The sequence below is a fragment of the Pseudomonas sp. B10 genome (assembly GCF_900156235.1).
Taxonomy (GTDB): Bacteria; Pseudomonadota; Gammaproteobacteria; order Pseudomonadales; family Pseudomonadaceae; genus Aquipseudomonas; species Aquipseudomonas siliginis.
Genome location: NZ_LT707063.1, coordinates 1 through 54,503, shown reverse-complemented (window position 1 = coordinate 54,503; position 54,503 = coordinate 1). Strand labels below are relative to the sequence as shown.

Annotated in this window: 60 protein-coding genes; 30 read left to right on the top strand and 30 right to left on the bottom strand. The window is 59.6% G+C overall.

The genetic code is table 11. The features are described 5' to 3' along the window. Window positions 1–35: 35 nt before the first annotated feature. Complete coding sequence (locus BXA01_RS00285) at window positions 36–398, top strand: NUDIX hydrolase (protein ID WP_076562426.1); 363 nt, start codon at window positions 36–38, stop codon at window positions 396–398. A gap of 3 nt (window positions 399–401) precedes the next feature. On the opposite strand, the gene BXA01_RS00280 is transcribed toward BXA01_RS00285, so the two are convergent. Beyond that, complete coding sequence (locus BXA01_RS00280; RefSeq protein WP_016775073.1) at window positions 402–644, bottom strand: DUF1652 domain-containing protein; 243 nt, start codon at window positions 642–644, stop codon at window positions 402–404. A gap of 105 nt (window positions 645–749) precedes the next feature. Continuing rightward, window positions 750–1,649, bottom strand: a complete 900-nt coding sequence (locus tag BXA01_RS00275; RefSeq protein WP_076562424.1) for a polysaccharide deacetylase family protein — start codon at window positions 1,647–1,649, stop codon at window positions 750–752. 202 nt (window positions 1,650–1,851) lie between these two features. On the opposite strand from BXA01_RS00275, the gene BXA01_RS00270 reads away from it, so the two are divergent. After that, window positions 1,852–2,532 carry an SOS response-associated peptidase gene (locus BXA01_RS00270; RefSeq protein WP_076562423.1) on the top strand — a complete coding sequence of 227 codons (681 nt, stop codon included), beginning with the start codon at window positions 1,852–1,854 and terminating at the stop codon, window positions 2,530–2,532. A 263-nt stretch (window positions 2,533–2,795) separates the two neighbouring features. Continuing rightward, window positions 2,796–3,068, top strand: a complete 273-nt coding sequence (locus tag BXA01_RS00265; protein ID WP_016775076.1) for a hypothetical protein — start codon at window positions 2,796–2,798, stop codon at window positions 3,066–3,068. A gap of 44 nt (window positions 3,069–3,112) precedes the next feature. Here the strand turns inward: BXA01_RS00265 and BXA01_RS27050 are convergent, their stop codons facing one another. Beyond that, a complete protein-coding gene (locus BXA01_RS27050) occupies window positions 3,113–3,256 on the bottom strand; it encodes a hypothetical protein (protein WP_164488351.1) in 144 nt (47 codons plus the stop codon). A 129-nt stretch (window positions 3,257–3,385) separates the two neighbouring features. On the opposite strand from BXA01_RS27050, the gene BXA01_RS00260 reads away from it, so the two are divergent. Beyond that, window positions 3,386–3,772 carry a DUF2784 domain-containing protein gene (locus tag BXA01_RS00260; protein WP_041480792.1) on the top strand — a complete coding sequence of 129 codons (387 nt, stop codon included), beginning with the start codon at window positions 3,386–3,388 and terminating at the stop codon, window positions 3,770–3,772. Here BXA01_RS00260 and BXA01_RS00255 read toward each other — a convergent pair. Then, complete coding sequence (locus tag BXA01_RS00255) at window positions 3,769–4,296, bottom strand: DUF3087 domain-containing protein (RefSeq protein ID WP_076562421.1); 528 nt, start codon at window positions 4,294–4,296, stop codon at window positions 3,769–3,771. The genes BXA01_RS00260 and BXA01_RS00255 overlap by 4 nt on opposite strands. A 223-nt stretch (window positions 4,297–4,519) precedes the next feature. On the opposite strand from BXA01_RS00255, the gene ppnN reads away from it, so the two are divergent. After that, window positions 4,520–5,893, top strand: coding sequence for a nucleotide 5'-monophosphate nucleosidase PpnN (gene ppnN, locus BXA01_RS00250; protein ID WP_073471165.1), 1,374 nt, complete (start codon window positions 4,520–4,522; stop codon window positions 5,891–5,893). Window positions 5,894–5,959: 66 nt separating this feature from the next. Here the strand turns inward: ppnN and BXA01_RS00245 are convergent, their stop codons facing one another. Continuing rightward, window positions 5,960–7,363 (bottom strand): FAD/NAD(P)-binding protein, encoded by a 1,404-nt coding sequence (locus tag BXA01_RS00245; protein WP_076562420.1) that lies wholly within the window; start codon window positions 7,361–7,363, stop codon window positions 5,960–5,962. Next, entirely contained in the window at window positions 7,364–7,927 is a 564-nt protein-coding gene (locus BXA01_RS00240) for a helix-turn-helix domain-containing protein (protein WP_076562418.1), read from the bottom strand. It lies immediately after the preceding gene. An 88-nt stretch (window positions 7,928–8,015) separates the two neighbouring features. Here BXA01_RS00240 and BXA01_RS00235 point away from each other — a divergent pair, with 88 nt between their 5' ends. The 7 genes from BXA01_RS00235 to BXA01_RS00205 all read left to right on the top strand — a co-directional run bounded on the left by BXA01_RS00235 (window position 8,016) and on the right by BXA01_RS00205 (window position 15,249). Next, entirely contained in the window at window positions 8,016–8,948 is a 933-nt protein-coding gene (locus BXA01_RS00235) for a DMT family transporter (RefSeq protein WP_076562416.1), read from the top strand. Window positions 8,949–9,185: 237 nt separating this feature from the next. Next, window positions 9,186–12,110 carry a monovalent cation/H+ antiporter subunit A gene (locus BXA01_RS00230; RefSeq protein WP_076562414.1) on the top strand — a complete coding sequence of 975 codons (2,925 nt, stop codon included), beginning with the start codon at window positions 9,186–9,188 and terminating at the stop codon, window positions 12,108–12,110. Further along, complete coding sequence (locus BXA01_RS00225; RefSeq protein WP_076562412.1) at window positions 12,110–12,454, top strand: Na+/H+ antiporter subunit C; 345 nt, start codon at window positions 12,110–12,112, stop codon at window positions 12,452–12,454. The genes BXA01_RS00230 and BXA01_RS00225 overlap by 1 nt, the downstream gene beginning before the upstream one ends. Continuing rightward, window positions 12,451–14,130 carry a monovalent cation/H+ antiporter subunit D gene (locus BXA01_RS00220; protein WP_041480805.1) on the top strand — a complete coding sequence of 560 codons (1,680 nt, stop codon included), beginning with the start codon at window positions 12,451–12,453 and terminating at the stop codon, window positions 14,128–14,130. Before BXA01_RS00225 ends, BXA01_RS00220 begins: the two co-directional genes overlap by 4 nt. Further along, complete coding sequence (locus BXA01_RS00215) at window positions 14,127–14,615, top strand: Na+/H+ antiporter subunit E (RefSeq protein ID WP_076562410.1); 489 nt, start codon at window positions 14,127–14,129, stop codon at window positions 14,613–14,615. Before BXA01_RS00220 ends, BXA01_RS00215 begins: the two co-directional genes overlap by 4 nt. Further along, window positions 14,612–14,890 carry a K+/H+ antiporter subunit F gene (locus BXA01_RS00210; protein ID WP_016775085.1) on the top strand — a complete coding sequence of 93 codons (279 nt, stop codon included), beginning with the start codon at window positions 14,612–14,614 and terminating at the stop codon, window positions 14,888–14,890. Before BXA01_RS00215 ends, BXA01_RS00210 begins: the two co-directional genes overlap by 4 nt. Then, entirely contained in the window at window positions 14,887–15,249 is a 363-nt protein-coding gene (locus BXA01_RS00205; RefSeq protein WP_076562408.1) for a Na+/H+ antiporter subunit G, read from the top strand. The genes BXA01_RS00210 and BXA01_RS00205 overlap by 4 nt, the downstream gene beginning before the upstream one ends. 113 nt (window positions 15,250–15,362) lie before the next feature. Here BXA01_RS00205 and BXA01_RS00200 read toward each other — a convergent pair whose 3' ends face one another. From BXA01_RS00200 to BXA01_RS00185, 4 genes are all read right to left on the bottom strand, one after another. Continuing rightward, a complete protein-coding gene (locus BXA01_RS00200; RefSeq protein ID WP_076562407.1) occupies window positions 15,363–15,803 on the bottom strand; it encodes a DUF3995 domain-containing protein in 441 nt (146 codons plus the stop codon). A gap of 92 nt (window positions 15,804–15,895) precedes the next feature. After that, the gene (locus tag BXA01_RS00195; RefSeq protein ID WP_076562406.1) at window positions 15,896–16,912 is read right to left on the bottom strand and encodes an ABC transporter substrate-binding protein; all 1,017 of its coding nucleotides are present in this window, start codon (window positions 16,910–16,912) and stop codon (window positions 15,896–15,898) included. 125 nt (window positions 16,913–17,037) lie between these two features. After that, window positions 17,038–17,235 (bottom strand): hypothetical protein, encoded by a 198-nt coding sequence (locus BXA01_RS00190; RefSeq protein ID WP_076562405.1) that lies wholly within the window; start codon window positions 17,233–17,235, stop codon window positions 17,038–17,040. Beyond that, window positions 17,232–17,702 carry a hypothetical protein gene (locus BXA01_RS00185; RefSeq protein ID WP_039763128.1) on the bottom strand — a complete coding sequence of 157 codons (471 nt, stop codon included), beginning with the start codon at window positions 17,700–17,702 and terminating at the stop codon, window positions 17,232–17,234. The genes BXA01_RS00190 and BXA01_RS00185 overlap by 4 nt, the downstream gene beginning before the upstream one ends. On the opposite strand from BXA01_RS00185, the gene BXA01_RS27045 reads away from it, so the two are divergent. From BXA01_RS27045 to BXA01_RS00175, 3 genes are all read left to right on the top strand, one after another. After that, on the top strand, window positions 17,676–17,885 hold the full coding sequence (locus BXA01_RS27045) for a hypothetical protein (RefSeq protein ID WP_172833992.1): 210 nt from the start codon (window positions 17,676–17,678) through the stop codon (window positions 17,883–17,885). The genes BXA01_RS00185 and BXA01_RS27045 overlap by 27 nt on opposite strands. Before the next feature lie 275 nt (window positions 17,886–18,160). Beyond that, window positions 18,161–18,373 carry a hypothetical protein gene (locus BXA01_RS00180; protein ID WP_397427861.1) on the top strand — a complete coding sequence of 71 codons (213 nt, stop codon included), beginning with the start codon at window positions 18,161–18,163 and terminating at the stop codon, window positions 18,371–18,373. A 50-nt stretch (window positions 18,374–18,423) separates the two neighbouring features. Further along, entirely contained in the window at window positions 18,424–18,663 is a 240-nt protein-coding gene (locus BXA01_RS00175; RefSeq protein ID WP_024013254.1) for a DUF2789 family protein, read from the top strand. A gap of 6 nt (window positions 18,664–18,669) precedes the next feature. Here the strand turns inward: BXA01_RS00175 and BXA01_RS00170 are convergent, their stop codons facing one another. The 3 genes from BXA01_RS00170 to BXA01_RS00160 form a co-directional block, all read right to left on the bottom strand. Further along, on the bottom strand, window positions 18,670–18,873 hold the full coding sequence (locus BXA01_RS00170; RefSeq protein WP_016775093.1) for a hypothetical protein: 204 nt from the start codon (window positions 18,871–18,873) through the stop codon (window positions 18,670–18,672). A 109-nt stretch (window positions 18,874–18,982) separates the two neighbouring features. Then, complete coding sequence (locus BXA01_RS00165; RefSeq protein WP_442961923.1) at window positions 18,983–20,206, bottom strand: methyl-accepting chemotaxis protein; 1,224 nt, start codon at window positions 20,204–20,206, stop codon at window positions 18,983–18,985. 608 nt (window positions 20,207–20,814) lie between these two features. Next, window positions 20,815–21,219 (bottom strand): TraR/DksA family transcriptional regulator, encoded by a 405-nt coding sequence (locus BXA01_RS00160; RefSeq protein WP_016775095.1) that lies wholly within the window; start codon window positions 21,217–21,219, stop codon window positions 20,815–20,817. Between the two features lie 403 nt (window positions 21,220–21,622). On the opposite strand from BXA01_RS00160, the gene BXA01_RS00155 reads away from it, so the two are divergent. From BXA01_RS00155 to BXA01_RS00145, 3 genes are all read left to right on the top strand, one after another. Then, entirely contained in the window at window positions 21,623–22,531 is a 909-nt protein-coding gene (locus BXA01_RS00155) for a MurR/RpiR family transcriptional regulator (RefSeq protein WP_076562403.1), read from the top strand. A gap of 61 nt (window positions 22,532–22,592) precedes the next feature. Then, window positions 22,593–23,198, top strand: coding sequence for a glutathione S-transferase (locus tag BXA01_RS00150; RefSeq protein WP_076562402.1), 606 nt, complete (start codon window positions 22,593–22,595; stop codon window positions 23,196–23,198). A 2-nt stretch (window positions 23,199–23,200) separates the two neighbouring features. Continuing rightward, window positions 23,201–24,304, top strand: a complete 1,104-nt coding sequence (locus BXA01_RS00145) for a DNA alkylation repair protein (RefSeq protein ID WP_076562401.1) — start codon at window positions 23,201–23,203, stop codon at window positions 24,302–24,304. Window positions 24,305–24,412: 108 nt separating this feature from the next. Here the strand turns inward: BXA01_RS00145 and BXA01_RS00140 are convergent, their stop codons facing one another. From BXA01_RS00140 to BXA01_RS00115, 6 genes are all read right to left on the bottom strand, one after another. Then, window positions 24,413–25,069, bottom strand: a complete 657-nt coding sequence (locus BXA01_RS00140; protein ID WP_076562400.1) for a DUF2931 family protein — start codon at window positions 25,067–25,069, stop codon at window positions 24,413–24,415. Continuing rightward, window positions 25,069–26,610 (bottom strand): phospholipase effector Tle1 domain-containing protein, encoded by a 1,542-nt coding sequence (locus tag BXA01_RS00135; protein ID WP_076562399.1) that lies wholly within the window; start codon window positions 26,608–26,610, stop codon window positions 25,069–25,071. Before BXA01_RS00135 ends, BXA01_RS00140 begins: the two co-directional genes overlap by 1 nt. A gap of 148 nt (window positions 26,611–26,758) precedes the next feature. Beyond that, entirely contained in the window at window positions 26,759–27,457 is a 699-nt protein-coding gene (arsH, locus tag BXA01_RS00130; RefSeq protein WP_076562398.1) for an arsenical resistance protein ArsH, read from the bottom strand. Between the two features lie 9 nt (window positions 27,458–27,466). After that, on the bottom strand, window positions 27,467–27,937 hold the full coding sequence (locus BXA01_RS00125; RefSeq protein WP_076562397.1) for an arsenate reductase ArsC: 471 nt from the start codon (window positions 27,935–27,937) through the stop codon (window positions 27,467–27,469). A 27-nt stretch (window positions 27,938–27,964) separates the two neighbouring features. Next, entirely contained in the window at window positions 27,965–28,312 is a 348-nt protein-coding gene (locus BXA01_RS00120; RefSeq protein WP_016775103.1) for a metalloregulator ArsR/SmtB family transcription factor, read from the bottom strand. 195 nt (window positions 28,313–28,507) lie between these two features. Beyond that, on the bottom strand, window positions 28,508–29,392 hold the full coding sequence (locus tag BXA01_RS00115) for a LysR family transcriptional regulator (RefSeq protein WP_016775104.1): 885 nt from the start codon (window positions 29,390–29,392) through the stop codon (window positions 28,508–28,510). Between the two features lie 133 nt (window positions 29,393–29,525). Between BXA01_RS00115 and BXA01_RS00110 the strand changes: the two genes are divergently transcribed. Beyond that, a complete protein-coding gene (locus BXA01_RS00110) occupies window positions 29,526–31,187 on the top strand; it encodes a GMC family oxidoreductase (protein WP_076562396.1) in 1,662 nt (553 codons plus the stop codon). A gap of 132 nt (window positions 31,188–31,319) precedes the next feature. After that, window positions 31,320–32,942 carry an MFS transporter gene (locus BXA01_RS00105; RefSeq protein ID WP_024013261.1) on the top strand — a complete coding sequence of 541 codons (1,623 nt, stop codon included), beginning with the start codon at window positions 31,320–31,322 and terminating at the stop codon, window positions 32,940–32,942. 54 nt (window positions 32,943–32,996) lie between these two features. Here BXA01_RS00105 and BXA01_RS00100 read toward each other — a convergent pair whose 3' ends face one another. Next, the gene (locus BXA01_RS00100) at window positions 32,997–33,359 is read right to left on the bottom strand and encodes a DUF427 domain-containing protein (protein WP_076562394.1); all 363 of its coding nucleotides are present in this window, start codon (window positions 33,357–33,359) and stop codon (window positions 32,997–32,999) included. A gap of 192 nt (window positions 33,360–33,551) precedes the next feature. Here BXA01_RS00100 and BXA01_RS00095 point away from each other — a divergent pair, with 192 nt between their 5' ends. Next, the gene (locus BXA01_RS00095; RefSeq protein WP_076562392.1) at window positions 33,552–35,495 is read left to right on the top strand and encodes a DNA topoisomerase III; all 1,944 of its coding nucleotides are present in this window, start codon (window positions 33,552–33,554) and stop codon (window positions 35,493–35,495) included. A 542-nt stretch (window positions 35,496–36,037) separates the two neighbouring features. Further along, the gene (locus BXA01_RS00090) at window positions 36,038–36,367 is read left to right on the top strand and encodes a hypothetical protein (RefSeq protein ID WP_041480831.1); all 330 of its coding nucleotides are present in this window, start codon (window positions 36,038–36,040) and stop codon (window positions 36,365–36,367) included. Between the two features lie 171 nt (window positions 36,368–36,538). Here the strand turns inward: BXA01_RS00090 and cynR are convergent, their stop codons facing one another. After that, entirely contained in the window at window positions 36,539–37,420 is an 882-nt protein-coding gene (gene cynR, locus BXA01_RS00085) for a transcriptional regulator CynR (RefSeq protein WP_076562388.1), read from the bottom strand. A gap of 120 nt (window positions 37,421–37,540) precedes the next feature. On the opposite strand from cynR, the gene cynS reads away from it, so the two are divergent. Further along, entirely contained in the window at window positions 37,541–38,008 is a 468-nt protein-coding gene (cynS, locus tag BXA01_RS00080; RefSeq protein WP_076562387.1) for a cyanase, read from the top strand. 57 nt (window positions 38,009–38,065) lie between these two features. Then, the gene (locus BXA01_RS00075; RefSeq protein WP_076562385.1) at window positions 38,066–38,725 is read left to right on the top strand and encodes a carbonic anhydrase; all 660 of its coding nucleotides are present in this window, start codon (window positions 38,066–38,068) and stop codon (window positions 38,723–38,725) included. A 119-nt stretch (window positions 38,726–38,844) separates the two neighbouring features. On the opposite strand, the gene BXA01_RS00070 is transcribed toward BXA01_RS00075, so the two are convergent. Both BXA01_RS00070 and glsB read right to left on the bottom strand, forming a co-directional pair. Further along, window positions 38,845–40,347, bottom strand: a complete 1,503-nt coding sequence (locus BXA01_RS00070) for an aldehyde dehydrogenase family protein (RefSeq protein WP_076562383.1) — start codon at window positions 40,345–40,347, stop codon at window positions 38,845–38,847. Window positions 40,348–40,543: 196 nt separating this feature from the next. Then, window positions 40,544–41,452 carry a glutaminase B gene (glsB, locus tag BXA01_RS00065; RefSeq protein WP_024013269.1) on the bottom strand — a complete coding sequence of 303 codons (909 nt, stop codon included), beginning with the start codon at window positions 41,450–41,452 and terminating at the stop codon, window positions 40,544–40,546. 139 nt (window positions 41,453–41,591) lie between these two features. On the opposite strand from glsB, the gene BXA01_RS00060 reads away from it, so the two are divergent. Continuing rightward, window positions 41,592–42,080, top strand: coding sequence for a GFA family protein (locus tag BXA01_RS00060; RefSeq protein ID WP_076562381.1), 489 nt, complete (start codon window positions 41,592–41,594; stop codon window positions 42,078–42,080). Window positions 42,081–42,204: 124 nt separating this feature from the next. Here BXA01_RS00060 and BXA01_RS00055 read toward each other — a convergent pair whose 3' ends face one another. The 3 genes from BXA01_RS00055 to BXA01_RS00045 all read right to left on the bottom strand — a co-directional run bounded on the left by BXA01_RS00055 (window position 42,205) and on the right by BXA01_RS00045 (window position 44,943). Then, window positions 42,205–43,491, bottom strand: coding sequence for an ATP-binding protein (locus BXA01_RS00055; RefSeq protein WP_076562379.1), 1,287 nt, complete (start codon window positions 43,489–43,491; stop codon window positions 42,205–42,207). Then, on the bottom strand, window positions 43,492–44,199 hold the full coding sequence (locus BXA01_RS00050) for a winged helix-turn-helix domain-containing protein (RefSeq protein WP_076562376.1): 708 nt from the start codon (window positions 44,197–44,199) through the stop codon (window positions 43,492–43,494). A 141-nt stretch (window positions 44,200–44,340) separates the two neighbouring features. Further along, window positions 44,341–44,943 carry a tRNA-(ms[2]io[6]A)-hydroxylase gene (locus BXA01_RS00045; protein WP_016775115.1) on the bottom strand — a complete coding sequence of 201 codons (603 nt, stop codon included), beginning with the start codon at window positions 44,941–44,943 and terminating at the stop codon, window positions 44,341–44,343. A 159-nt stretch (window positions 44,944–45,102) separates the two neighbouring features. Here BXA01_RS00045 and BXA01_RS00040 point away from each other — a divergent pair, with 159 nt between their 5' ends. Next, window positions 45,103–45,966 (top strand): universal stress protein, encoded by an 864-nt coding sequence (locus BXA01_RS00040; RefSeq protein WP_076562374.1) that lies wholly within the window; start codon window positions 45,103–45,105, stop codon window positions 45,964–45,966. A gap of 79 nt (window positions 45,967–46,045) precedes the next feature. Here the strand turns inward: BXA01_RS00040 and BXA01_RS00035 are convergent, their stop codons facing one another. After that, window positions 46,046–46,516 (bottom strand): DUF1289 domain-containing protein, encoded by a 471-nt coding sequence (locus BXA01_RS00035; protein WP_024013275.1) that lies wholly within the window; start codon window positions 46,514–46,516, stop codon window positions 46,046–46,048. A gap of 467 nt (window positions 46,517–46,983) precedes the next feature. Here BXA01_RS00035 and acnB point away from each other — a divergent pair, with 467 nt between their 5' ends. After that, a complete protein-coding gene (gene acnB / locus BXA01_RS00030) occupies window positions 46,984–49,593 on the top strand; it encodes a bifunctional aconitate hydratase 2/2-methylisocitrate dehydratase (RefSeq protein WP_024013276.1) in 2,610 nt (869 codons plus the stop codon). A gap of 189 nt (window positions 49,594–49,782) precedes the next feature. Here the strand turns inward: acnB and BXA01_RS00025 are convergent, their stop codons facing one another. From BXA01_RS00025 to BXA01_RS00020, 3 genes are all read right to left on the bottom strand, one after another. Continuing rightward, the gene (locus BXA01_RS00025) at window positions 49,783–51,063 is read right to left on the bottom strand and encodes an HAAAP family serine/threonine permease (protein ID WP_041480843.1); all 1,281 of its coding nucleotides are present in this window, start codon (window positions 51,061–51,063) and stop codon (window positions 49,783–49,785) included. Between the two features lie 254 nt (window positions 51,064–51,317). Beyond that, entirely contained in the window at window positions 51,318–51,488 is a 171-nt protein-coding gene (locus BXA01_RS27040) for a hypothetical protein (protein ID WP_163032915.1), read from the bottom strand. Window positions 51,489–51,537: 49 nt separating this feature from the next. Next, a complete protein-coding gene (locus BXA01_RS00020; RefSeq protein WP_056789207.1) occupies window positions 51,538–51,732 on the bottom strand; it encodes a hypothetical protein in 195 nt (64 codons plus the stop codon). Between the two features lie 248 nt (window positions 51,733–51,980). Here BXA01_RS00020 and BXA01_RS00015 point away from each other — a divergent pair, with 248 nt between their 5' ends. From BXA01_RS00015 to BXA01_RS00005, 3 genes are all read left to right on the top strand, one after another. Then, the gene (locus BXA01_RS00015) at window positions 51,981–52,364 is read left to right on the top strand and encodes a tautomerase family protein (RefSeq protein WP_076562372.1); all 384 of its coding nucleotides are present in this window, start codon (window positions 51,981–51,983) and stop codon (window positions 52,362–52,364) included. A gap of 155 nt (window positions 52,365–52,519) precedes the next feature. Continuing rightward, window positions 52,520–53,488 carry a 2-hydroxyacid dehydrogenase gene (locus tag BXA01_RS00010; RefSeq protein WP_076562370.1) on the top strand — a complete coding sequence of 323 codons (969 nt, stop codon included), beginning with the start codon at window positions 52,520–52,522 and terminating at the stop codon, window positions 53,486–53,488. Window positions 53,489–53,651: 163 nt separating this feature from the next. Then, window positions 53,652–54,503 (top strand): phosphotransferase family protein (locus BXA01_RS00005; RefSeq protein WP_231991000.1); only part of this gene is annotated, 852 nt, incomplete at its 3' end.

Genomic DNA, 54,503 nt, shown 5'->3' with positions numbered 1-54,503 from the left:
ATTACCGTTTTATGACAAGCATCAACAGGGCAATCATGAAAGTACGCGCCACCGTCATTTGCGAACAGGATCGCCATATCCTCCTGGTACGCAAACCCCGCCATCACTGGTCATTACCCGGGGGCAAAGTCGAACCCGGGGAAACCCGTGCGGCGGCAGCGGTGCGCGAGTTGCAGGAGGAAACCGGGCTCAATGCTGAGAACGTCCTGTACCTGATGGACTTTCAGGCGGGCACTACGCGCCATCATGTGTACGAGGCTTCGGTGGTCAACCTCGACGACGTGCGCCCGCAGAACGAGATCGTCGATTGCATCTGGTACCCGCTTGATGCCGTGCACAATCTTGAAACCAACGACGCGACACGGCGCATCGTGCAGGCCTTTCAACGGCGTTTATAACGATCAGCCGGCGAACGCCCGGCGACCCGCGCTGATTTCCGTGCGCAACTCACCGATGAAATTTGAAATATCGCGAATCGTCACCAGATGTTCGGGAGAAACGCCGTCAAGCAACAACTCGACACGCCCACTGCCTGGCTCATACACCTTGATCCGCAACAGACCTTGTCCGGTCGGTGTGCAATCACACTTGAACGTGGGGAAGCCTGACTCGACGATCCGGCAAATATCGGCAATGGCAAGCATGGACGGGCGCCTCGCAGGCGGAGAATCGATCCATCGAGCATAGACCCATGGTCTGTTAATTGCCCGCTCGGGAATGCCAAGCCGATCACAACTCACTCACGCCATTCAATGCGCGTCGTGATCCCAGATCCAGTTCCATATACCGGGCAGATTCACCGGCTCAGCGCTTTGCTGAACCGTACGGGCCAACGCGGCTTTTTGCAGTGCGGCCTGATCGTCGTAGAACGGCTCGTCCGCCAGTCTGACCCCGGTCGCCGCCGCGCTATCGAGCAGAATCTGTAGATATTCGCGAGTGTGGCGCGCGGTGTAGCGATTTAGATCATGGAACGTCACCACGACCGGAATCACCCCATCCACGGTCGGCAATTGACCCACGGCGATGCGCTCGCGCACTTCCGATAACTGCCGCAGCATGTTCGCCCGACGCCGAGGACTGGCGTTGAAGCCCCAGATCTTGCCGTCGTTGGCACTCAAGTCCGTGAGCAAGACGTGCAAGCCGTGTTTTTGATAGGCCGAAAATGTGCGCTTGTCGTAGTTCCAGAACGGCGGGCGCAACAGCTTGGGCGGCGCTCCGGTGATGGCGGCAATGTCAGCGCTGCCATCGGTCAGCGACTGCTCCAGCTCTTGCGGATCGAGCGAGCGATGGTTGGTGTGCCAGTGAGTCGCTGTGTGAAACGCGAGGATATGTCCCTCGGCGTGCTCACGACGCATCAGGCTGCGACCGATCTCGCTGTCACCCGCCCTCGGCGCACGGGTCTGCACGAAAAACACGGCTTTGATGTCTGCCTGCAGCGGATTGCTTTTTAGACTGTCGAGCACCGTCGCCGTGGGATTCCACCATCCTGAAGCGCTGGGGCCATCATCGAACGTCAGGAGAAAACGTACGGGCGCCTGTGCCTTCAGGCGCGTTTCGGTTTGCGTGGTCATGTCGATCGGCGCGGCGATGCAACCGGCCAGACCGAACGCGATGAGCGCAGCACAAAGAAGTTTGCATCCGGATGTCATGTCTTGCCCTGAGTCCGGCCGAGGCCGTCGTATTGTCGAATGGCAAAACTCCATCGCCTTTGTCCATCCCTGCGCGGCTATCCGCGAGCGCAGGTTGGATAAGGTACACAGGGTTTGGTTCCGGTGCTGCTTTCAGTGCGGCATCGGCCAGGCACATCGGCATGTCCGACTAGACTCAAATTTCCTCAAGGAGATTTCATCCATGTGCGGAAGACTCACGCAGTACCGTGGGATTCACGATTTCGTCGCGGTCTTGAGCATCCCGGATGCGTTGATCAATCACGTCGGCGATGCGCCACTGGATCGCTACAACGCAGCGCCCACCACTGCGCTGGCGGTTCTGCATCAGCACGAACAGGCCATTCATGCCGACAATCTGCGTTGGGGCTGGCGGCCGCATTGGGCCAAGGATCGTGCCCCACCTATCAACGCTCGGGTGGAGAAAGTCGCCCACGGCGCGTTCTTCCGGGCGATCTGGCGGCAGCGGCTGATTGTGCCGGTCGACAACTGGTTTGAATGGGTTGATACCGGGGAAAAATCCCGCCAGCCCTGGTTGATTCGTCGGGCGGATCAGGCTCCGGTTTTCTGTGCTGGTATCGGCCAGTTTCCGGCACCGGGGGTTGCGCCGAGGGAGGACGACGGGTTCGTCATCATCACCGCTGACAGCCTGGGCGGCCTGCTCGATATTCACGATCGCCGCCCGGTGGTCTTCGATTCGGCGCGAGCTCGGGAATGGCTTGATCCGGCTACGCCACTGGAACGCGCCGAGCAGATGCTGCTGTTTGAAGGCGAGCCCAGTGAGGCCTTCGAATGGTACAAAGTCGGCAAAGCGGTCGGTAATACGCGTAATCAAGGTGCGCAATTGATAGAACGAGTCGACTAAATAATTACATCACTGCTGCGTTAATCAAGCGAGCCCGTCATTGAATCCCGCGCGTTACAAAAAGTGTTTCAACCGCGATACACCCCCCGTAAAACAGCCGTTTGAGCGAATCAACCGCCTGTCAGACATTTCGACAGTCATACATACATTTCCCCGCGCTGCGGATAGCATGCGCGCCGCCTTTCCGATTGGTATACCAGTTGACCAAAGAGTCAAAGAAATCAGGAATCCATCAACAACTTTCAAGCCTTGCAGAGAAATAAGTGAGCGACGATTTTGCAATCAAACAGGTCAGCGGCCTGAAGTGTGTCCATCTGTCCAAGACAGAACGCCTGGAACTCGACTGTTTTATCGGCCATTACATCAAGACCCGAAACCTGCACAGCGTGCCCGATATCGAACGCACCCTGCGCAGCACCCTCGAGGGTTATCCCGGCCATCCGCCGGTGATGGTCAATGAGCTCAATGCGTGGATCGATCGAACGTTGGGGTATCGCGCGACCTACCCGGATTTCACGCAGCTGGCAGACCTCTGAAACGCGAAGAGCCCCGCTGATGCGGGGCTCTTCGTATGCATTGTTCAAGGTTTCAGCGGACGCTCCTGATCGCGGTCCGACAGCTCGCGGCTGTCATCATGCTTCCAGGTTTTTTCCTGCCTCTTCTGCTGCTCGATTTCTTCTTCCGTTGGCTCATCATCTTCCGCACGCGTTTGCTCAGTTGCCATGTGCACCTCACCTTAGAACAGTTGATGATCGTTAAAGGGTAGAACACTTTTGCGCGCCCAGATTCACCAACGCATTTTGTCCCGCGCGGCGTACCATAGCGCCATCTCCCCTTACGTCAGGAAGACGCCATGCTGTACCGAATCGCCGCCGACGGGCTGGTGCTGTTTCACTTGTGTTTCATCTTGTTCGTACTGTTCGGCGGGCTGCTGGTGCTGCGCTGGCCACGATTGATGTGGCTGCACCTGCCGGCGGCTGCCTGGGGCGTGGCGGTCGAGGTGCTGCACCTGACCTGTCCGTTGACCTACTGGGAAAACCTGATGCGCCACGCGGCCGGGCAGACCGAATACGCCGGCGGTTTCATTGAGCATTACATCTGGCCGATCATCTACCCGGCCGGTCTGACGCCACAGATTCAACTGGCACTTGGCAGCGTGGTGCTGGCGGTCAACCTGTTGGTGTACGCACGACTGCTGCGCTCGTGGAAACTGCGCCGCGCCCGGCGCATTCCGTTTTAACGCGAGGCCGGTTTCAACGTTTCCAGCCACTGCGGATCGAAGCGTGGCTGGTCAGGATCAAGTCCTAGCGCCTGCATCTGCGCCTTGTGCTGTGCGACTTCGTCACGCAGTTGTCCATGATCGCTGGAGTTGCCGTCCAGCTCATGCATCTGCAGCAGTCCCAAGTGGTAGAAACGCAACACCTTCATCGCCGTCGGATCGTTGGCCTGCACTGCCGCTGTCACCTGATGCATGACATTGGTGATGCTCATCAGATTGCGCTTGAGGCGCCAGCTGTACACCGCCGGGGCCATCCAGGTCTGATGCCAGAAACGTCCGCGCAACAGCGCCGCCGTCAGCAGAAAGGCCACGAATACGCCGCCCACGTTGAATCGCAGATTATCCCCGTCGGGTTCACCGAACACTGCCACCGCAACCGACGAAAACAGCATGGCCAGCAGCAGGAACAGCACGGCGATGATGACCGTGCTGCGGCGGGTCTGCTGACGGAAGGTAGCGGGCTCTATCGGCTGAATCTCGAACATCGAAAATGACTTCCCTGGGTGACGAAAGGCGCAACGGAAAAAACTCGCCGGCGCATTATCGCATCGCACCGGGTTTTAGCTATGCTGGGGCTCCTTTTCATCTTTTCAGCGTCCAACGGGGACATGGCGGTATAGCGCAGATCGTGCCATCTTCATTCATGGATACACACTATTCGGATGCCATCCGCTGCGTTGTGGATGACATCGTTTTAAGGATCACTGCATGACCCAACGACACGTAATCAATGCCTCGGTCAGCCCGAAAGGCAGTCTGGAAACCCTTTCTCAACGTGAAGTCCAGCAACTGAGCGAAGCCGGATCCGGCAGCACTTATACCCTCTTCCGCCAGTGCGCCCTGGCCATCCTCAACACCGGCGCGCATGTCGACAATGCCAAGACCATCCTCGAAGCCTACAAGGACTTCGAAATCCGTATTCACCAACAGGATCGCGGCGTACGCCTGGAGCTGCTGAACGCTCCGGCCGACGCGTTCGTCGACGGCGAGATGATCGCCAGCACCCGCGAAATGCTCTTCAGCGCCCTGCGCGACATCGTCTACACCGAGAACGAACTCGACAGCCAGCGCATCGACCTGAGCAATTCCCAAGGCATCAGCGATTACGTATTCCACCTGCTGCGCAACGCGCGCACCCTGCGCCCGGGCGTCGAGCCGAAGATCGTGGTGTGTTGGGGCGGTCACTCGATCAACACCGAAGAATACAAATACACCAAGAAAGTCGGCCACGAACTGGGACTGCGCAGCCTCGACATCTGCACCGGTTGCGGCCCTGGCGTGATGAAAGGCCCGATGAAGGGCGCGACCATTGCCCATGCCAAACAACGCATTCACGGCGGTCGCTACCTCGGCCTGACCGAGCCAGGCATCATCGCCGCCGAAGCGCCGAACCCGATCGTCAATGAACTGGTGATCCTGCCGGACATCGAAAAACGTCTGGAAGCCTTCGTCCGTGTTGGCCACGGCATCATCATTTTCCCGGGCGGCGCCGGTACGGCCGAAGAGTTCCTGTACCTGCTCGGCATCCTGATGCACCCGGACAACGCAGGCCTGCCCTTCCCGGTCATCCTCACCGGGCCGAAGCATGCCGCGCCGTATCTGGAACAGCTGGATGCGTTCGTCATCGCGACCCTCGGCGAAGCGGCGAAGCAGCATTACGAGATCATCATCGACGACCCGGCCGAAGTGGCGCGGCAGATGACTCAAGGCCTGAAAGCGGTGAAGCAGTTCCGCCGCGAGCGTAACGATGCGTTCCATTTCAACTGGCTGCTGAAGATCGATGAGGGCTTTCAGCGTCCGTTCGATCCGACCCACGAAAACATGGCCAACCTGAAACTGCACCGCGACCAGCCACCGCACGAACTGGCGGCCAATCTGCGTCGGGCGTTTTCCGGGATCGTCGCCGGTAACGTCAAGGACAAGGGCATTCGCCTGATCGAAGAGCACGGGCCGTATCAGATCCGTGGCGATGCGGCGATCATGCAGCCGCTTGATGCGCTGCTAAAGGCCTTCGTCGCCCAGCACCGGATGAAGTTGCCGGGTGGCGCGGCGTATGTGCCGTGCTATCGCGTCGTCGCGTAATTTCAAGTCGTAACACACACCCAATGTGGGAGCGAGCCTGCTCGCGAAGAAGCCCGAAAGAACACATCAATCTTTCGGGCTGTCCACCAACCGCCGAGCCAACGCTTTAGCCTGCGCAGCGACGTCCGTTACTGCCGTACTCTCCCACCACATCCCGCGCAACGGCGGGCCCATGGCGAACAACCGAGCACTTACCTGCCCTTCGGCATCTACCACTGCGCCGTCATTTGCTGTGATCCCCAGCGCCAGCGGCCCCGGCTGCACCAGCCCCCGCGCCAGCAATTGCTGCGGCAACGGTCGTGCGACTCGCCGCCAGTCGTATTCAATACCGCTGGAGTTGATCAGCGCCGCACCACTCACAGTAGATGTTTCATTCTCACCCCGAGGACGGATGCGAATGGTCACAGCATCGCCAACGCCGGGCTCAATGCCCTTGAATGACGCGGCGTGAATGCGCAAGCGTCCTTCCTTGTGCAGCCGTTCGATCAACTCGGCACTCAGTGGCGGCGAACGATGGTGATGACTCTCCCACCATGGCCGCACATGCCGTACGAATTGTCGACGCTGCACGTCAGTTGCCTGACTCCACAACCGCGCGATATGCGCGCGAACCGTATCCAGCGGCGCCTGCCAGTCGATGCCTAGGTCGATTGCATCGCGACAATGTCGGCGCAATTCGCGCACCAACTGGCGTGGCGTGCGGATGCTGTGATCTGCTGCCAGAAAATCCACCCAGGTCGGCGGTTGACGGCGCACGTGCGGGAGCAGGCCATGCCGGGAGAATACCTCGATCGGCCCGCGATGCCCGGCCTGCTCCAGCGATACCACGGCATCGACCATGGTCAGACCGGAGCCGATGATCAGCACGGTGGACTGCGGGTCGAGTTCGCGCATGGCCGCCACATCCCAGGGATCGAGCGCGGCGGCATTAAGGCCACTGGATTGCGTCTGCGGCGTGCGGGCGGCGGGAAACATGCCGGTGGCCAGCACTGCCAGCGATCCACGCAGAGTCTGGCCATCGCTCAAGGTGAGCTGCACTGAACCAGCATTAACTTGAAGGTCGACGGCTTCAGCACAAATATGTTCAACGGTCGAACCTTGCAGCGCGCCCACCGCCCGGGCCTCAGTCAGACGCTGTTGCACATAGACCCCGAACAGGCCGCGCGGCGGAAACAGCTCACTGACCGGCACGTCCTGCTCGGCAGATTCCGGCCAGCCGCCGCCGGCAATATGCACTGTCAGCCACTGCGTCAGATCATCAGGATTATCCGGGTCGACGCTCATCCGCGCCGCGTTGCCGTTCAGCGTATGTCCCAACTCGACTGCGCTGTAAGCCTCACCACGTCCCAGTTCAGCGCGAGGCTCGATGATGAGAATCTTTCGTTGCCCCGGCAACCGGAGCAATTGCACTGCCAGGATCGTGCCGCTGAGGCCGCCGCCGATGATCAGAATGTCCGCAGGCTGCTCCATTCAGATCACCACATTACGCACGAACCGCGCAGCCACATCGCCATCGTTGCGGTAGGCATGCGGTTGATTGCTGGCGAACATGAAAAACTCTCCTTTGTTGATGTACTGCGGCTGATCGCCGAGCATCAGCGTCAGGCAACCCTCAAATACGTAGATCTGCTCGCTCCAGCCATCGGCATCCGGTTGCGACGGGTAGACCTCGCCCGGTTGCAGGCACCACTCCCATTGCTCGACTTCGCGGCTCGCGGTGGCTTTGGACAGCAGCACGGCCCTGCTGCCCGCAATCGTGCCAGCCCAGGCAACCTCGTTGATACGGCTCGGGTCGCGCGCATCGTGCGCCTGGATCAGATCACTGAACGCAACGTCGAGCGCTTCGGCGACGCGATCAAGCGTGGTCAGGCTGACATTCTTTTCCCCCGCCTCGATCGCCACCAGCATCCGTCGGCTGACCCCGGACTTTTCCGCCAGTGCGGTCTGGCTCATATCCGCCGCATGGCGCAGGCGTCGAACGTTCTGGCTGACGTGTTGCAGGACGGAGGCTCGCTGAGTCGAATCTTTGTGCACTATATTGCTCACTCGGTGGGGTTGGGCAGTATACTGCGCAACGTTGGCGGCATTGTGCGGCCTCCCTTTTAATGTGCGCAAGGTCACGATGTCGCCAAACAATTCTGCGTCCCGAATCCGCTTTTCCCGCTTCAGCAAAGCCGAGTGCGTGCTGGTGCTGATCACCATGATCTGGGGCGGCACGTTTCTGATTGTGCAACATGCCATGACGGTCAGCGGCCCGATGTTTTTTGTCGGCCTGCGCTTTGCCGCCGCGGCGGCGATCGTGGCGATGTTCTCCTGGCGTCATCTGCGCGAACTGACCTTGTTCGAAGTGAAGGCCGGGTCGTTCATCGGCGTGGCGATCATGCTCGGTTACGGCCTGCAGACGGTCGGATTGCAAAGTATTCCGAGCAGTCAGTCGGCGTTCATTACCGCGCTATATGTACCGTTTGTGCCGCTGCTGCAATGGCTGGTTCTGGGACGGCGTCCGGGGTTGATGCCAAGTATCGGGATCATGCTGGCGTTTGCCGGACTGATGCTATTGTCCGGCCCCTCGGGGGCGGCGTTGAATTTCAGTCCCGGAGAAATCGCGACATTGATCAGCGCCGTTGCGATTGCGGCCGAGATCATTTTGATCAGCACATTCGCCGGACAGGTTGATGTGCGGCGGGTGACGGTGGTGCAACTGGCGGTGACGGCGGTGTTGTCGTTCTTGCTGGTGGTCCCGACCGGTGAAGTGATTCCGGAATTTTCCTGGTTGTTGCTGGTGACCGCTCTGGGTCTGGGCGCAGCAAGTGCGGCGATTCAGGTGGCTATGAACTGGGCGCAGAAGAGCGTTTCGCCGACTCGGGCGACGTTGATCTATGCCGGTGAACCGGTGTGGGCCGGGATTGTCGGGCGGATTGCCGGGGAGCGCTTGCCAGCAATTGCGCTGGTTGGGGCCGGGCTGATTGTGGCGGCGGTGATAGTCAGTGAGTTGAAGACCAAGGGAAGGTCCACCGAGGCAGAAGCTGAACTGGAGCGGGAAACGCAGGCGTGACCCGCATTCTTTTCTGGCTGCACCCATGCTTTCGCGAGCAAGCTCGCTTCCACCTTTTGAAATGCATTCCAGTATGGGAGCGAGTCTGCTCGCGAAGGCGCCGCACCTTCGTTGCCCTGAAACAACGCCAAACACAAAATTCCAGACTACTTTGTAGGATTCTGAGACATCCTCGCGTTTGGTGATCAGGGAGCTGGCACGTATGATGCTTCACAAACTTCCGCAGATTAGAAGCCTATGTCCCTGATAGTTCTACTGCTTCTGCCGTTCATCGGCAGCTGTCTGGCAGCGGTGCTGCCGCACAATGCGCGCAATGCCGAATCGCTGCTGGCGGGTCTGGTCGCTTTGATCGGCACCGTTCAGGTCGCGATGCTGTACCCGCAAATCGCCCACGGCGGCGTGATCCGCGAAGAATTCATGTGGTTGCCCAGCCTCGGGCTGAACTTCATTTTGCGCATGGACGGCTTCGCCTGGCTGTTCTCGATGCTGGTGCTCGGCATCGGCATCGGCACACTTGTCTCCTTATATGCCCGTTATTACATGTCGCCGGACGATCCGGTGCCGCGTTTTTTCGCATTTTTCCTGGCGTTCATGGGCGCCATGCTCGGGCTGGTGATCTCCGGCAACCTGATTCAGATCGTGTTCTTCTGGGAATTGACCAGCCTCTTTTCGTTTCTGCTGATCGGCTACTGGCACCACCGCGCCGATGCGCGGCGCGGGGCTTATATGGCGCTGATGGTCACCGGTGCCGGCGGGTTATGTCTGCTGGCGGGGGTCATGGTCCTCGGCCATGTCGTCGGCAGCTATGACCTCGACAAGGTCCTGGCCGCCGGCGATCTGATTCGCGCACATGCCCTCTACCCTGTTCTCTTGCCACTCATCCTGATCGGCGCCCTGAGCAAAAGCGCGCAATTCCCGTTTCACTTCTGGCTGCCCCACGCGATGGCGGCACCGACGCCCGTCTCGGCCTATCTGCACTCGGCGACCATGGTCAAGGCCGGGGTTTTCCTTTTGGCACGGCTGTGGCCGTCGCTGTCCGGCAGTGAGGAATGGTTCTACATCGTCAGCGGAGCGGGCGCCTGTACACTGTTGCTTGGCGCGTACTGCGCGATGTTCCAGAACGATCTCAAAGGCTTGCTGGCCTACTCGACCATCAGCCATCTCGGTCTGATCACTTTGCTCCTGGGCCTCAATAGTTCACTGGCCGCGGTGGCGGCGGTGTTTCACATTCTCAATCACGCGACGTTCAAAGCCTCGCTGTTCATGGCCGCCGGCATCATCGACCACGAAAGCGGCACCCGTGATATCCGCAAGCTCAGCGGTCTGATCAAACTGATTCCCTATACGGCAACACTGGCCATGGTCGCCAGTGCCTCAATGGCCGGCGTGCCGCTGCTCAACGGTTTCCTGTCGAAAGAAATGTTCTTCGCCGAAACCGTGTTCATCAACGCCACTGCGTGGGTCGAAACCAGTCTGCCAATCGTCGCGACCATCGCCGGCATGTTCAGCGTTGCCTATTCCCTGCGTTTCACCGTCGACGTGTTCTTCGGCCCCACCGCCAATGACCTGCCACACACGCCGCACGAGCCGCCGCGCTGGATGCGCGCCCCGGTCGAGTTGCTGGTCTTCACCTGTCTGCTGGTGGGGATTTTCCCGGCGCAGATCGTCGGGCCACTGCTCGCCGCTGCGGCACTGCCGGTGGTCGGTGGTGAGTTGCCGGAATACAGCCTGGCCATTTGGCACGGTTTGAACGCACCGATGATCATGAGCCTGATCGCCATGTCCGGCGGCATCATCCTCTATCTGCTACTGCGCAAGCAGTTCAAGCTCGGCCATTTCAAGTATCCGCCGCTGGTGGGGCGCTTCAACGGCAAGCGTTTGTTCGAGCGCAGTCTGGTCGTGATGATGCGCATCGCCCGGCGCGTCGAGCGGCGCCTGGGCACCAAGCGTTTGCAGATGCAGCTGTTCCTGATGGTTTCGGCCGCCGTGCTCGCCGGTCTGATCCCGATGCTGCACAGCACGCTGACCTGGGGCGACCGGCCGAAAATTCCCGGGTCCATCGTCTTCGTGACCCTGTGGCTGCTGGCGATCGCCTGTGCGCTCGGCGCTGCCTGGCAGGCCAAATATCACCGTCTCGCCGCCCTGACCATGGTCAGCGTCTGTGGCCTGATGACCTGCGTGACCTTTGTCTGGTTCTCGGCGCCGGATCTGGCGCTGACACAACTGGCGGTCGAAGTGGTGACCACGGTGTTGATCCTGCTTGGCCTGCGCTGGTTGCCGCGCCGCATCGAAGAAGTCTCACCACTGCCAGGCAGCCTGCGCAAGGCGCGTATCCGTCGTCTGCGCGACTTGCTGCTGTCGATTGCGGTCGGTGCGGGGATGGCGCTGTTGTCCTACGCCATGCTCACCCGGCAGACGCCCAACCATATTTCCTCTTTCTACCTCAGCCGTGCGCTGCCCGAGGGCGGCGGCAGCAACGTGGTCAACGTGATGCTGGTGGACTTCCGTGGCTTCGACACCCTCGGCGAAATCACCGTGCTGGTCGCCGTGGCGCTCACCGTGTTCGCCCTGCTGCGCCGCTTCCGCCCGCCGAAAGAAAGCCTGCAATTGCCGGCGCAGCAACGTCTGCTGGCACCGGACGTGGTCACCGATCTGGTCAACCCGCGCTCGGCCAGCGACACCGCGCTCGGCTTCATGATGGTGCCGGCAGTGCTGGTGCGCCTGCTGCTGCCTGTCGCACTGGTGGTGTCGTTCTATCTGTTCATGCGTGGGCACAATCAGCCGGGCGGCGGTTTTGTCGCCGGGCTGGTGATGTCGGTGGCCTTTATCCTGCAATACATGGTTGCCGGCACGCAGTGGGTCGAGGCGCAAATGAGCCTGCGCCCATTGCGCTGGATGGGCACCGGTCTGCTGTTCGCCACCGCCACCGGTCTTGGTGCGATGCTGGTCGGCTATCCGTTCCTCACCACTCATACCTGGCACATCAGCGTGCCGTTGCTGGGCGATATCCATGTCGCCAGTGCGCTGTTCTTCGACATCGGCGTGTACGCCGTGGTGGTCGGGTCGACGCTGCTGATTCTCACCGCCCTCGCCCACCAATCGGTGCGCGGCCACAAGACGGCCTCGCTGCCCAAGTCAGTCGCCAGCAAAGGAGCCGTCTGATGGAAGAAGTCATCGCAATCGCCATCGGCATTCTCGCCGCCTCCGGGGTCTGGCTGATCCTGCGGCCGCGAACCTTTCAGGTGGTCACGGGCCTGTGCCTGCTGTCATATGCAGTCAACCTGTTCATTTTCAGCATGGGCAGCCTGTTCATCGGCAAGGAACCGGTGATCAAGGACGGCGTGACCCAGGATCTGCTGCATTACACCGACCCGCTGCCCCAGGCGCTGGTACTGACGGCGATCGTCATCAGCTTCGCCATGACCGCGCTGTTCCTCGTCGTATTGCTCGCCTCGCGCGGCCTGACCGGCACCGACCACGTCGACGGCCGGGAGCCTAAAGAATGATGGCGATGACTCACCTGATCGCCGCACCGATCCTGCTGCCGCTGCTGACCGCCGCGATCATGCTGATGCTGGGCGAGAAGCATCGGCCGCTGAAGGCGAAAATCAATCTGTTCTCCAGCCTCCTCGGCCTGTTTATTTCAGTGATGCTGCTGCAATGGACGCAGACCACCGGGGTGCCCGGCTCCATCGGCGTGTACCTGCCGGGCAACTGGCAGGCACCGTTTGGCATCGTTCTGGTGGTTGATCGCCTGTCGGCACTGATGCTGGTGCTGACCGGCGTTATCGGCGTCAGCGCCCTGCTGTTTGCCATGGCCCGCTGGGACGGCGCCGGCTCAAGCTTTCACGCTCTGTTCCAGATCCAGCTGATGGGCCTGTATGGCGCGTTCCTGACCGCGGATCTGTTCAACCTGTTCGTGTTCTTCGAAGTGTTGCTCGCCGCGTCTTACGGTTTATTGCTGCACGGCTCGGGCCGGGCACGGGTGTCGTCGGGGTTGCATTACATTTCGATCAACCTGCTGGCATCGTCACTGTTTTTGATCGGCGCTGCGTTGATCTACGGGGTGACCGGCACGCTGAACATGGCCGATCTGGCGATGAAGATCCCGCTGGTGCCGGAAGCCGATCGTGGCCTGCTGCATGCTGGCGCGGGAATTCTTGCGGTAGCGTTTCTGGCCAAGGCTGGCATGTGGCCGCTGAATTTCTGGCTGGTGCCGGCCTATTCCTCGGCCAGCGCGCCGGTGGCGGCGATGTTTGCGATCATGACCAAGGTCGGCGTCTACACCCTGCTGCGCTTGTGGACCCTGTTGTTTTCCGGTCAGGCCGGCGCCTCGGCATTCTTCGGCGGCGACTGGCTCATCTACGGCGGCATGGCGACCATGGCTTGCGCAGGGCTGGCGATTATCGCCGCGCAACGCCTGGAGCGCATGGCCAGCCTGAGCATTCTGGTGTCGGCGGGCATCCTGCTCTCGGCGATCGGCTTCGCCCAGCCGAACCTGATCGGCGCTGCGCTGTTTTATCTGGTCAGCTCGACCCTGGCGCTGAGCGCATTGTTCATGCTCGCCGAACTGATCGAGCGCTCGCGCTCGGCCAACGAGATTCCCCTCGAGGACGAAAGCGAACTGCTTCCGCGCCCGCAGGAATCGCTGCAACCGCCCAAAGGCATCAACCTCGACGACGAACAGAAAGCCGTGGTCGGTCAGGTCATCCCGTGGACCATGGCCTTTCTCGGTTTGAGCTTCATTGCCTGCGCGCTGTTGATTATCGGCATGCCACCGCTCTCCGGATTTATCGGCAAGCTCAGCCTGATCGGGGCATTGCTCAACCCGTTGGGACTTGGCACTGCGGCGCCGCTGCCTCCCGGCGCATGGGGATTGCTGGCCCTGTTGATCCTGACCGGACTGGCGTCCCTTATGGCCTTCTCTCGCCTGGGTATCCAGCGCTTCTGGACGCCGGAGGAGCGCCCGTCACCACTGCTGCGCAAACTCGAATGCGCGCCGATATTTCTGCTGCTCGGGCTGAGCATTGTCCTGACGTTCAAGGCTGAACCGCTGTTGCGCTACACCCAGGCTACGGCCGATGCGCTGAACAATCCGCAGCAATATGTGCTCGCAGTTCTCGGTACACGTGCGGTGCCGAGTCCGCAAGCCAGAGCCGACATGCTCGAGGTGCAGCCATGAATCGACTGTTTCCGGCTCCGTGGTTATCGCTGGCACTGTGGGTCTTGTGGCTGACCCTGAACCTGTCCGTCAGCCCGGGCAATCTGCTGCTCGGTGCCGCGCTGGGTTTCGCCGCGCCGCTGATGATGCGCAAACTGCGGCCAAAACGTGCGCGTATTCGTAATCCGATGGCCGTGCTGCGCCTGTTTCTCTCGGTCGGTCGTGACGTGATCATGTCCAACCTGATCGTCGCCTGGGGCGTACTCAACGCCGGACGGCGCCCGCCCAACTCATGCTTTATCAAGGTACCGCTCGATCTGCGTGATGCTCATGGTCTGGCGGCACTGGCGATGATCTGCACCGTAGTCCCCGGGACCGTATGGTCGGAGCTGGCGCTGGACCGCAGCGTCCTGTTGCTGCATGTCTGGGATCTGCACGACGAAGCGCAGTTCATCGAGCACTTCAAAAGCACCTACGAGCGACCGTTGATGGAGATTTTCGAATGAGCCCATTGCTGTCGAATGCGATTCTGCTGACGCTGTTTCTGTACTGCGTAGCAATGGCGCTAACCCTGGTGCGCCTGTTCAAAGGCCCGTCAGCGCAGGATCGGGTACTGGCGCTGGATTACCTGTACATCGTCGCCATGCTGATGATGCTGACCCTGGGCATTCGTTACGCCAGTGATACCTACTTTGAAGCGGCGCTGTTGATTGCGCTGTTCGGCTTCGTCGGCTCGTTTGCCCTGGCGAAATTCCTGCTGCGTGGCGAGGTGATCGAATGAATGCCGAATTGTCTTTGTGGGTCGAGATTCCGGTAGCGGTGCTGCTGGTGCTCAGCGGCGTGTTTACCCTGCTGGGCGCGACCGGATTGCTGCGCATGAAGGATTACTTCCAGCGCATGCATCCGCCAGCTCTGGCGTCGACAATCGGTGCCTGGTGTGTGGCACTGGCGTCGATCATTTGCTTCTCAGCGCTGAAGTCCGGGCCAGTGGTGCATGCCTGGCTGATTCCGATTCTGTTGGCGATCACCGTGCCAGTGACCACCCTGCTGCTGGCGCGGGCGGCGTTGTTCCGCAAGCGGATGGCCGGGGATGATGTGCCGGCTGAGGTGAGCAGTCGTCAGACTGAAAGTGGTAGCTGATGATTTTGTGGCGCCTATGATGGCGCCATCGCTACACCAGGAATGCGCTCTCCCATGTGGGAGCGAGCCTGCTCGCGTAGAGCCAGTCGGGTCGTCGCAAATTCCGCATCAGCTCAAACCCAAGCCACCGCCAACAACCCCGCCCCCAGCAGCGCACACAACGGCGAATACACCCAGGTATCCAGCCGCGCAAATCGCGAATCCTTCACTTCCTTGAAGAACCCGACCAGATTCGAATCACCGATCGCCCGAGCGAACATCAGCAACGCGATCGCGCTGATCACCCATTGCAGTGCCTTGTGCTGCACCGCCGGCATGCCCCAGCCGACCCGCATACAAACCAGCGCCGCAATGACCAGCAGCGCAGCGGCGACTGCCAGCGTCAGCCAGCCTGAGGGCTTGAAGGCCGGGCGTACCGAGGCCACGAAGCCCGACACCGGCACTTGCGGCACCACCACCGCAGCCGCCCATTGCCCACCCAACGCCCAATACACGTGCATCAGGCCGATTGCCGCAAACACAGTCACCAGCCATTGAGCCAACACAAAGGTCATGGTTGAAATCCTTCAAAGGGATTTGAACAAACCATCGTAGTCGGATTTTTTGCCCCTGCACGACCGGTCGGCGGTACGCTGCGTTGACCGCGTTATTTCAGATCAGCCGTCACCTTGTCAGCCACATCCTTGGGTAACCAGGCCTGCCACACGTCTGGATGCGCTTTCATGAACGCGACCGCCGCCTCACGAGGCGCGGTGTGCTTGTCACTCATATCCGCCAGTGCTTTATTCAGCGGCTCGATGGGAAAATCGACCTTGCTGAAGAACTCGGCAATTTGCGGGTTCTGCTTTTGAAACGGCGTAGACACGCCAATCGACAGCTTCGATGCCAGCGAGCGGGTTGGTTTCGGATTGGGATTATCGGCGTCGGTCAGCGTCTTCCACGCCTCGGCATCGAACGGCGGCTCTTCCAGTTGCACCAGTTTGAATTTGCCAAGCAGTGGCGTCGGCGACCAGTAATAGAACAACACCGGTTTGCCGCGACGAATCGAAGAGCTGATCTCGGCATCCAGCGCAGCGCCGGAACCGCTGCGGAAGTTGGTGTAGTCGTCCTGCAAGCCATACGCCGTGAGCTTCTGCTTGTTGACCACTTCCGAAGTCCAGCCGATCGGGCTGTTGAGGAAACGCCCTTTGCCTGGGCTTTCCGGGTCTTTGAACACGTCCTTGTATTTCTTCAGATCAGTGACACTGCGCAGATCCGGCGCCAGCGGCTTGATGCCTTTGGCCGGGTCGCCCTTGATCACGTATTCCGGCACCCACCAGCCTTCAGTGGCGCCCTTTACCGTATCGCCCAGACCGACGACCTTGCCCTCGGCTTCGGCCTTGACCCAGACCGGACTGCGCCCGGCCCACTCCTCGCCAATCACCTGGATGTCATTGTTGGCCAGCGCGGTCTCAAGGGTAATGGTGGTACCCGGCAAGGTATCGGTCGGCAAGCCGTAGCCTTTCTCGACGATCACCCGCAGCACCTCGGTGATCAGGCTGCCGCTTTCCCAGTTCAGGTCAGCAAAGTGGATAGGCGCCTGAGCCGCCTGCAGCGATTGCGCTGACGTCAGCAAACCAAAGGTGGCCACGCTGGCGGCCAGTAACCGTCGAAATCCGTTCATGCATCACACCTCATGCTGTTCACAGCAATGGCAGTTGGCCTGACAGAAACGCAAGCCTCTGAATGACTCAGTCAACTGACTTTAGCCGAGGTTCCTGCTTTTTCCGGGGTCTGCTGCGCGCGGTGTTACGTTTCAGACTTTTCCTGCAGGCTTTGCAGCTCACGTCTGACCATGCTGGCGTAAGCTGCCGGTTGCAATGCATAGAGCTGCGACGCTACCCAACTCAGCCAGGCACCTTGCAGTTCGGCCTTGCGGGCGAACAAGCGCTGAGCTTCTTCGCGTGCGCTGTCGAGATTTTGCGCATGGAAATCCGCGCGCTTCACTCGCTGGCCTTGAAGGTCACCAGTTCACCCTTGCGCCATTTGGCGGCTTTGGCAGTGACGGCTTTGAGGGTTTTGGTCAGACCTTCCTGCAGCTGCTCATTGGCGGCGAACACGGTGACGACGCTATGGCCTTCCTTGAACAGGATCGCGTGCCCGTCGGCCGTGCTGACAAAGGCGTAATCGCCCAGGCCGTAGACCGTCAGTTTGATGTCGCGAAAACGAATGTCCATCTTGCCGCCTTCACGGCTGGGCAAAACTGACGCGATGAAATGGTCGCCAACCTTGAGTTTGAGCCCCGGTTTGTCATCGACTACCAATGCACTTTCGGTGTCGATTTCGGCGATGTAAATGCCTTCGGCGTTTTGCTCGGTGATGTAAACAAAACGTGATTGGAATTGCTTGACCAGCTTTGCACGCAAATCACCCAGCACGAACAAAGCATGCATATCGAGGTTACTGACTGCCAAAGAAACATCCCCACATTTGAAAAACCGCGCAGCGAAAAACGCCCACGGCAAAGAAACGGCCAGGCCGATGAAAACTGCAAAATCACTCAAAAACCCGAAGCGAGCGAAGCATTCTTGATCGCGAGGTTCGTAGACTACTGGATTGTCATTAGTGAAACCCGCTCTGAAGTCGGCAAACCTTGAAGGAAAAAGCATCAAGCGCGACAGAGCAAAATCTGACTACGAACTTCAGGGAAATTTCTCACGAAAAAAAGCACTTTTCCGACATATCGCTGGCGAAAAATTGCTTTAGATAAGCCCGGTCGTCAACAGGTACTGGCGATTCTAGAGCAGCGATGCTCATTACGACTACCCGCAACGGCCGTTAAATCCCGGCCGACTGATGAAAAGGACTTCATATGTGCACTTTGACTCATTTTGCCACGTCGGCCGACGCGCGAATCAACACACCTCTGACGATGAAGGTTGCCGACCTCGACAACCTTCCGACATCTTCTAACAATCATCGAACCCCGCACTTTCAAGTGGTGCCGGCAGGTATTGCGTTCTTTCACATCAAGGAGATATCCACGGGACGCGTCAGAGGTTTCCGCGGCAATCACAACGAAGCCTGCGCCCTTGCCCGCTCGCTTGAATCAAAAATCGAACTCCACGCCAGCGCCTGCCTCTGATAAGGGGAGTGAACGAACAAGCCGCACCGGCACCGACCCAGGAGTAGATGATGGAACTGCCAACCGAGCTTAACCTGACCACCCTTTTCGAACAGCTGGGCCTTCCTTCCGATGAAGCGTCGATCAATGACTTTGTCGAAGCCCATCCGCTGGACTCTGATACCAAACTCATCGAGGCCGATTTCTGGTCGCCTCAACAGGCGCAATTACTCAAAGAGTGGCTGCGTGCTGACGGTGAGGAAGCGGTAATTGTCGATGAGCTGAACGTCCGCCTGCATCGCGGTAAATAAGGGCGATCAGTGCAGGCTGTCGCCGGGCTCGATGTTCAATTGTTCGAGCCAGGCAGCCTTGCACTCCTCCGCTTCATCGCGACTGGCGAAGGCTGTGCCGCGTCGCTCACCGTTGAGCAAAACCACCCAGCACACACTGCGCCCCATCGCGCGTAAACCGGCCGGAACGCCGCTGCCGATCATCACTGCCACATCCACCCTGCACTGCATGTGCCCTCCGAAATAATTAGCTACCTAACTAAGTCGTCAGATTAAAGCTTTCCTTCGAGAGGAAACAGCAACCGCCGTGCACAGATTCATTGCGTCAACGGTAACAATCTCAGTGTGGATTCTCGGGTTTGTAACCCAGACGCAACCCGCCCCAGTGTCGGCCGTTGATCATGATCGGCACCGATAAATCATGCATCAGCTCACCCGTATCGCGCGTGTAAGTCTGCAACAGCACCGGTTGCTGATGGCTGCCGCAACGGAGGCCCGTGCGGTCAGCGAATTTGCGTTTGGTGCGGTTATTTACCGTGTCGACCTGCACATCACCGGTCAACGGCTGGCTGAATGCCTGGTTATGCGTCGGTACATATCCCTGCTGCGTGCAGGCGATCGCGAAAACCAAACCTTCATGACGCGCTAACAGAGGCTCTTGAATCGCGGGCAAGACCTGATCTGTGTATCGATCAAAGCGGGTTTGGAATTTGGCTGGTTCGGTGCCCGGAATCGGCTGGTAGCTGCGATCGAACAGGTCATCCAGGCTGATCCGCCCCTGCTCCACATCCGCCTCGAAGCGCGCCGCGATCAGGCTCGCACCTTCACGGGCCAAGTCGTAGATACGTTGGTGATAGTCATCCAGGCCGACCTCGGCCAGGCGCTCGCTGATGGTTTCCGCCTGCCCTTCCATCTGCACCGCTGCCTCGGCGAGGCGGCGGGTCTGCTGATCGCTGATCGCCAGATCGCTACGCATTTGCTCAATCGCGCTGAACAGCGCATCAAGCTGCTCGCGATTGGTTTGCGCGCCACGGGCGATTTCGCTGACCTGGGTTTCCACTCCGGCGGCAAGTCGCGCGATGTTCTCCAGATGCTGACCGGTGTGCTCGACCTGTTCGACGCCGGTGTGCAGATCGCTCGACAACTCGCGAATCTGCGCCACCACTTGCGCGGTGCGTTGCTGAATGTCCGCAACCATCTCACCGACTTCGCCCGTGGCCGCCGCCGTCCGCGCCGCCAATCCGCGCACCTCGTCGGCGACCACAGCGAAACCGCGACCATGCTCACCGGCCCGGGCAGCTTCGATCGCAGCATTCAAGGCCAACAGATTGGTCTGGCTGGCAATCGACTGAATCACCAGCGTCACCCGCTGAATGTCGTCGCTGCGGACGCTCAAGGCCTCGATCAATTCGCGGCTGGCGTTGGCGCGCTGACTGAGTTGCTGCATGCGCGAAATCGAGTCGAGCAGTTCGCTGCGCCCCGCCGCGCTGCTGTGATGCGCTTGGCTGGCGGCGTCCAGTGCGTCGCGACTGAGCTGTGAAGTCGCCTGTTCCGTGGCGATCATCACTTCGGCGTTGCTGACGATCTGCGCCGCCGCGTCGAGTTGCGATTCGAGTTTGTTCGCCAGCGCCTTGACCGAGAACGCCACGCCGGCGGCAGACAGTGCGTTGTGACTGGTGGTGTAGGAAAGATCGCGGGTCAGTGCGGACAATGCGCTCACACTATCGACCGGGACAGCAACAGGAGCGCTGCGCGAACGCAGGCGCGGCAGCCAGACAATCAGTATCGCCAGCGGCATGCCGAGGTAGAGCGACCACTCGGCCATGGCCATGCCGGCCAGCAACAGCATCAGGGCGATGCTTTGCAGGGTCGGCGCGATCCAGCGGTTTTTCGGCAAAAGCACTGGTGCAGGCAGCGCCGCAACCAGAGATCCATCTCTCGTCATCTTGATCACCCCACGTTTGTTCTCATTGTTGTGACTGCATTAAACGCCACTACAACGCCATTATCCATGGTCCGTTAGTCGTGGGTCTGTGGCAGGTCAATGGAACGACGGGGAAATATCGCAGACGAGCAAAAACAAAGATCGCAGCCTCGCGCAACTCCATGTAGAAGCTGCCGAAGGCTGCGATCTTTTCAAGGCGCCCCTGTTGAAAGGGTCACCCCACAGAATCAGGCCTGACGCTGGTGCTTGTCGATCTGCTCGTGACGCTCTTGAGCTTCGATGCAGTACTTGGTGGTCGGGCTGATCAGCAGACGCTTCAGGCCAATCGCCTCGCCGCTGTCGTCGCACCAGCCAAAGCTGTCGTCCTTGATGCGCTCAAGAGCTTGTTCCAACTGCGGCAGCATGCGCTGGTCGCGATCAATCGCGTTGACCAGCCAGGTGCGCTCTTCTTCAACCGAAGCCGCGTCCGCCGGGTCAGCCGGGGTGTCCAGGCTTTCGATGGCGATACGGTTTTGCTCAATGCGCTCGTGGGTTTCGACTTTCATGTTCTGCAACAGCTCAGTGAAGAAAGCGTGTTGCTCTGCATTCATGTAGTCATCTGCCGGCATAGCCAGCAACTTGTCCTTTGTCATTGATATCTCTATAAAAAAACGTGCATTAAGGCGAATAAGGGAGCGTTTCGGCGAACCGTGTCGGCCGTCGAAAAGGCATCGTTTTATTGCAAACGCCACCCGGCACTCAATTTACGAGGGGCGGCAGTCTAAGGCCCGATCAAGGCCTCAGCAACTGTAAATACAGGGAATTTGTCCGACAGGACCAGGAAACTGCTCTGACACAGGCTTCACACGGCCATCGGAGTGCGTTTATAGCAAGAAATTCACTCCAGCGGCTGTATATAGAAGACAAACGGCTAACCATCCCGCCGTCGACAGCGGAAATTATTCTCGCAAGGTGCATCGTTTCAGCCCGGCAGAGCCCGCGCAGCCCTTCTATGATCAGGCTTACCGCGTGATCAACCCGCCCGAAGGATGTCCTATGCCCCGCCCCGATCTGCCGGCCGCCGACGAACTTTCGCTCGCCAGCCCCCCGATCACTGCCGAGCGTCTGCTGCAAACGATTAGCGACGAATATGACGCCCTTCCGCGTCAGCTCAAACGTATCGCCAGTTACATCAGCCAGCAGAGCGAGCGAATCATGGTCGACCGCATCAGCGACATCGCTCGTGAATGCGAGGTGCATCCGTCCGCCATCGTGCGTTTTTCGCAGCGCTTCGGGTTCAGCGGCTTCAGCGAAATGCAAGCGCTGTTCCGCCAGGCCTGGACGCACAAAACCACGCCAGCGCAAAACTATCAGCAACGCATCCGCAGCCTGATCGCCAACAACTCGCAGACCGCCAACAGCGGCGACCTGGCCCGCGAATGCATCGACGCAACGCTCTCGGGCATCGAACGCTTGGGCCGCGAACTGGAGGAGGTGGCGTTCGATACAGCCGTCGATCTCATCGTCAATGCCGACGACATCTATGTGGTCGGAGTCCGCCGCTCGTTCGCCGTCGCCGACTATCTGGTTTACAACCTGCAGCACACGCAGAAGCGCATTCATCTCGTCTCCGGCATCGGCGGCAGCTATCGCGAGCAAATGCGCAGCGTGCGCGCCAATGACCTGGTCATCGCCATCAGTTTTGTGCCCTACGCCAAGGAAACCCAGCACTGCCTGCGATTCGCACAACAGCAGAACGCCAATGCCCTGATCATTACCGACAGCCCCCTGTCGCCACTGGCGAAACTTGCCAACAGCGTGTTGCTGGTCAATGAAGGCAGTGCGCTGGCGTTTCGTTCGCTGAGTGCGACGCTATGTTTGTGCCAGGCGCTGTTTGTGGCGGTGGCCTATCGGCTGGAACTGAATGTCGATGAGATTCACGAACAACCCGGATTCGACGACTGACAATTGTCTCAGGCTCGGCTAGGTTATGCGTTCCCACCGGTTCGACTTGAAGGAACGCGTCATGAAACTGATCGGCATGCTCGACTCCCCCTACGTGCGCCGCGTAGCGGTATCCGCCAAATGCCTGGGGATCGACCTCGAACACGAGTCGGTCTCGGTGTTCCGCCACTTCGAGCAATTCCAGCAGATCAACCCGGTGGTCAAAGCGCCCACGCTGATCCTCGACGACGGCGTGGTCCTGATGGACTCGACCCTCATCCTCGACTACCTCGAAGCCAGCTCCGGCAAGAGCCTGGTGCCCAGCGATCTCAAACAACGCGCCCACGCCCTGCGTCTGATCGGCCTCAGCCTCGCCGCCTGCGAAAAAGCTGTGCAGCTGTATTACGAACGCAACTTGCGCCCGGCCGACATTCAATATCAGCCGTGGGTCGAACGCGTCGAAGGCCAGCTCGCCGCCGCATTTACCGCGCTGGAAAAAGAACTTGAACACAGTGACTTGCCTGTCGACGGCTCCCTCGCCCAGACCGGCATCAGCCTGGCGGTTGCCTGGAGCTTCACCGAACTCGTCGTACCCGATCAGATCGACGCAACACGCTTTCCGCGTATCGCCGAGTACACCGCCTACGCAGAAGGCACCGACGCGTTCATCAGCACACCGATCAACTGATCATGAGCACCACCGACACCGCCGCCCCGGCGCTAAAGGAAATCTTCAACGCCGAACGCCTGCAGCACATTGCTGTTGAAATGAGCGTCGTTTACCCGGCGTTCAAGGCCAAGGCGTTTCTCAAACACGCCCAGGACGGACTCGCTGAATTATCAGTGATGCAACGCATGGCCCGCGTCGCCGAAAGCCTGCACGCCGTGTTGCCGCTGGACTACGAAGATTCCCTCCAAGTGCTGTTCGAACTCGCGCCACGGCTGAACAGCGGGTTCGTCAGCATGTGCCTGCCGCATTACGTCGCGAGCTACGGCGCCCATGCGTTCGACACCTCAATGGACGCGCTGAAGTACTTCACCACCTTCGGCTCCTCCGAATTCGCCATCCGCTACTTTTTGCGCAGCGACCTCGAGCGCTCGCTGGAACGAATGCATGACTGGACCCGAGACGAAAACCACCACGTTCGACGCCTAGCCAGCGAAGGCAGCCGCCCTCGCCTGCCGTGGTCCTTTCGGTTGGAAGCGGTGCAAACTGATCCGCTGCTGGCCGCCGGGATACTGGATCGGTTGAAGGCGGACGAGAGCTTGTACGTGCGCAAGTCCGTGGCGAATCATTTGAATGATGTGACGAAAGCGCATCCGGAGTGGGTGTTGGACACGATTGAAGGTTGGTCGCTGGACAACAAGCATACGGCCTGGATTGCCAAGCATGCGCTGCGCAGTTTGATCAAACAGGGCGATGTGCGCGCGCTGACGGTGATTGGCGCGGGGGCGAAGGCTGAGGTTGAGTTGTTGGATGTGCGGGTCGAGCCGGCGGTGGTGAGATTGGGGGAAGCGATTACTTTGTCGTTTATGGTGAAGTCCATGGTGGCGCACGAGCAAAGGCTGGTGATTGATTATGCGATTGAGTATGTGAAGGCGAATGGCGGGGTTTCGAGGAAGGTTTTCAAGTTGAAGACTCTGGGATTAGCGGGGTTCGGGACTGAGGTAGTGCGACGGAATCAAGTCATCAAGGATTTTACGACGCGCAAGCATTTTGCCGGGAGACATGGGGTGCAGGTGATGGTTAATGGGGAGGTGTTGGGTAGTGCGGCGTTTGAGGTTTTGATTTGAGGCGTGAGTTATTTATTCACCAAAACAGCCGGTAGCGGATCAGTGCACTGGCAGCCGTGCATCGACATTGCGCGCGGCGGCACAGTGGACGACTCACGGCTTCAGCGCTTACCAACTTCCGTATGGAATGCCGAATTTCTCGATATAGCGCTTGGACTTTTCGCTGACGGGATATGCGTAGCGACCACCGTTTTTCCCAAGCTCCGGCCCTAGCGGCTCAATCTCGCCTTGCGCTCGAGCAACCTTTATCGGTCGATGACATGAGTCTCTCACCCACACCTGAACAACACCGCCCGGAGCAAGTCCCAAGTAAACAGAGGCCATGAAGCGTGCTGTCCTGTCAGGTCTCTCGGGGCACCGTTGACTGGTAGAAGTCACCATTATCTGTCTGGCATTCTCTGGAATATCCACCCACGCTTGCCACGTTTTATGTTCAACGATTGATTGCCAGCGAACATAGATACGAATGGGTAGATCGGCCCCCACCACTCTTTTACCGCTGCCCCCCACCCCTGTCCAGCCGCGAGCAGAGTCAGTACCGTCTTCAGGCTCTCCGCCCGCAGCAGTCCCTCCACCGGTTCTAAAGAAAACTCTGCCGGTTATGTCCTGCACCGAACTGTCCTCCACCCATACCTTCATGTAATCGGGCTCAGTGAAAGCCAGCTCCCACCATTTCGATTTTGGATCGCTCTTGGCTGAGAGCAGATCAGAAGACTGGCAACCCGTTATGCATACGCCAAGTAGCAGGGCGACAAATAATTTCATTACCAAAGAGTCCAGTCAGGTACGTGAGGATGCTGCACGCGAATCGCGTCTGCGGTGGGCGCATTGATATAGACGGCGCGGACTCCGCTGCCGTCTCTTCTTCCAAGAGGGTGATTCCAATTTGCGGACATGTGAATGTATTTCAACCTCAGCAGGTTCTCCTCTTGCTGAGTTGTGGTGTAGTCACCTGCGACAAATCGGTCGCACAACGCCTGAAGCTCTGACGGGACCGCCAAAGCAGCCGTGGCTGGAATATCATCGAAGCGAACCCCCTTCTCTTTTGCCAAGCTATGCATCACCCGAAGATATACCCTCGACAACAACCCGCTTACGGGACGTTTGAGTTGCAGAGCTGCATAGACGCGCTTTCTACGGGGACTGAGCCGGTCCTGTTGATCCACAGGCAGGAGAAGCGCGTCCGGCGTAACAATTTCCAGCAGATCTTCGGGCCACCCCCTTGAGATCCACTCATTTTTAATGACCATGGCATCGCGGTAGATCGACGTAGTAGATACATCGGTAAACTTCGAGACCTCAAGCGTTTGCATTGGACTGACGAGTACACACTCTTCAATGTCATCGCGGTAACCGCCGCCGATGTCGGAATGCCCCCCTGGAAGAATGACTTCCAAGTGGTCGGCTTTAACGCGACTCAATGCAAAATTAGCGCGATATTCGTCCCGCGCCGACAGCTGAACGACGTCAGTAAAAAACCGCCGGTCGAGGTAGAGCTTGATACCCGTGGCCACAGGACTTTTAACGTTGCCAAAATTCGACCAGCCAGCAACCGACGGCACAGTGTCGAACAGCCCGATGAATCCCATGTTGATGCTGCCTTGGTACTGATCGATGAAGGTGCGACTAAAGTCGCTCGCATTGTTGCGCAATACATCTCCGAGTGGCCCTTGTTTTCCGCGGACGACTGCATTGGCAAAATGCCTCGCGGCAGCTGCGCCGCGACTAAATCCGAACGTATCGAAAGTCAGCGAGGTAATTTCACTGTTTGGATTTTCGTTAATTACATCTTCAATACGCGATTTGATCTCGCTAAATGATTGTTGGACACGACCCGCTATACCCGTGTCTCCGCGGCCCGTGCCCGCTCCGAATGTACTGTCCTCTTCTCCCGATTGAGTGCCAATCCCCTCTATGTACACCCTGCGAAACGCCCGCTTGTGCGAGCCGTCTCCTTCGGCTTTCTGAGGTGCGAAGTACAGTTCGCTCAGTTTGTAAACGTTGGTTGTTTCATTGGCATAGCTGCTATCTGGATTGCGCATATAGGGCTTGCAACTGGCATCGATATCCTCAGGCGCAATCGGATACTGAGCACCACACAACAACCCCGCAGCTGAGTTGTTCGCGTTGTTGCCCGTGCCATCAAAGAACACCCCGATCCTCAACGCAATCCCGATTTTCTCAGGCTCGCGCGCGGGCTCTTTCCCATGCTTCTCATACTCGGCCCAATGCTGGGCGTGTATGTCGACGGGTTTGGCTTCTTCGTAGCGATAGTTTTTCGGCGGGTTTGGAACGTAGCCACTCAATCCTTGATTCCTTCTGATCCTTGAAGAACGGCCAGAAGGGTGACAGTCGGGAGGGGGCGGTGCAAGCCGTGGCGGTGTGCCAGCCATGGAGCGTTAGTGCGAGCAGGCTCTCTCCAACAGGGGAATGAGCCTGACTGGGGATGGCGGGTCAAATCGAACGCTGATTCACCCGCGCCATCAACTGTTCAGCACTTTCCTTGCGCTCGGAATAGCGGTCCACCAGATGCGCCTGCTGCCCACGCAGCAGCACGGTGAACTTGACCAGTTCTTCCATCACATCCACCACACGGTCGTAGAACGGCGAGGGTTTCATCCGCCCTTCTTCGTCGAATTCCATATAGGCCTTCGGCACCGAGGATTGGTTGGGGATGGTGAACATGCGCATCCAGCGGCCGAGGACGCGAAGTTGGTTGACCACGTTGAACGACTGCGAGCCGCCGCAGACTTGCATCACCGCCAGGGTTTTGCCTTGGGTCGGGCGCACAGCGCCGAGTTCGAGGGGGATCCAGTCGATCTGTGCTTTGAACACGGCGGACATCGCGCCGTGGCGTTCCGGCGAGCACCAGACCTGGCCTTCCGACCACAACACCAGATCGCGCAATTCCTGGACCTTGGGATGGTCGCCCGGAGCGTCGTCGGGCAATGGCAGACCGGATGGGTTGAAGATCCGCGTTTCGGCGCCTAAGTGTTCGAGCAGGCGCGCGGCCTCCTCGACCAGCAAGCGGCTGAACGAGCGCTCGCGGGTCGAGCCGTAGAGAAGAAGGATGCGCGGTTTGTGTTCGCCGACATTCGATGGCTTGGTCGCGTCGAACAGGCTTGCGTCGAGGTTGGGCAGATGGTCTGACATGAAGCCTCCTTACAGCGTGCCGATGCGGTCGAGTTCGGCTTTCAGTTGCTCGCGACTGAGCGCGTGAAACGGCAGATCGAGGAAGGCTTGGCAGCGTTCACCGATGCGCATCAGAGTGGCTTGGAATGCCGCGTCGATTGCCGCTTCGTCGCCCTGCACTTCGGACGGATCTTCCAGTCCCCAATGCGTTTTCAGTGCCGGACCGAAATACACCGGACAGGTTTCGCCGGCGGCTTTGTCGCAGACAGTGATGACGATATCCGGCGGGTTGTTTGCGAAGGCATCGTTGCCTTTGCTGTGCAACCCGTCGATGGCGATGCCGTGCTTTTGCAACGTCGACAGGCTGCGCGGCAGAACCTGGCCTTTGGGAAAACTGCCGGCACTCACCGCTTGGAAACCAGCGGGAGCCAGGTGATTGAACATGGCTTCGGAAAGAATGCTGCGGCAGCTATTGGCCGTGCACATGAACAGGACTCGCATCGATGCGCTCCGTAGAGAGTGGAAGATTCAGCAGCAGGCGCGTTCGCGCACGGGACGGCCATCCATGTTTTGCAGGCGCGCGGCGTTGTCCTTGAGCCAATCGGCATTGGCCTTGGATGTCAGCTGAAGGATTTCGCCGATCCATGCCGGCAGTTCCGGATTGAGGCGGTAATACACCCACTGGCCCTGACGGCGGTCGAGCAGCAAACCGTTACTGCGCAGTTGCGCGAGATGGCGGCTGATTTTCGGCTGGCTGTCGTCGAGCGCACACATCAACTCGCAAACGCAGAGTTCACCTTGCTCGGCGATGAGCAGGATGGCGCGGACGCGGGTTTCGTCGGCGAGGCTTTTGAAGACTTCGGTGGGGGTGATCATGGTGATCGGCTCGCCATATGCGGGAAATCGAATATACGGATATCCATATATTTATCAACCCGTGAAAGCAGCCACGGTGAATAACCGTGTGGGAGCGAGCCTGCTCGCGAAAGCGGTGGGTCCGTCAGCATCGATGTTGCTGAAAGATTGCCTTCGCGAGCAGGCTTGCTCCCACAGGGGGATGGTTGCATCAGGCTAACCGCGCAACAGGCCCTGCTCGGCCTCACACAACCCCACCACATAATCCCAGACCACCCGCAGCCGCACGGATTTGTGCAGCTCCCGGCGGGTGCTGATCCAGTAGCTGCGTTCGATGCTTTCATCCGGCAGCAGCGCCACCAGATCCGGGTCGGACGCGGCCATGTAACACGGCAGCACGGCGATGCCCAACCCCGAGCGCGCCGCTTCCTGCTGGGCGATGACGCTGGTGCTGTGAAACACCACGCGCGGGCTGCGGCAGAAGCTGTTGAGGAACATCAGTTCCTGACTGAACAGCAGGTCGTCAACGTAACCGATCCACGCATGTCGGCCCAGGTCTTCGCGGCTGTGCAGTGGCGGTGCGTTGTCGAGGTAGGTTTGGCTGGCGTAAAGCGCGAGCCGATAGTCAGTGAGCTTGCGCGTGACCAGCATGTCGGCGGATGGCCGTTCGAGGTGGATGCTGATCTCCGCTTCACGGTTGAGGATGCTGACAAAGCGCGGCACTGCAACCAGTTCCACCTCCAATCCCGGATAACGCTCGAACAAGCCAATCATGCGACTGGCGAGAAACTTGATGCCGAGGCCTTCGGTGACGCCGACGCGGATCTTGCCCAGCGGCGCGGTGGACTGGGTGATTTCTTCCTGCGCCAGCAGCGCGACGTTTTCCATCGCTTCGGCGTGCTTGAGCAGCGCCTCCCCCGCCGGGGTCATTTCATAGCCCTGGGCGTGCTGGACGAACAGCGCCGTGCCGAGGCTTTTCTCGATCGATTCAATATGCCGCGCCACTGTCGCGTGGGTGGTGTTGAGCCGGCGCGCGGCAGTGAGCAGGCGGCCGCTGCGTTGCAACTCGAGAAAAAAGCGCAGGTCGTTCCAGTCGAACATGGCGGGTCCTTGTCGGCTATCGTCGTCGCACGCTGTTTGAAAACGCACAGCGGCTGCGCAAAAACTAACATTCTTTTAACGAAAGCTAACAACTAGAGTGTCCGACAATAAAAACAAAAAGCGAGGTCAGGGCATGCACACGTCCCTGGATGAATTCGACTACATCGTGGTCGGCGCCGGCCCCGCCGGTTGCTTGCTGGCCAACCGGCTTTCGGCGGATCCACAACAACGGGTGTTGCTGCTCGAAGCCGGCGGACGCGACAACTACGCCTGGATTCACATTCCTGTGGGTTACCTGTTCTGCATCGGTAACCCACGCACCGACTGGTGCTTCAAAACCGAACAACAACCGGGCCTCAATGGCCGCGCGCTGAGTTATCCGCGCGGCAAGGTGCTGGGCGGCTGTTCGTCGATCAACGGCATGATCTACATGCGCGGCCAGGCCGGCGACTATGACGGTTGGGCGGCGGCGGGCAATCCGGGCTGGGCCTGGAAAGACGTGCTGCCGCTGTTCAAACAGAGCGAAAACCACTTTGCCGGCGGCGCTGAATTTCATGGCGATCAGGGTGAATGGCGGGTCGAACAGCAGCGCCTGTCGTGGCCGATTCTGGATGCCTTTCGCAGCGCTGCCGAGCAAAGCGGCATCGCCAGCATCAATGACTTCAACCAGGGCGACAACGAGGGCTGCGGTTACTTTCAGGTCAACCAGAAAGCCGGGGTACGCTGGAACGCGGCCAAGGCCTTTTTGAAACCGCTGCGCAGCCGGGCGAACCTGACTGTGCTGACCGGCGTCGAGGTTGATCGTGTCTTGGTGGAGAATGGCCGCGCGGCGAAAGTCAGCGCGCAGCATGAAGGCCAGACCAGACAGTTCAAGGCGCGCAAGGAGATTGTTTTGTGCGCCGGCTCAGTCGGCTCGCCGAGCATTCTGCAGCGCTCCGGCATCGGTCCGCGGCCGCTGCTCGAACGCTTAGGGATAGGCGTGATTCATGAGCTGCCGGGCGTCGGCGGCAACCTGCAGGATCACCTGCAACTGCGGCTGATCTACAAGCTGGAAAACGCCCGCACACTGAACCAGATCGCCGGCAGCGTGTGGGGCAAGATGGGCATGGGCCTGCGTTATCTGTACGACCGCAGCGGGCCGCTGTCGATGGCGCCGAGTCAGTTGGGCGCATTCGCCCGCTCCGGCCCCGAGCAAACCTCGGCGAACCTGCAATATCACGTGCAGCCGCTGTCGCTGGAGCGCTTTGGCGAGCCGCTGCACAGCTTCCCGGCGTTCACGGCCTCGGTGTGCGACTTGCGTCCGCAGAGCCGTGGGCGCATCGAGATCCGCTCCGCCGATCCGCAAGCGGCGCCGCTGATCCAGCCCAATTACCTCAGCCATCCAGAAGATCTGCGCGTCGCCGCCGATGCGATTCGCCTGACCCGGCGCATCGTCAGCGCCCCTGCCCTGCAAGCGTTCAAACCGGTCGAATACCTGCCCGGCGACAACCTGCAAAGCGAAGAACAATTGCACGAAGCAGCGGCGAAAATCGGCACGACGATTTTCCATCCGGTCGGCACTTGCCGCATGGGCAATGACGGTGACGCGGTGGTCGATGCGCAATTGCGCGTGCATGGCGTGCCGGGTCTGCGCGTTGCCGATGCGTCGATCATGCCGAGAATTACCTCGGGCAATACCTGTTCGCCTACGCTGATGATTGCCGAGAAGGCGGCACAACTGATTTTGTCCAGATCTGCAGATATCTCCCCTGTGGGAGCGAGCCTGCTCGCGAATGCGTTAGCTCACTCAGCCTAGGAGTTGACTGACAGAAAGCTTTCGCGAGCAGGCTCGCTCCCACAGCAATCATCACCAGACTCAGGCATCGCGCATTACCGGACACGCAACACCAGTGGAACAACAAAAACAATCACTGTGAGGGATACCGATATGTCAGAACACGTTCAGCCGCTGGACGCTGCGGGCAGCGCCGAGACCAGCAACGCAACGCAGAAAGTCATCTTCGCTTCATCACTCGGGACGGTGTTCGAGTGGTATGACTTCTTCCTCTACGGCGCCCTCGCGGCGGTGATCAGCAAGCAGTTCTTTGCCGGCGTCAACGACACCACGGCGTTCATCTTCGCGCTGATGGCGTTCGCCGCCGGCTTCATCGTACGGCCGTTCGGCGCGTTGGTGTTCGGCCGCCTGGGCGACATGATCGGACGCAAATACACCTTTCTGGCGACGATCATTCTGATGGGTGTGGCGACGTTCTGCGTCGGCCTGCTGCCGACCTACGCCAGCATCGGCATCGCCGCGCCGATCATTCTGGTGGTGCTGCGCATGCTTCAGGGCCTGGCGCTCGGTGGCGAATACGGCGGTGCGGCGACCTACGTGGCCGAACACGCGCCCATCGGCAAACGCGGCTTCCACACCAGCTGGATTCAATCCACCGCGACCCTCGGCCTGTTGCTGTCACTACTGGTAGTGCTCGGTTGCCGCTACTTCACCGGCGACCAGTTTGAAGTCTGGGGCTGGCGCATTCCGTTCCTGCTGTCGATCGTCCTGTTGGGTATTTCCACCTGGATTCGCCTGAGCCTGCACGAGTCGCCGGCCTATCTGAAAATGAAGGAAGAAGGCAAAACCTCAAAGGCGCCGATCCGCGAATCCTTCGGCAAATGGGAAAACCTCAAAGTCGTGCTGATCGCGCTGTTCAGCATCAACGCCGGGCAAGCGGTGACCTTTTACGCTGCGCAGTTCTATGTGCTGTTCTTCCTCACCCAGTTCCTGAAAATGGACCCGGCGGTGGCCAACAGTCTGCTGATCATCAGCGTGGTGATCGGCGCGCCGTTCTTCATCTTTTTCGGCTGGCTGTCGGACAAGGTCGGGCGTAAACCGGTGCTGATGCTCGGCCTGCTGCTGGCCACCGCGCTGTACTTCCCGATCTTCAAATCCCTGGCCCACTACGCCAACCCGGCGATCGATCAGGCCAGCCGTCAGGCGCCGATCACCGTCCTCGCCGACCCCGCCACTTGCACCTTCCAGTTCGATCCGGTGGGCAAGGCCAAATTCGACAGCCCCTGCGACAAGGTCAAGACCTTCCTGGTCAAGCAAGGCCTGCCCTACTCCAGCGTCGCAGCGCCTGCGGGCAGCGCCGTGCAAGTGAGTGTCGGCGACGTGAAGCTGGATGGTTTCGATGAGGCGGCACTGCGCGGCGCGATCACCCTCGCCGGCTACCCGCAACAAGCCGATATGCAGCAGATCAACAAACCGATGATCGTCGCCCTGATCGTCGCCCTGATCATCATCTCGGCCATGTGCTACGGCCCGCTGGCCGCGTTGATGGTCGAACTGTTCCCGACGCGCATTCGCTACACCTCGATGTCGCTGCCCTATCACATCGGCAACGGCTGGTTCGGCGGATTCCTGCCCACCGTGTCGTTTGCGCTGGTGGTGTACACCGGGGATATTTTCTACGGGCTGTGGTATCCGGTGCTGATCACCGGGGTGAGCCTGGTGGTGGGGATGATCTGTCTGCGTGAGACGAAGAATATCGATCTCGATAAAAACTGAAAAACCCGCTGACAGCAATGGCGAGGGAAGCGATTCTCTCGCCATTTTTTTGCTTCAGACGTCCGGTTTGATCACTTCGAATTTCACCTGGTCCGGATAAAACGCCACGTAGTCGCGGATCGGTGCGACGGAGACCTTCGGGTTTTCGTACGTCCACACCGCGTTAGCGCCTTCATGTCCGGGCACTTGCAGGCTGAAGTAATTGGCGTCGCCCTTGTACGGGCAATAGCTGGTGTGGTCGGTGCGGGCGAAGTATTTTTCGTCGATGTCTTCGCGCGGGATGTAGTACACCGGCGGATAGTTGGCTTCGTTGAGGATCATCGCGTGAGAGGACGCGGCGACCTGGATGCCGTGGAACTTCACCAGCAGGCAGCCGCTGAGTTGTTCAACGCTGATCACGGGGCTGGGGCTTTTCATGGGGTTCTCCTGAAGACGGCGAAGAGACCGGTTCAGGTATAGCTGATGGTTGCGCAGCTCGACTGGATTACGGCCGAACGGCTAAACCTCCTGCAACGCTTTTATCTGTATATCCATACAGATAAAAGTTGCTCCCGCCGCGAACTCCCGCCATCCTGTGCCCTCTCCACACACCAACCAGCGATGGTAGCTATGCGGCTGTACCTCTGTGAAAAACCCTCTCAGGCCAAAGATATTGCGGCCGTGCTCGGCGCCAGGCGTCGCGGCGACGGCTGCTGGTTGGGGACGGACGTCACAGTGACCTGGTGCATCGGCCATTTGCTCGAAACCGCGCCGCCGGACGCCTACGACGCGCGCTACAAGCGCTGGGTGCTGGCTGATCTGCCGATCATTCCCGACAAATGGAAAATGACCGTCAAGCCGCGCACCGCCAGCCAGTACAAAGCGGTGAAGCGTCTGCTTGGCGAGGCAAGCGAACTGATCATCGCCACCGACGCCGACCGTGAGGGCGAGATGATCGCCCGGGAACTGGTCGAGCACTGCCGCTATCGCGGGCCGATCCGCCGCTTGTGGCTGTCGGCGCTGGACGAGGCATCGATTCGCAAGGCCTTGGCCGCGCTGAAACCGGGAGCCGAAACATTCAGCCTGTATCACTCGGCGTTGGGCCGTTCACGCGCGGACTGGCTGATCGGCATGAACATGAGTCGACTGTTCACCTTGCTGGGCCGGCAGTCGGGTTATCAGGGCGTGCTGCCTGTGGGCCGAGTGCAGACGCCGACCCTGCGACTGGTGGTCGACCGCGACCGCAGCATCGCCGATTTCGTCCCCGTACCGTTCTGGGCAATCGACGTGGATTTGCTGCACAACGGCACGACGTTTACCGCACAGTGGCGCGCACCATCAGACGTTTGTGATGATCAGGATCGCTGCCTGAATCAGGCGTTGGCGCAGCAAGCGGCGGCGGCGATCAGCAGTGCTGACAGCGCACGGGTGATCAAGCTGAAGACCGAGCGCATGCGCGAAGTGGCGCCGCTGCCCTTCGATCTTGGCACCTTGCAGGAAGTCTGCTCGAAAAAGCTTGGCCTTGGCGCGCAGGAAACCCTCGACATCGCCCAGGCCCTTTACGAAACCTACAAAGTCATCACCTATCCGCGCAGTGATTGCGGCTTTCTGCCCTTGAGCCAACACAGTGAGGCGCCATCGATCCTCACAGCGTTGCGCCAGGCCGATCCGAGCCTTGAAGCCTTGCAGGGTTATCTCGAACCGCAACGGCGCTCGCGGGCGTGGAATGACGCCAAGGTCAGCGCTCACCACGGCATCATTCCCACCATCGCCGCGAAGAATCTTGAACGCCTGACCGGCAAACATCGCGCGGTGTACACGCTGATTCGCGCGCGCTACCTGGCGCAGTTCCTGCCCAATCACGAATACGATCGCACTCAGGCCGATTTCGACTGCAACGGACATGCCCTGCGCGCGGTGGGCAAGCAGATCATCGAAGCGGGCTGGAAGCGCGCATTGCCCGAAGCACTGGCACCAGCCATGGGCCGCGAAGCACCAACACCGCAAACCTTGCCGACCCTCAGCCAAGGCGTCGAATGCGCTGTGGCGAAAGTGAATCTCAAGGATCTTTGGACGCAGCCACCAAAACCCTACACCGAAGGCGATCTGATCAAGGCGATGAAGAACGTCGCCAAACTGGTCGAGGATCCGCTGCTCAAACAGAAACTCAAGGACACCACCGGCATCGGCACCGAAGCCACCCGCGCGTCGATCATTCAGGGTTTGCTTGATCGTGGTTATCTGGTCAAGAACGGCAAGGCGCTGGCCGCCACGCCTGCCGCGTTCAGCCTGATCGACGCAGTGCCGCGCGCGATCGCCGATCCTGGCACTACGGCGATCTGGGAACAGGCGCTGGACATGGTGCAAAGCGGTGAGATGAGTCTGGAAGAATTCGTCACCAAACAGGCTGCGTGGATGAGCAAGCAGGTCAGCCGCTGCTCAGCTCTCAGCCTGACCATCAGCGGCCCGCCGCCTGCCGGCAAAGCCGCAGCGCCGTGGAAGAAAAAGCGCAAGTCGACGGCCAGCAAAACCGCCGGTACGCGCAAACGCACGGCGCGTCCGACGACTCGCTGAATCCCTCGCGGTTCCCTTCTCGACGTTGTCGAAACGGATCTTTTCTCATTCCAAAACAGCTTTGTCCGACAATATGTAGTGCTTGAAAATAATCACTACAAAACCGTTGACGGCGTCGTTTTGCTTTTGCATGATGAAGACGTTCCCCGATCGGGAACACTGGTAACACGCTTGAGCAAACTCGTCTGACCGCCGAGTTGTTTTTTCCGGATACACGCTGCCCACAAGGCAGATTGAAGAAGCTGACCTGGCCTGAACGTCCAGTACAAGGACGAGAAGCGCTGGCGAAAATTCTCAAGACGCTTGTGGCCGACACTGGATTGTCGTCAAGGAGCCTCCCGGTTTTCGCTGCTTCTCCTCGTTGTGACGCTATTGCGTAGCAGTTATTCAACACGACTACATGCAACAGATGCACGACCCCGTACTTCACACGGGCGAACGCTGACGTCCTGGTTTCGGTGCCAGGGATCAACTAACCGATGGGCTACCTGTATTAGCGAATCAACTTTGAAAGATCACCAGACTGGTCAAGGGGCATAACAATGAATCTGAACAATCAACCCACCATCGAAGAACTGGCTCGTATGTTCGCGGCGCAGAAAGACAGCCACGACAGCCATATTCTCTGGATCAGCAAGTCGGGCCAGGTGCACATCGACTGCCTGTCGCCTCACGCTGGCGAAGAGGAATTCGACCGCAACCACCAGAACCTGCTGGCCCGCCTGAAGATGTACCGCCGCGGCCACGGTTATGTCGGCAAGAAGGCTGCGGCCGACAAGGACTTCATTGGAAGTGTGCTGCAGACGCTGAAACAGGCGTGGGATTCGATGCAGAATCAGAATGAAGTTCGGGTGATTGATCGGTTGTATTGAATAACGCTTCAGTAAAAAAGGGCCTGCTTCGATAAGAAGCAGGCCCTTTTTACATCCAGAACTCACCCTGCAACTTTGTGGGAGCGAGCCTGCTCGCGAATGCAGTCTTCAGGCGCAAGCATCAGTGTCTGACATGCCACATTCGCGAGCAGGCTCGCTCCCACAGGTCTTTCATGTCATATGCGTTTTCAGAACAAGATCAACAAACGCCAACGCCGCCGCACTGTGATAATTATTCCTGCGCCGCAACAACGCCGCTCCCCGCTGCGGCGCCTCCCCTTCGACCCGCAAGCGGCGCAACGCGCGGTCTTCGCTGGCAATCGCCTCGGGCAGCATGGTCGCCAGCGGCGCATGCCGCACCACTTCCAGCAACGTACTCACCGAATTCACCTCGATGCGCACCTGCGGCGTAATCCCCTGCTCACGGAAATACTCATCCACCGACAACCGCGTAATGAAGCCCGGCGCCAGCAAGGCGAAATCCAGTGAAGCCAATTCCGTCGGCGTCAACACCGAAGGGCTGTCATAGAGCGGGTGCCCAGGCCCGACCATGATCCCCAGCGTCTCGGTAAACGCCGGTATGCATTCGATATCGGCATTGCGTACCGGCGTAAACGCGATCGCGACGTCCAGCGAGTCATCCGCCAGCCCGGCCTCGATGTCGTCCATCGACAATTCGAAGATTTCCAGATGAATCCCGGGAAACCGTGCCCCGTAGTCGCGCACCAATGGCCCGACCAGATACGCCATGAACGTCGGCGTCATCGCCAGGCGCAGGGTGCCGCGCGACAAATCCTTCACATCGTGCAAGGCGCGCTGCCCGGCCTCCAGCTCCACCAGCACGCGCCGCGCGCATTCAATGTATGCCGCGCCGGCATCGGTCGGTTTCACCGTGCGCGAGGTGCGATCGAACAGGCTGACGCCGAGGGTTTCTTCCAGCTGCCGGATCTGCTGCGACAACGTCGGCTGCGATACATGCAGCGCTTCGGCGGCGCGGGTGAAGCCGCCGTGATCGGCAACGGCGAGCAGATAACGCAAATGTCGCAACAGCATGAACACACCTTCTATAGGCAGGGCTTATGCGAAGCATTGTATATCGGACTTGGACGCTATGGATTGGCCGGCGCAACATTGCTTCCACACAGCAAGCCAAACCTTGAAAGGAGTGACACCATGCAACAGTCCCACGCCTACAACGACAACAGCCTGGCCCTGACCACCCGCGTTCTCGACGCCAAGGCGAAAAAAGCTCTGTCGTGGCAGGATCTCGCTGACGGCACCGGCCTCAGCCTGGCTTATGTCACCGCCGCCCTGCTCGGCCAGCATCCTCTGCCGGAAAACGCTGCTCAAGTGGTCGGCGACAAGCTTGACCTCAGCGCAGATGACGTCGCCGCTCTGCAGATCATTCCTTTGCGCGGCAGCCTCAGCGGCGTGCCGACCGATCCGACCATCTACCGTTTTTACGAAATGATCCAGATCTACGGCACCACGCTGAAAGCGCTGGTTCATGAACAGTTCGGTGACGGCATCATCAGCGCGATCAACTTCAAACTGGACATCAAAAAAGTCGAAGACCCGGAAGGCGGCTCCCGCGCCGTGGTGACCCTCGACGGCAAGTTCCTGCCGCTGCGTCCGTTCTGATACGCCCGGCCCGCACCCTGCGTGCGGGCCATCTCATTTCTGTCACGAGGACATGCCATGAAAGCCCTGATCGACGGCTTCCTGAAATTCCAGAACGAAGCCTTCCCGCAACGCAGCGAACTGTTCAAACATCTGGCCACGACTCAGCAACCCGGCACGCTGTTCATCACCTGTTCCGACAGTCGCGTGGTGCCTGAGCTGCTGACCCAGCAAGAGCCCGGCGAACTGTTCGTGATCCGTAACGCCGGCAATATCGTGCCCTCCTACAGCCCGCATCCGGGCGGGGTGTCGGCGACGGTGGAGTATGCGGTGGCGGTACTGGGGGTGACCGATATCGTGATTTGCGGCCACTCCGATTGCGGCGCGATGACCGCGATTGCCCAGTGCAAATGCATGGATCACCTGCCCGCCGTCAGCGGCTGGCTGCAGCATGCCGAGTCGGCGAAGGTGATGAACGAAGCGCGCGTGCATGGCAGCGACGCGGCGAAATTGAGTTCGATGGTGCGCGAGAACGTGATCGCGCAACTGGCGAATATTCAGACCCACCCGAGTGTGCGCCTGGCCCAGGAGCAAGGGCGGCTGAATCTGCATGGCTGGGTGTACGACATCGAGACCGGTTCGATCGACGCGCTCACTTCCGATCGTCGCACCTTTGTGCCGCTGGTCGAGCAACCTGAGACTTGCGCGATCAGCGCGCAAGCCAGCCACGCTGCCTGACTCCCCACCGTGATCGTTCCCACGCTCTGCGTGGGAATGCCTCTAGGGACGCTCTGCGTCCAGTGACGCGGAGCGTCACGGGCTGCATTCCCACGCGGAGCGTGGGAACGATCAACAGATCAGCGTTTCACCGTGAGATCAACCTGAGTCATTCGGCTGCGCACAGTAAACACGCCATCCCCGGAAAGAATCGCACTGCGCGCAAACAGGCGACCGCTCTCCCAGTTCGAAAGACCCAGCTCAGGCTTGTTCAACGCGTACTGGCCATCGACCCAACGGGTGATGCCGTTGCCTACGAACGGGGCATTCACCGCGTTGTAGAAGCGTTCCTGAACCGCCGCATCCTCGCTGATCAACGACACGGTGAATTGCGGGCTGTAGCGGTTGAAGAGCGCAATCGCCTGATCCAGATTGTCGACAATCATCAGGCTGACTTCCGGGGTTTCTTCCCATTCCCATTCGCGGCCCAGGTCCGACTCGGGCAAAGACTCGGCCAGCGCTTCGGTCTGGTAACCCTCGGCGCGATAAACCTCGACCGTTGCGTTCTGCCATTCGCTTGGCAGGCAACTTTCACTGCCCGCGACGATGTGCAATTTGCAGCCTTGGCCGCGTGCAGTACCGGCGTCTTTCAAGGCATTGAGGAACAGCGGCACCAGCTCATCGGCGCGTTCGCGCTGAATCAGGCAGACGTTCAGGGTGTTGCAGACCTTGCGGTCCAGCGAGTTGCGCACCACTGCCGCGAAGCGAGTGGCGTCGGCGTCACGGTCGGCGATCAGCCACGCGCCGCCGGTGCCGTGCAGGCTGACGGCAGTGCCGGCCTGCTGGGCAATGCTGCCCAACTGGCTGACAGCACGGCCCGAGCCCCGCGCCACCGCCAGCGACAGACGCCGGTCGGCGAACATCGCCCAACCGGCGGCGTGATTGACGCTTTCCACCAACGACACCGCGCCAACCGGCAAGCCGGCTTCGGCCAGCGCCGGGTTCAAAGCATGAGTGACGATGGCTTGCGCAGTGCCCAACGCATCGCTGCCGATGCGCAGCACAGCCGTATTACCGGTGCGCAACACCCCGGCGGCGTCGGCAAATACGTTGGGCCGACCTTCGAAGACAAAGGCGACGATGCCCAACGGCGAGACCACTTGCTCAACCTTCCAGCCGTCGTGCTCGACACTGCTGATCACTTTGCCACGCGTGGGCGGCGCATCACGCCAGGCGCGCAGCCCGGCGATCATGTCGCGGCGCATGCGTTCATCGGCGAGCAAGCGTGTGGTCGAGCGACCGCGCGCTTTGGCCCGCTCGATGTCGGTGCGGTTGGCGGTTTCGATCTGCGTCCAGCATTCAGGGTTTTCCAGGCGCTGAGCGAATAGATCGAAAAACCGGCTGATGGCTTCATCGGACACCGCCGACAACGCTGTGAATGCCGCAGCCGCACGCTCGATTGCCACCGAGGCGGCCTGTTGATCGGCCACGGGGATCAGCAACAACTCGCCACTGACCTGCTCGACCAGCAGATGGTCACCGGGCTGAAACCGCGCGGCCAGTTCGGGGCTGACCACGGTGACGCGGTTACCAGCGAAAGGGATCGGCGTGCCAGCGACTAGACGTTCGAGCGCAAGAGACATGAAGCGGATTCACCATGCAGAGGGCGGCCGGAAAATGTAGCGGATTACTGGCTGAAATACACCTCCTCAAACACTAAAGAAACCTGTGGGAGCTGGCTTGCCAGCGATAGCGGTGGTTCAGGCAAATTTATAGTGACTGACAGGGCCTCATCGCTGGCAAGCCAGCTCCCACAGGGTCATGTGGTGTTCAGGTGGGTCAGAACACCGACCAGCCAATCCTTGAGCTCAGCAACTCCAGCGCCGCCATCCCCGCCAGCGAGTTGCCGGCGGCATTCAGCTCGGGCGACCACACGCACACGCTGAACTGCCCCGGCACCACCGCAACGATGCCGCCGCCGACCCCGCTCTTGCCCGGCAGGCCGACGCGATAAGCGAAGTTGCCCGCCTCGTCATACAGACCGCTGGTGGCCATGATCGAGTTGACCTGCTGGGTCTGGCGGCGCGTCAGGATCTGCTCGCCGCTGTGCTTGCAGAACCCGTCATTGGCCAGAAAGCAGAACGCCCGGGCCAGATCGATGCAATTCATCCGCAGTGCGCAGTGGCTGAAATAGCTGCGCAACACCGCCTCGACATCGTTGTGAAAGTTGCCGAACGACTGCATCAGATAGGCCATCGCCGCATTGCGCGCGCGATGCTGGTATTCGGAGTCGGCGACCTTGCCGTCGATCATGATCTGCGGGTTACCGGACAGGCGCCGGACGAAGTCACGCATCGAGAGTGTCGGCGCGGCGAAGCGCGACTGGTTGATGTCGCAGATCACCAGCGCCCCAGCATTGATGAACGGATTGCGCGGGCGGCCGCGCTCGAATTCCAGTTGCACCAGCGAATTGAACGGCTGGCCGGACGGCTCGTGGCCAAGCCGTTCCCAGATCGCTTCGCCGGAGTGATCGATGGCCTGCACCAGGCTGAATACCTTGGAAATACTCTGCACCGAGAACGGCGTTTCAGCGTCGCCGGCGCAATACATTTCGCCGTCGTTACTGTACACGGCGATGCCCAACTGGTTGGCCGGCACCGTGCCGAGGGCGGGAATATAGTCAGCAACTTTGCCCTGCCCGATCAGGGGCCGGACGGCGTCAAGGATCTCGTTCAACAGCGCTTGCATGCCGGGTTCCGAAAGTCTCGCCCCATGGGATCGCGGGGACACTGGGGCTAGACGCTGCGCCCGCCGGTCGCATCACACCGGCAAGCGCTTCGCAAAATGTTCTAGGCTGAAGCGGACCATTCAGACACGGGAGAGCACCATGCACCTCGAAGGCTCCTGCCATTGCGGCGAAGTCAATTTCAGCCTCGACAGCGCCCATCCTTATCCCTATCAACGCTGCTATTGCTCGATCTGCCGCAAGACCCAGGGCGGCGGCGGTTATGCGATCAACCTTGGCGCCGACGCGACCACTCTCAAGGTTCGCGGGCGCAAAAACATCAGCGTCTACCACGCCAAAATGAAAGCTGACGGCGATAAGCGCGCCCATCGCAGCAGCGCCGAGCGTCACTTCTGCTCGCTGTGCGGCAGCGGCCTGTGGCTGTTCAGCCCGGAGTGGCCAGAGCTGATTCATCCATTCGCCTCGGCGATCGACACGCCACTGCCGGTGCCGCCGGAACACACGCACTTGATGCTTGGCTCGAAAGCGCCGTGGGTCGAGGTGGAGGCCAAGCCGAAGGATCAGCAGTTTGATGAATATCCTGAAGAATCGATCGCCCAGTGGCATGAGCGACTCGGCGTGACTCGCTGAATACCGTCCCTTGTAGGAGTGAGCCTGCTCGCGATAGCGTTGTGTCAGTCGACTCATCATTGAATGACCTAGCGCTATCGCGAGCAGGCTCACTCCTACAAGGGGCCGGGTCAGGCAATATCAATCAGTCCAGATGCGCCCAGGTCATCCTGAACAACGCCCCGCCCCACACCGAGTCGCCAACCTCAACCTGCCCGCCATGGGACTGCGAAACCCGCCGCACCAACGCCAGGCCCAGTCCGAAACCCCCGGTGCGCCGGTCGCGGCTGGCATCCAGTCGCGAAAACGGCTCGAAGATTTTCTCCCGTCCCTCCAGCGGCACACCCGGCCCGTCATCGCTGACCCGCACTTCATAGTCATCGCCATTGCGCAGCAGCGACACCTCAACGCGCTGCTCGGCATAGCGAATGGCATTGCGCAAAAGGTTGATCACCGCCCGCGCCATGAAGCGCGGTTCGACGCTTACAGTGTCGACCTGGCAATCGGTGATCGACAGCTGCACGCCCACTGCTTCGGCCTCAAGCGCCACACTGCCGACAACGCTGTCTAGCCAGTCGGCCGCGTGTATATTCTCCCGCTTTATCACCGTTGCGCCGTGCTCGAGGCTGGCGTAGGTCAGCAGCTCCGAAACCATTTCTTCCAGCTCACCGAGGTCGGCATACATGTCGGCGATCAGCTCGCGATTCTGGCTCGCGTCCGGTTGCTGTTTAAGCTGATCGAGCTCAAACGAAAGCCGCGCTATCGGTGTGCGCAGCTCGTGAGACACGGCGTTGGTCAGCTCGCGCTGATTGGCAATCAGCCCCTCGATGCGCGCCGCCATCAGATTGAAGTGCTCGGCCAGATCGCGGATGTTCGAGCGCCGCGACAACTGGATGCGCACCGACAGATCGTTGTCGCCGAAACGCTCGGCCGCCAGCCGCAGCTTTTCCAGGTCGCGCCAGTGCGGGCGCACCCAGAAAAACAGAACGATGCCGATCAACACCGCGAGCATCATGTACGCCGCGGTGATGTAGAACGGCATCAGGCTCGGCTCTGGCGGCAGCTTGATGCTGAGCAACTGCGAGCCACCATCGATGTTGCTGATGAACTGCGTGTAATCGTCGCGGATCACCAACAGGTTCCGCGCGAGCTCGGCTTTTTCCTGCGGTGTGAGGGCCAGTTGATCGGCCTCGACCAGACTCAGCGACAGACCGTAGTGCGCACGCAATGAATCGAGTTTCTGTTCACGCTCGGCGCCCTGGCGGCCTTGCAGATGATCGACCAGCGACCACGCCTGACCGCGCACGGCTTCACGGTTGTAATCCTGCGTCTGGCTGTCGAGCAAGGCGTTGAAGGTGTGCTCGACCGCCTGCAAGGCCAGCACCAGACCCACCGTCATCACCAGAAACAGGCCGAGGAACAAGCGCAGCATCTACAGCTCCCACGCGAACGGATTGAACAGATAGCCCTTGCCCCACACGGTCTTGATGCACACCGGCTCGCGGGGATTGTCCTTGAGCTTGTTGCGCAATTTGCTGATGTAGACGTCGACGCTGCGGTTGAGGCCGTCGAAAGCGATGCCGCGCATGCGATTGAGAATGTCATCGCGGGATAGAATCTTGCCTGCTGCGCTGGCGAGCAACCAGAGCAATTCGAACTCCATGGTGGTCAGCTCGATCAGCTCACCGGTCAGGCGCACTTCCCGGCAACTGCGGTCGATGCTCAATTGCCCGAACTCAAGGAAACTGACGACGCTGGTCTCCGGCGTCTGCCGCCGTTGCAGCGCCCGCAGCCGCGCGAGCAATACCGGCGGTTTGATCGGCTTGATCACATAATCGTCAGCGCCGGACTCCAGACCGAGAATGTGATCGAGATCGTCTTCCTTGGCGGTGAGGATCACGATCGGCGTGTCCGAGACACTGCGAATTTCCCGGCAGACCTGCAAACCGCTCTGCCCCGGCAACATCAGGTCGAGCACCAGCACTTTCGGCTTGAATTCCAGGAATGCAGCCATGGCGAGATCGCCGCGATGCACCGTGCGCACCTCGTAGCCGTGTTGCTGTAGAAAGTGTGCGATCAGTGCGGCGAGACGCTCATCGTCTTCGACCAGCAGAACTTTGCCGAAACCCAGGTTATCCATAACAACCGTTGCCAAGCCAAACGTGGAAGGGCCGATATTATGCTGGCATTCATCGAACAGGCGATGACGGCAGACAGCAAAAACCGGCCACTTGGGCCGGTTTTCGGTGATGTTTCATACTCTTAAGAGTTTTTAACAAATTCAGGCGGGCACACCGCTGTGGAAGCGGAATTCCTCGTCCGGCGATTCGATCAGTTCCTGCTCGGCCGCACGGACGCGCTCGATCACCTGCGCTACATCCTTGGCATCACCATACTGATAGGCCAGTTTCAGATAACCCTGAAAGTGCCGCGCCTCGCTTTTCAGCAAACCGAAATAGAACTTGCCCAGTTCTTCGTCCAGATGCGGCACCAATGCTTCAAAGCGTTCGCAACTGCGCGCTTCGATGAAAGCACCAACCACCAGCGTATCCACCAGTTTCACCGGTTCGTGGCTGCGCACCACCTTGCGCAGGCCCGAGGCGTAACGGCCGGCGTGCAGCTGACGCAGCTCGATCTTGCGCCGTTTCATGATGCGCATGACTTGCTCGTGGTGCACCAGTTCTTCCCGGGCCAGGCGCGACATCATGTTGATCAGGTCGACATGGGCGTGGTACTTGGCAATCAGGCTCAGCGCCGTGCTGGCGGCCTTAAACTCGCAGTTCTTGTGATCGATCAGCAGGGTTTCCTGATCGGCCAGTGCCGCCTGGACCCAGGCGTCGGGCGTGCGGCAGCCAAGGAATTCGTGGATTTCGGGAAGGATCATGGGGCTCACGGTAAAAGGTGTTCGAGCGAAGGGCGCCGATTATACCGGCCTGTCCGCAGACCACCAGCGGCGGCTGTTGATATGCATCAAGTCGCAGACGTTCGGGTAGCAACTATAGTTGTGCAACGCCGTGCCTTTTCTTTGCTGGAGACTCCGCTCATGCAAGCCATTCGCAGCATTCTGGTGGTCATCGAACCTGAACATGCAGAAAGCCTGGCGCTCAAACGCGCCAAGCTGATCGCCGGTGTTACCCAGGCCCATCTGCATCTATTGGTGTGCGACAAGAAGCATGACCATGCCGGCCTGCTCAGTGTGCTCAAGGCGGCATTGCTCGCCGAAGGCTACAGCGTGACCACCGAACAGGCGTGGAACGAGAGCCTGCACGAAACCATCATCGATGTGCAGCAGGCCGAAGGTTGCGGCCTGGTGATCAAACAGCACTTCCCCGACAGCTCGCTGAAAAAGGCCCTGCTGACCCCGGCCGACTGGAAACTCCTGCGCCACTGCCCTACCCCGGTGCTGCTGGTCAAAACCGCCGGTTCGTGGAAAGACAAAGTGATTCTCGCTGCCGTCGATGTCGGCAATGCCGACGGCGAGCACCGGCATTTGCACAGCACCATCATCGATCACGGCTACGACATCGCCAGTCTGGCCAAGGCGCATCTGCATGTGATCACCGCGCATCCGTCGCCGATGCTCTCGGCGGCGGATCCGACGTTTCAGCTGAAATCGACCATAGAAGCCAAATACCGCGAACAGTGCCGGGCGTTTCAGGCGGAGTTCGATGTCGATGACGAGCACCTGCACATCGAGGAAGGCCCGGCGGATGTGTTGATCCCGTTCATGGCGCACAAGCTGCAGGCGGCGGTAACGGTAATTGGCACGGTAGCGCGCAGTGGTTTGTCAGGCGCGTTGATCGGCAATACCGCTGAAGCGGTGCTGGATACGCTCGAAAGCGATGTGCTGGTGCTCAAGCCGCAGGAGGTTGAGGATCATCTGGTGGAATTGACGGCAAAACACTGAGGATTGCCATGTCTGACTGGCGCTTTCGCGAGCAGGCTCGCTCCCACATCTGGAATGCATTTCCCTGCTCGCGAAGCTTCTAGGCGCCGAAGGCGTCTTTCAGGAAGCCGGGTGCAATGTAGCGCTGATAATGCGCTTCCGACAGCAGGAAGAATTCCCGATCAATGGCATCACGCAGTTCCGGCAGGTTCCAGTCGCGGAACTCCGGCAGCAATACCATCCCGTACGCCTCAAGATTAATGATCACCCGCGCGCCGCGGGCAATCAGCTGATAGGCCCAGCAATATTCCGACTGATGCGGTACGAAGCGGATCTTGCGCTGTTCGAGCTGCTCGCGCAGGCGCGCCGGATCGAAGATCTCGACTTTGCTCGCCATCACTTGTGACAGCAATTGCTCCAGACGCAGCCACACCGCACGCTTTTCCTCCTCGTTGTACCCATTCCAATGGATCACTTCGTGGTGAAAACGCTTGCAGCCACGGCACACCAGGTCACCGTAAACGGTGGAGCAGAGGCCGACGCAGGGGGTCTTGATGGTCTGATTGGGCATAAATGGGCAGAACACTGAAACGCGGAACAGGCCGGCATGTTAGCCCTTTGTCGGGCATTGATCACCCCTCAAACAGCAAGGTCTCGCCAGCGTCGCAGGTTTGCTCCGGCCGCGCTGATTGCCACGAAAGTCCAATAGAGCGCGACTTACCTTTAAATTTTTTTTGCCGTAGAATCAGCCAGCCTTTTAAGGCGCCAATGTCCGTTAGAAGCTGTTTTCAAAGCGTCACGAGCACAGTCGTTCCTTCAGAGCGGTGTTGGCGAAGGGTTTTTCCAGCGGGGAAAAGCCCAACGCCAACCCTCATCAGCTCCCCGTTCTGCAGGCGTAAAACTTTGAAAGCAGCTTCTGTAAGGAATTGCCGGTAATTCTGGCCGAACGACCCACAACGTCGTGAGGCGCATGAGTACGGCAATTTCGGGATGAGCGTCCCGGACACCCATTTGGGACCACTGATGAGGGTAATAACTGTGCTTGAAGCCTACCGCAAACATATCGAAGAGCGTGCAGCCCTGGGTATCGTTCCCCAGCCGCTTAACGCCGAACAAACAGCAGGCCTGATCGAGCTGCTGAAGAACCCTCCGGCTGGCGAAGAAGCTTTCCTCGTTGACCTGATCACCAATCGCGTACCACCTGGAGTGGACGAAGCCGCCTACGTCAAGGCCGGTTTCCTGTCTGCCCTGGCCAAGGGCGAAGCCACCTCCCCTCTGCTGGACAAGAAACGCGCTGTAGAACTGCTCGGCACCATGCAGGGCGGCTACAACATCGTCACCCTCGTTGAACTGCTGGACGACGCCGAGCTGGCGCCAGTCGCCGCCGAAGAACTCAAGCACACCCTGCTGATGTTCGACGCCTTCCACGACGTCGCTGAAAAAGCCAAGAACGGCAACGTTCACGCCAAAGCCGTGCTGCAATCCTGGGCTGACGGCGAGTGGTTCAAGAAGCGCCCGGTGCTGGCCGACAAGATCAGCCTGCGCGTATTCAAGGTCACCGGCGAAACCAACACCGACGACCTCTCCCCTGCGCCAGACGCCTGGTCGCGTCCTGATATCCCGCTGCACGCCCTGGCCATGCTGAAAATGGCCCGTGACGGCATCGTTCCGGACGAGCAAGGCAAGACCGGCCCGATGAAGCAGATCGAAGAAATGCGCGGCCAGGGCTTCCCGATCGCCTACGTCGGTGACGTGGTCGGTACCGGTTCCTCGCGTAAATCGGCGACCAACTCGGTGCTGTGGTTCTTCGGCGACGACATCCCGTACGTGCCGAACAAGCGCGCTGGCGGTTTCTGCTTCGGCAGCAAGATCGCTCCGATCTTCTACAACACCATGGAAGATGCCGGCGCCCTGCCGATCGAGTTCGACGTGTCGAACATGAACATGGGCGACGTGATCGACCTGTACCCGCACGCTGGCAAAGTCTGCAAGCACGGTACCGACGAAGTCATCACCACTTTCGAAATGAAAACCCCGGTGCTGCTGGACGAAGTCCGTGCCGGCGGTCGTATCCCGCTGATCATCGGCCGTGGTCTGACCGAAAAGGCTCGCGCCGAACTGGGTCTTCCAGCGTTCGATCTGTTCAAGAAGCCTGAAGCTCCGGCTGAAAGCACCAAGGGCTTCACCCTGGCGCAGAAAATGGTCGGCAAGGCTTGCGGTCTGGCAGAAGGCCAGGGTGTGCGTCCTGGTACCTACTGCGAACCGAAGATGACCACCGTGGGCTCTCAGGACACCACAGGTCCGATGACCCGTGACGAACTGAAAGACCTGGCGTGCCTGGGCTTCTCCGCTGATCTGGTGATGCAGTCGTTCTGCCACACCGCGGCTTATCCAAAGCCGATCGACGTGACCACCCACCACACCCTGCCTGACTTCATCATGACCCGCGGCGGCGTTTCCCTGCGTCCGGGCGACGGCATCATCCACTCGTGGCTGAACCGCATGCTGCTGCCGGACACCGTCGGTACCGGTGGTGACTCGCACACCCGTTTCCCGATGGGCATCTCGTTCCCGGCCGGTTCCGGTCTGGTCGCGTTCGCCGCTGCCACTGGTGTAATGCCACTGGACATGCCGGAATCGATCCTGGTGCGTTTCAAAGGCAAGATGAAACCTGGCATCACCCTGCGTGACCTGGTTCATGCCATTCCGTACTTCGCTATCCAGAACGGTCTGCTGACCGTCGAGAAGAAAGGCAAGAAAAACGCCTTCTCCGGCCGCATCCTGGAAATCGAAGGTCTGGAAGGTCTGACCCTGGAGCAGGCGTTCGAACTGTCCGACGCCTCGGCCGAACGTTCGGCTGCCGGTTGCACCATCAAGCTGTCGAAAGAGTCGATCACCGAGTACCTGCAGTCCAACATCACCCTGCTGCGCTGGATGATCGGCGAAGGCTACGGCGATGCGCGTACCCTGGAACGTCGTGCTCAAGCGATGGAAGCCTGGATCGCCAATCCTGAGCTGATGGAAGCCGATGCCGACGCCGAATACGCCGAAGTCATCGAAATCGATCTGGCCGAGATCAACGAGCCTGTGCTCTGCGCGCCGAACGATCCGGACGACGCCCGTCTGTTGTCCAGCGTTGCTGGCGAGAAGATCGACGAAGTGTTCATCGGTTCGTGCATGACCAACATCGGTCACTTCCGCGCTGCCGGTAAACTGCTGGATCAGGTCAAGGGTCAGCTGCCAACCCGTCTGTGGCTGTCGCCGCCGACCAAGATGGACGCTCACCAACTGACCGAAGAAGGCTACTACGGCATCTACGGCAAGGCTGGCGCTCGCATGGAAATGCCAGGCTGCTCGCTGTGCATGGGTAACCAGGCACGCGTTGAGCCGAACAGCACCGTGGTCTCGACGTCGACCCGTAACTTCCCGAACCGTCTGGGCGACGGCGCGAACGTCTACCTGGCCTCGGCCGAGCTGGCGTCCGTTGCTTCGATCCTGGGTCGCCTGCCGACCGTCGAGGAGTACATGGAATACGCTGGCAAGATCGACAGCATGGCGGCTGATGTCTACCGCTACCTGTCCTTCGACCAGATCGCCGAGTTCCGTGAAGCTGCTGCGAACGCCAAGATCCCGGTCGTTCAAGCCTAACGCTGCAAGGCCATAAAAAACGCCGCCCATCGTGAGATGAGCGGCGTTTTTTTATGCTGATCGCCTATCGCCTGATCGTTCCCACGCTCTGCGTGGGAATGCCTCTTGTGACGCTCTGCGTCTCGTTTGGGGACGCAGAGCATCCGGGGCTGCATTCCCACGCAGAGCGTGGGAATGATCAGTGACAGGTCAGACAGCCAGCTTGTAAACCAGCGCCGAAATCGCCACCAGACCCACCGCTGTAACAAACACGTTCGACGCCTGACCGCGATAGCGCGCCATCGCTGGCACCTTGCGAATCGCGTACATCGGCATCAGGAACAGAATCGCCGCAATCACCGGCCCACCGACGGTTTCGATCATGCCCAGGATGCTCGGATCAAGCGTTGCGACGATCCAGCAGATCACCAGCATGAACGCCGCCACGATGCGATCCAGCGCTTTGGCGCCCGGACGTTTGCCGCTCTTGACGATCAGGCCCTTGAGGCCTTCGCTGGCCCCGATGTAATGGCCGAGGAACGATTTGGAGATCGCCACAAACGCAATCAACGGCGCCGCAAACTCGATGGTCGGGTTGCTGAAGTGGTTGGCCAGGTACGACAGGATCGAAAGATTCTGCTCTTTCGCCTCAGCCAGTTGCTCCGGCGACAGGGTCAGCACGCAACTGAATACGAAGAACAGCACCAAAATGACCATCAATGCATGAGCGCGCGCGAGGATCTGCGAGCTGCGCTCGTCGGCGTGCACACCGTAACGACGCTTCTGGTCCATCGCGAACGCCGAGATGATCGGCGAATGGTTGAACGAGAACACCATCACCGTAATCGCCAGCCACAGCGTGTGCAGCAGCGCTGACGGCGCCGGCACTTGCGAGGCGGTGGCGAGGATGCCGCCGTTCCAGTGCGGAATCAGGTATACGGCAAGGAACAGCAGCGCAACGATGAACGGATAGACCATCAGGCTCATGGCCTTGACGATCGCCTGCTCACCGCAACGAACCACGGCCAGCAGGCCGAGAATCAGCACGAACGACAGCAATGCGCGCGGTGGCGGCGTAATGTGCAGTTGGTGTTCGAGGAAACTGGCGACCGTGTTGGTCAGGCCGACACTGTAGATCAACAGGATCGGGAAGATGGCAAAGAAGTACAGCAGCGTGATCAAGGCACCGGCCTTGATACCGAAATGCTGCTCGACCACTTCGGTAATATCGGCACCTTCGCGACCGGACAGCACAAAACGGGTCAGGCCACGGTGAGCATAAAACGTCATCGGGAATGCCAAAAGCGCGAGGATCACCAGCGGCCAGAAGCCACCCAATCCTGCGTTGATCGGCAAAAACAGGGTGCCGGCGCCAATGGCCGTCCCAAACAGTCCCAGCATCCAGGTGGTGTCCTGGCGATTCCAGCTCGAAAGTTCAGCGGGTGCTGCTGCGTCGAAGCGCTTTTCGAGGCTATTGGCCTGATCATTCATCCGGTCGGATCTCCGCTTTCCGGTCACTTGCCACTCGGTCAGGACGCGTCGGAAAAAACCGACAGACATGCTCCGGCCGAAACAGGGGCGCGATTCTCCGTGATAAATCAATGCAAGCAAAGACTTAGCTGAGGAATGGTTGTGCGGAGCAGATCCAAGGATGGTCGTTTATGGAAAAAACAAGGTCGTTTATGGATACGTCAGATGCCGCAAACGGATACGTTTTGCACCCACCCAGGCGTCACCGAATGCGCCTAGAGCGATATGCCGAGCATGAAACCCAATAAAACGCAGTACAGCCCGAAGCCGAAAAGCAACCAGAGCTTGCCATTTTCGCGCTTGTCTCTATTGCGCACCGCTTCGTCATATTCTGCGAACTCTCGCTCAATTTGCTCCAGTCGTGCCTTACGGTCATATGTGCTCATACTGATTAACCTTTGAATAATGCGCCTGACGGTTGTGAAGCATGAAGACTCACAACTTGAAGAAAAACCCTGCCACTGCGGTGATTGCAGTCAAGACTCCACCAAACACTGCAATTGGATAGAGCTTCGTCTCCCTTGATAACTTTTTCTCTTCAGCCTGAAGCTTTTTCCATTCAGCCACGAGTTTCCTTGATTCGTTTTCCAGCCTGTCGAGCTCCAGATTTTCGCGATCGTTATGGAACATTTGCCCTCCTTGGCTGCTGGCGGATCGGTGTCAGCATTTGCATGCACATCGACGGCTATCGTCATGCCCTTATCATCAAACTGTTCCATTCACGCTGACCAGCAGACGCATCTGCCATTCCCGTAGGCAAAATCCGCGAGTCACGTAAGCCTCCTCATACACGGTATTTGCAATATTCCAGACCAACTACCTGCCAGAACCCTGCCCTTGATCTAGCGTGTGAGAAGCCATAACCCAAGGAGCCTCCCATGCCACTGGTCCGCATCGACATCCAGCAAAACCCCGACCCCACTTTTGCCAAGCGCATCGGCGAACAGATCTACGCCGCCTTGCGCAGCTGTATCGATGTGCCCGAGCACGACAATTTCCAGATCCTCAACGAGCACGACGCCCAACATTTCGTTTATGACCCGCAATACCTGGGCATCCAGCGCAGCGACGGCGTGGTGTTCATCCAGATCACCATCAGCGAAGGGCGCAGCGTGGAAAAGAAACAATTGCTGTTCAAAACCATTGCCGAGAGCCTGCATGCGCAACTGGGTATTCGCTTGGAGGATGTATTCATCAATCTGCTGGAGGTAAAGAAAGAGAACTGGTCGTTTGGCAACGGCATTGCGCAATACGCCAGCTGATTCGCAGCGCCCATGCCTGCGTGCTTGCTTGTTCCACGAACCCGTCCAGAATCAAAGCACCACTGCGCGAATGCAACGATTGCCAAGCCGCTGCGGATTCAGCACTCTGAGTCGACTTTCGCGACCCACCCGCCGCCAATCACAGGAGCCGCGCAATGCCCGCAACCGTTCTGGTACTGGTTGAAACGATCAATGACTATCTGCCGATTCTTGAGCATCAGGGATTCCACCTGATCCTTGCACCAACGCCAGCCGAACGCGCGCAAGCCATCGCCACTCATGGCAGTCGCATCGACGCCGTGCTCACTCGCGGCCCACTGGGCCTGACTGCGCAAGAGATCAGCGCCCTGCCCGCCCTGAAAATCATCACGGTGATCGGTGCAGGTTATGAACAGGTCGATCTGCAAGCAGCCAGTGACCGTGGCATCACCGTCACCAATGGCGCCGGCGTCAACGCCTCGTCAGTGGCCGATCATGCGATGGCATTGCTGCTGGCATTGGTCCGCGACATCCCGCGCTGCGATGCCGCCGTGCGCCGCGGTGAATGGCCGAAAATCATGCGCCCGTCGCTGGCCGGCAAGCGTCTGGGCATCCTCGGGCTGGGCGCGGTGGGCATGGCGATTGCCAAACGTGCGGAGCTGGGTTTCGACATGCAGATCAGCTACCACAGCCGCCAGGTGCGCAGCGACGTCGCTTATGCGTTCTGCTCGACACCCACCGATCTGGCGCGAGCCTCGGACTTTCTGGTCGTTGCCACGCCCGGTGGCATTGGTACGCAACATCTGGTGACGCGAGCCGTGCTCGATGCCCTCGGCCCCAAGGGTTTTATCGTCAACATCGCCCGCGCCAGCGTTATCGCAACGGCAGACCTGATCACCGCACTTGAACAACGTCGTATCGCCGGCGCTGCACTGGACGTGTTCGATCACGAACCGGAAGTGCCTGATGCCCTGAAACACCTCAGCAACGTTGTGCTAACCCCACACGTCGCCGGGCTCTCCCCTGAAGCCACGCAAGGCACCGTTGAACTGGTGGGGAAAAACCTGATGGCGTTTTTCTCCGGGCAACCGGTGCTGACTCCCGTCGCCCTGCCGCCCAAGTTGAACAACCAGCGCGTGCATTAACGCGCGTGGCATCGTCGAACCGCGCCGATCTTTGCCCCATTCTCAAAGTTGATTATCCAGCAACACGCTAACCTATAAGACCGACCCGCGCTTGTGAGCACCCGAGCGCGCCATTAGATTAGCCAATGATGTCTGGCCTCCAAAATAAGCAGAAGGGATAAGCATGGCGCTTACTGACCAGTCCACCCGGATCCGCGCGGGCGAAGAACTCGATGCCAGCCTGATCGATCCGTACCTCAAGGCGCACATTCCCGGCCTGACCGGCACTCCGCAGATCAGCCAGTTTCCCGGCGGCGCGTCGAACCTGACCTACCTGCTGGAATACCCCGAGCAAGAGTTCGTTCTGCGCCGTCCGCCGTTTGGCCACAAAGCCAAATCCGCCCACGACATGGGCCGTGAATTCCGCATTCTCAACCAACTGCGCGACGGCTTTCCGTATTGCCCGAAGGCCTACGTGCATTGCACCGACGAAGCCGTTATCGGCGCCGAGTTCTATGTGATGGAACGGGTCAAGGGCATCATCCTGCGCGCTGAACTGCCGCCGGAGCTGGGCCTCGATTCGGCGAAAACCGAAGCGCTGTGCAAAAGTTTCATCGACCGTTTCGTCGAACTGCATCGGGTCGATTACAACGCCTGCGGCCTCGGCGATCTGGGCAAGCCTGAAGGCTACGTCGCCCGGCAGATCAACGGCTGGAGCGAGCGCTACGAAAAAGCCCTGACCCCGGACGCGCCGAACTGGGAAGCAGTCAAAGCCTGGCTCAACGACAAGATGCCGGCCGACCACCCGACCTCAAGCATCGTCCACAACGACTATCGCTTCGACAACGTCATCCTCGACCCGGCCAATCCGATGCAGATCATCGGCGTGCTCGACTGGGAACTGACCACCCTCGGCGACCCGCTGATGGACCTGGGCAACACCCTCGCCTACTGGATCGAAGCCGGCGACCCGGCACCGGTGCAACTGATGCGCCGCCAGCCAAGCCATGCGCCGGGCATGCTGACCCGCCGCGAA

Excerpts from the sequence above, each read along its gene's own strand:
- glsB (WP_024013269.1), bottom strand. The coding sequence starts at position 41,452 with ATGCAAGCGCTGTTGAACGAGATCCTTGACGCCGTCCGGCCCCTGATC.
- BXA01_RS00215 (WP_076562410.1), top strand. The coding sequence starts at position 14,127 with ATGAATCGACTGTTTCCGGCTCCGTGGTTATCGCTGGCACTGTGGGTC.
- BXA01_RS00110 (WP_076562396.1), top strand. The coding sequence starts at position 29,526 with ATGCACACGTCCCTGGATGAATTCGACTACATCGTGGTCGGCGCCGGC.
- BXA01_RS00200 (WP_076562407.1), bottom strand. The coding sequence starts at position 15,803 with ATGACCTTTGTGTTGGCTCAATGGCTGGTGACTGTGTTTGCGGCAATC.
- BXA01_RS00020 (WP_056789207.1), bottom strand. The coding sequence starts at position 51,732 with ATGTTCCATAACGATCGCGAAAATCTGGAGCTCGACAGGCTGGAAAAC.
- BXA01_RS00025 (WP_041480843.1), bottom strand. The coding sequence starts at position 51,063 with ATGAATGATCAGGCCAATAGCCTCGAAAAGCGCTTCGACGCAGCAGCA.
- BXA01_RS00100 (WP_076562394.1), bottom strand. The coding sequence starts at position 33,359 with ATGAAAAGCCCCAGCCCCGTGATCAGCGTTGAACAACTCAGCGGCTGC.
- BXA01_RS00140 (WP_076562400.1), bottom strand. The coding sequence starts at position 25,069 with ATGAAATTATTTGTCGCCCTGCTACTTGGCGTATGCATAACGGGTTGC.
- cynR (WP_076562388.1), bottom strand. The coding sequence starts at position 37,420 with ATGCTGTTGCGACATTTGCGTTATCTGCTCGCCGTTGCCGATCACGGC.
- BXA01_RS00245 (WP_076562420.1), bottom strand. The coding sequence starts at position 7,363 with ATGGAGCAGCCTGCGGACATTCTGATCATCGGCGGCGGCCTCAGCGGC.
- BXA01_RS00120 (WP_016775103.1), bottom strand. The coding sequence starts at position 28,312 with ATGATCACCCCCACCGAAGTCTTCAAAAGCCTCGCCGACGAAACCCGC.
- BXA01_RS00160 (WP_016775095.1), bottom strand. The coding sequence starts at position 21,219 with ATGACAAAGGACAAGTTGCTGGCTATGCCGGCAGATGACTACATGAAT.
- BXA01_RS00180 (WP_397427861.1), top strand. The coding sequence starts at position 18,161 with ATGAAGGTTGCCGACCTCGACAACCTTCCGACATCTTCTAACAATCAT.
- BXA01_RS00155 (WP_076562403.1), top strand. The coding sequence starts at position 21,623 with ATGCCCCGCCCCGATCTGCCGGCCGCCGACGAACTTTCGCTCGCCAGC.
- BXA01_RS00205 (WP_076562408.1), top strand. The coding sequence starts at position 14,887 with ATGAATGCCGAATTGTCTTTGTGGGTCGAGATTCCGGTAGCGGTGCTG.
- BXA01_RS00230 (WP_076562414.1), top strand. The coding sequence starts at position 9,186 with ATGTCCCTGATAGTTCTACTGCTTCTGCCGTTCATCGGCAGCTGTCTG.
- BXA01_RS00275 (WP_076562424.1), bottom strand. The coding sequence starts at position 1,649 with ATGACATCCGGATGCAAACTTCTTTGTGCTGCGCTCATCGCGTTCGGT.
- BXA01_RS00285 (WP_076562426.1), top strand. The coding sequence starts at position 36 with ATGAAAGTACGCGCCACCGTCATTTGCGAACAGGATCGCCATATCCTC.
- BXA01_RS00040 (WP_076562374.1), top strand. The coding sequence starts at position 45,103 with ATGCAAGCCATTCGCAGCATTCTGGTGGTCATCGAACCTGAACATGCA.
- BXA01_RS00195 (WP_076562406.1), bottom strand. The coding sequence starts at position 16,912 with ATGAACGGATTTCGACGGTTACTGGCCGCCAGCGTGGCCACCTTTGGT.
- ppnN (WP_073471165.1), top strand. The coding sequence starts at position 4,520 with ATGACCCAACGACACGTAATCAATGCCTCGGTCAGCCCGAAAGGCAGT.
- BXA01_RS00170 (WP_016775093.1), bottom strand. The coding sequence starts at position 18,873 with ATGCAGTGCAGGGTGGATGTGGCAGTGATGATCGGCAGCGGCGTTCCG.
- BXA01_RS00150 (WP_076562402.1), top strand. The coding sequence starts at position 22,593 with ATGAAACTGATCGGCATGCTCGACTCCCCCTACGTGCGCCGCGTAGCG.
- BXA01_RS00165 (WP_442961923.1), bottom strand. The coding sequence starts at position 20,206 with ATGATCGCCACGGAACAGGCGACTTCACAGCTCAGTCGCGACGCACTG.
- BXA01_RS00035 (WP_024013275.1), bottom strand. The coding sequence starts at position 46,516 with ATGCCCAATCAGACCATCAAGACCCCCTGCGTCGGCCTCTGCTCCACC.
- BXA01_RS00075 (WP_076562385.1), top strand. The coding sequence starts at position 38,066 with ATGAAAGCCCTGATCGACGGCTTCCTGAAATTCCAGAACGAAGCCTTC.
- BXA01_RS00175 (WP_024013254.1), top strand. The coding sequence starts at position 18,424 with ATGGAACTGCCAACCGAGCTTAACCTGACCACCCTTTTCGAACAGCTG.
- BXA01_RS27050 (WP_164488351.1), bottom strand. The coding sequence starts at position 3,256 with ATGGCAACTGAGCAAACGCGTGCGGAAGATGATGAGCCAACGGAAGAA.
- BXA01_RS00070 (WP_076562383.1), bottom strand. The coding sequence starts at position 40,347 with ATGTCTCTTGCGCTCGAACGTCTAGTCGCTGGCACGCCGATCCCTTTC.
- BXA01_RS00060 (WP_076562381.1), top strand. The coding sequence starts at position 41,592 with ATGCACCTCGAAGGCTCCTGCCATTGCGGCGAAGTCAATTTCAGCCTC.
- BXA01_RS00055 (WP_076562379.1), bottom strand. The coding sequence starts at position 43,491 with ATGCTGCGCTTGTTCCTCGGCCTGTTTCTGGTGATGACGGTGGGTCTG.
- BXA01_RS00210 (WP_016775085.1), top strand. The coding sequence starts at position 14,612 with ATGAGCCCATTGCTGTCGAATGCGATTCTGCTGACGCTGTTTCTGTAC.
- BXA01_RS00280 (WP_016775073.1), bottom strand. The coding sequence starts at position 644 with ATGCTTGCCATTGCCGATATTTGCCGGATCGTCGAGTCAGGCTTCCCC.
- BXA01_RS00255 (WP_076562421.1), bottom strand. The coding sequence starts at position 4,296 with ATGTTCGAGATTCAGCCGATAGAGCCCGCTACCTTCCGTCAGCAGACC.
- BXA01_RS00235 (WP_076562416.1), top strand. The coding sequence starts at position 8,016 with ATGTCGCCAAACAATTCTGCGTCCCGAATCCGCTTTTCCCGCTTCAGC.
- BXA01_RS00145 (WP_076562401.1), top strand. The coding sequence starts at position 23,201 with ATGAGCACCACCGACACCGCCGCCCCGGCGCTAAAGGAAATCTTCAAC.
- BXA01_RS00095 (WP_076562392.1), top strand. The coding sequence starts at position 33,552 with ATGCGGCTGTACCTCTGTGAAAAACCCTCTCAGGCCAAAGATATTGCG.
- BXA01_RS00090 (WP_041480831.1), top strand. The coding sequence starts at position 36,038 with ATGAATCTGAACAATCAACCCACCATCGAAGAACTGGCTCGTATGTTC.
- arsH (WP_076562398.1), bottom strand. The coding sequence starts at position 27,457 with ATGTCAGACCATCTGCCCAACCTCGACGCAAGCCTGTTCGACGCGACC.
- BXA01_RS00225 (WP_076562412.1), top strand. The coding sequence starts at position 12,110 with ATGGAAGAAGTCATCGCAATCGCCATCGGCATTCTCGCCGCCTCCGGG.
- BXA01_RS00105 (WP_024013261.1), top strand. The coding sequence starts at position 31,320 with ATGTCAGAACACGTTCAGCCGCTGGACGCTGCGGGCAGCGCCGAGACC.
- cynS (WP_076562387.1), top strand. The coding sequence starts at position 37,541 with ATGCAACAGTCCCACGCCTACAACGACAACAGCCTGGCCCTGACCACC.
- BXA01_RS00115 (WP_016775104.1), bottom strand. The coding sequence starts at position 29,392 with ATGTTCGACTGGAACGACCTGCGCTTTTTTCTCGAGTTGCAACGCAGC.
- BXA01_RS27040 (WP_163032915.1), bottom strand. The coding sequence starts at position 51,488 with ATGAGCACATATGACCGTAAGGCACGACTGGAGCAAATTGAGCGAGAG.
- BXA01_RS00220 (WP_041480805.1), top strand. The coding sequence starts at position 12,451 with ATGATGGCGATGACTCACCTGATCGCCGCACCGATCCTGCTGCCGCTG.
- BXA01_RS00010 (WP_076562370.1), top strand. The coding sequence starts at position 52,520 with ATGCCCGCAACCGTTCTGGTACTGGTTGAAACGATCAATGACTATCTG.
- BXA01_RS00125 (WP_076562397.1), bottom strand. The coding sequence starts at position 27,937 with ATGCGAGTCCTGTTCATGTGCACGGCCAATAGCTGCCGCAGCATTCTT.
- BXA01_RS00050 (WP_076562376.1), bottom strand. The coding sequence starts at position 44,199 with ATGGATAACCTGGGTTTCGGCAAAGTTCTGCTGGTCGAAGACGATGAG.
- BXA01_RS27045 (WP_172833992.1), top strand. The coding sequence starts at position 17,676 with ATGCATATCGAGGTTACTGACTGCCAAAGAAACATCCCCACATTTGAA.
- BXA01_RS00015 (WP_076562372.1), top strand. The coding sequence starts at position 51,981 with ATGCCACTGGTCCGCATCGACATCCAGCAAAACCCCGACCCCACTTTT.
- BXA01_RS00260 (WP_041480792.1), top strand. The coding sequence starts at position 3,386 with ATGCTGTACCGAATCGCCGCCGACGGGCTGGTGCTGTTTCACTTGTGT.
- BXA01_RS00270 (WP_076562423.1), top strand. The coding sequence starts at position 1,852 with ATGTGCGGAAGACTCACGCAGTACCGTGGGATTCACGATTTCGTCGCG.
- BXA01_RS00045 (WP_016775115.1), bottom strand. The coding sequence starts at position 44,943 with ATGATCCTTCCCGAAATCCACGAATTCCTTGGCTGCCGCACGCCCGAC.